Below are 57,671 nucleotides of genomic sequence, written 5' to 3' on the forward strand. Positions count from 1 at the left end.
CCGACTACGACGCCGCCAAGAACGAGCAGGGGATGATGGAGGCTCGGATACGGCAGATCCAGTCGATCCTCGACTCCGCAGAGGTGCGGGAGGCCGAGATCGGCGACACGGTGACCGTGGGCTGTGTCGCCCTGGTGCGACGCAGCGACGGGATCGAGATCGAAGTGTTCGTGGCCACTCAGGAGAACCGCATTCCCGGGCTGGTCCTCGCCTCTCCCTCGAGCCCAATGGGGTCGGCCCTGCTCGGTGTGGCGGTCGGATCGATGGTCACCTACGAGGCGCCGGGAGGGTCGTTCCAGCTGACCGTGGTGTCGGTCCGGGCCTTCGAAGGCTAACCGCGACCCCCGGCGGAACGAACGGGCTCAGCCGCGGCCCCGGTACCAGCGGCACAGGGCGACCGTCAGCCGCTCCAGCGTCACCCGATGGGTCTCCTCGGGACGGGTCTTGATGGTCAGGTCGGCACGCGCCAGGGCCTGCAGGGCGCGCCGCAGCTCGTCATCCCCGGCGGCATTGCGTCCGTTCCACGCCTTCTGCACCGGGTAGTGGTCGGCGGAAGCACCCAACCACTCGGCGAGCTCCTGGATGCTGCCGGCAGCCGCGGCCAGGGCCCGGCGCTCCAGGTCGGACTCGAGGAAGGCGATCAGTTGCAGAGGATGGCCGTGGGTGAGGAAGTCGGCCAGCCGCCGTAGCGCCTGACCGGTGTCGCCCGCACCGACGGCGTCTGCGTACAGCCACATCGGCTCGTCCGGGCGGTTGCGGAAGCGAGCCGCCACCTCGGCACCGGTGACCGGGCCTCCAGCCGCCGCCAGCTGGTCGAGTGCCTGACCCATCGCCGCGGTGTCGGTGCCGAATCGCTGGATCAGCAGCGTGGCGGCCTCGGGGTCGAGTCGAATTCGCCGATCTCGAGCCGCCTCGCGCAGCCATCCCACTGCATCCTTCTCCCGCATCTTGCGCACGGTGAGGCTCTCGCCGCGTGCCTTCACCAGGCGAGCAAGCACCGCCGGAAGCGTTCCCTCGGCGACCATCACCAAGGTGATCGCCGCCGGATCGAGGTGCTCTGCCAGTTCGGCCACGACCGCGCTCTCGGTGGCCTGCAGATTGTGCGCGTCGACCAGGAGCACGCCGCGGCTCCCTCCGAACAGGGAACCACTCTGCAGCGCCGGGACCAGGCGGTCCAGCCCGAGGCGCAGGTCACCGTCGCCCTCCTCGGCGGCGCCCCGGCCGGGTACGTCGAAACGATCGATGCCGTCGACGGCCGCCCTCCCCAGGAGGGCACGCGCCATCTCCAACATCTGCTGGCGTTCACCCGGGCCGGCATCCCGCGGGCCGATCACTGCATGGATGGCGGTCACGAATCCGACGGTAGCGCCTCGGCCGCCGGGATCAGCAGGTCGAGTCGCAGACGGATCGTCCCCTCGACGTCGGTGCGCAGCACCTCGGCCCCGGCCGTCTCCAGGGCTTCGATCACCGCCGGCGAGGGATGCCCAAAGTCGTTGGGGCCCACCGAGACGACCGCCAGGCGAGGCTCGCATGCCACCAGCCAATTCAGATCCGACGTGGCCGCCCCCTGGTGCGGGACCTTGAGCACGTCGCTCGGCACCGGCCGGAGTTCCGCCTGCGCCACCGCCTCGACGTCGCCGGCGAACAGGACCGAGACGCCCGCCGCCATCACCCGGACCACCAGAGACCCGTCGTTGGGCGACTCGTAGCGACGCAGCGGTCCCAGCACCTCGAGGGTGAACGACCCGAGTCGAGCCACGGTGCCGGGACCCGGCTGCTCGACGACCGTCCCCGCCAGCAGACGCTCGGCCACGATGGCATCCAGAGGCGAATCCTCTCCGAGCTGAGGAGGGTGCCACATCCGGGCAATCGGAACGTCCAGCCCGATCAGCCCCGTGGTGTGATCGGCGTGTCGATGAGAGACCACGAGCAGATCGACGTGATCCACGCCTGCACTCCTCAGGTGGGCGCGCAGGACGGCGCCATCGGGACCGCCGTCGATGAGCACCACCTCCCCCGAGGGGCCACGCAACAGGGCGGCATCACCCTGCCCCACGTCGAGGAACGAGACCTCGGGACCGGCCGGAGGGGCCGGCGGCATGGCCGAGACCAGGAGCAGTGCCGCGGCGACGACGGTGGCCGGCGGGCGAAGCTGTCTCACCCATGTCACCGCGGCGACCGCTCCCGCCAGCAGTGCTCCCGTGACCGCATCGACCTGAGGAAGGTCTGCCGTGGCCCTGGCGATCCCAAGCACCGACCAGGCCGCCAGGTCGGCGAGCGGAAGCAGCACCGGCAGGGCCAGGGCCCCCACACCCCCGAAGATGGTGGCCGTCGCAACCAGCGGCGCTGCCACCACGTTGGCTGCCGGCGCGAACAGCGGGATGCTCCCGAAGTGAAGGAGGAGCAAGGGAGCCACCGCCACCTGCGCCGACACGGTGGCTCCGAGGGCAGTCCACAGCCAGCCGGGCCTCCGGCCCTGCCAGGTCCGGTGGCCGGCGAGGATGCCGAGCGTGGCCGCAACCGAGAGCTGGAACCCCGGGTCGGCCGCCAGGGCCGGAGCGGCGGCGAGCAGCCCGGTGATGGCCCACCCCAGTGCGGCCCATGGCGAGGGCACCACCCCCCGGAGTCGGCCAAGCAGCAGCAGTGCCGCCATGGCCGCCGCCCGCATCACGGATGGCTCCCAGCGGGTGACGACCACGAACACGCCCAGCCCGACCAGCCCGGCGACTGCCCTACGGCGTGGGGACCACCCCAGCGGGCCGCAGGCGACCCACCATGCCCCCAGGAACAGAGCGACATTGCTCCCCGACACGGCGACGAAGTGACTCAGTCCGGCGAGCCGCAGCGCCTCTCGATCGGGCGTCGGAAGCGCCGACACATCTCCGATCAGGAACCCGGAGATCAGACCCCGCTGGGACCCTCGGGCGTCACCCCCGAGGCGATCGACCACGCGCCGCCGGAGCCGGTTCCCGATTCGCATCAGGGGATTGGCCGACTCCCCGAGACGCTCCAGGGACTCGGCCTCGACCTCTCCCGAAACCCATCCGCTTCGCATCCGAAACACCGTCGGGCGAACGCGGCCTGATGCCATCACCGGCTCGCCGGCGGCGAGATCCGACACCTCGCCCCTCACCAGCACGGCCGGTCCATCGGTGCTGATCCAGGTCGTGCCATCGAACAGGTCGGTGACCCTCACCACCAGCGACCCGGACTCCCCAAGCCCGCTTGGATCGCCCGCCGCCACCCCGAGGAAGGTGACCCTCCCCTGCCAACCGATCGGGTCCGGCGCCGTGTCGCGACCGGCGGCGAGATGGCCGCCGAAGGCTGCCGCCGCCAGCAACAGGACCGCTGCTGCTGCCCGCCACCTGCACAGAACCAGCATCACCAGGACCGCCGGCAGGCCGAGCCAGACGACCGATCGCCCCCACGGCTGCAACCCCGCCAGGGCGCCGATCCAGGATGTCGACGCCGCCAGCACCGGCGCCCGGTCGGCACTTGCGGGCAGCGAGATCAGGGGACGACCACGACCTCGCGAATCGCCGCCAGCTTGCTCTCACCGATCCCCGGGACGTCGAGCAGGTCCTCGACCGTGGTGAACGGGCCATGTGCCTCCCGATGGGCGACGATCCGCCCCGCAAGGACCGGCCCCACGCCGGGAAGCCCGTCGAGGGCTTCGGCGTCGGCGGTGTTGACCCGGATTCCGATGGTGCCGGCCGCCGATGGGGCGACACCACTGCCGGGGACGATCAGTTGCTGCCCGTCGACCAGTGGCGCCGCCAGGTTGAGCGCTGCCAGGTCGGCCTCGCCATGGACGCCACCGGCGGCGAGCACCGCATCGGCGACGCGAGAACCGGCGGGGAGCGACACCAGGCCGGGTCGGGCCACCAAGCCGGAGACGTGCACCGTGATGGTGCGTTCCGCCGCAACCGGGGACAGCACCTCGAGCACGGTCGGTGGCGGAGCCGACGGCCAGATGAGGAAGGCACCGGCGGAGCCGGCGACGGCCACGGCGACGGCCAAGACCCAGGTCCGATCCATGGGATCGATGTACCAGCAGGCCGACCCGGAGGGAAGACCTACGCCGAGACCATGACGCCGATCACCGTCACCAGGTTGAAGCCGGCGTGGATGGCGATCGGTCGTCCCAGCCGCCCGGTGCGGAGACGTTCCGAGGCCAGGACCACGGCGAGGACGAAGAGGAAGGGAACCGAGAGTGCGGCAGCAGGATCGACCAGATGGAAGAGGGCGAAGGCGGCGCTGGAGACGATCACGGCGAACCGCGGCCCCCGATGGATGAGTGCCGACACGAGAATGCCGCGAAAGACGATCTCCTCGGCAACCGGCCCGACGACGACGAGACCGAGCACCACCAGAAGCCATTCCAGGGGACCGACGCCGGTGGCGACCACCTCCACGATCTCCTGCCGGGGCAACTCACCGCCGAAGAAGGTCTCCACGACGACCAGGGCCATGGCGGCGGCGAGTATCTGGATGCCCACCCCGACGGCCAGTCCCACCAGGTCCGATCGTTGCGCCCGCAACAGCAGCCGGTCCCGAATCGGCCCTCCACGGCGCGCCATCGCCAGCGCCACCCCGATCGTCGCCCCCGACTGGAGGGGCAGGATCAGGGCGAACACCTCGAGGGCTGTGATGCCGCCACCCCGAGAGAGAAGCGCCCCGGCGAGCGATGCCCCCAGCCCGACGCCGGCCGCCACCAGGGCGTGGCGAACCTTCCAGGTGGCCGCCTCAGCCGGTGGCAAAGGTTCCGGCGAGGGCACGCGCCTCGACCTCCAGAGGATTGGCCCGGTAGGCCTCGAAGTGAGCCATGCCGTGGCGCCGCCTGCGCAGGTAGTCGCCGAGGTAGCAGCGCAACCAGCCGATGGTCCCGAGCCGGCGCCACTGCTCGACGTGGGTCAGCTCGTGGACCAGGAGCACGCCGAGTCGCTCGGCCGAGGCGTTGAGACGCTTCGGATGCAGGTACACGCCCCACGGCAGCGCCAGGGCGGTGATCCCGGGAGCCCAGAACATCCGGAACCAGGACCGGGCCACGCTGACTCGCACGCCGTCCGGGTCGACCCGCGGAAGCGCCAGGCGGACCGCTCCCACGGAGATCCCGGCACGCCGCAGGATCTCGCCGGCGGTCATCGGGTGACGATGCTGACGAGGTGGGGCGGCTTGACGATGACTCGGGCCGGTTGGGTCCCCGCCAGCCTCTCTCGAACCCGCGGCGAATCGAGCGCCATGGCCTTGGCCTCGGCGTCGCCGATCCCCGGATCGACCTCGATGCGATCTCGCACCTTGCCGTCGACCTGAACCACCATGGTCACCCGATCCTCGGCGGCGAGCAGGGGGTCGAAATCGGGCCAGGGGGCGTAGGCCACCGAACCCCGACCCCCCAGCCGCTCCCAGAGCTCTTCGGACACATGGGGAGCGAGAGGCGCCAGCAACCGCACCAACGCCTCGGCCACGGGTCGCGGCACACGCTCCAGGCCGACCAGGGCATTGTTCAGCTCGAAGAGGCGGGCGATGGCGGTGTTGAACCCGAGGTGATCCATGTCGGCGGTGACCGCCGCCACGGTGCGGTGCAGGAGTCGCTCCAACGACTCGTCGGACGCCGCCTCGGTCACCAGCACCTCACCGGTGTCGCGGTCGATCAGATTGCGCCACAGGCGTTGCAGGAACCTGGTGACACCCACGATGTCGCGCGTGGTCCACGGCTTGGAGGCATCCAGCGGCCCCATGAACATCTCGTACAGGCGCAGCGTGTCGGCGCCGTGCTCACCGACGAACTCGTCCGGGGCGATCGAATTCTTCTTCGACTTCCCCATGCTCCCGGTGACCCGGGTCACCGGCTTCCCCTCGTAGATGTAGTCGGATCCGACCTGTTCCACCTTCGCCGCCGGCACGTAGAAGCCGCGCTCGTCCTGGAAGGCGTCGGCCAGGATGTACCCCTGGTTGAAGAGCCGACCGAATGGCTCGGCGGTGGAGACGTGGCCCAGGTCGTGGAGCACCTTGTGCCAGAACCGGGCGTAGAGGAGGTGCAACACGGCGTGTTCGACACCGCCCACGTAGAGGTCGACCCCGGTCTCCCCCATCCAGTAACGCTCCTCCTCCACGCCGGCGAGTGCCCGATCGTTCCGAGGATCGATGAAGCGGAGGTAGTACCAGCAGGAGCCGGCCCACTGGGGCATCGTGTTCAGCTCACGGCGATACACCACCCCGTCGATCTCGACCTGCTTCCACTCCTCGGGAGCGTTGCCCAGCATGGGTGTCGGATCGGCTTCGGGATCGTCCATCGAAGCCGGCCGGTAGTCCTCCACCTCGGGCAGCAGCAGCGGGAGGTCGGCATCGTCCACGGGTCGTAGCTCGCCATCCGGACCGTGAAGGATCGGGATCGGCTCACCCCAGTAGCGCTGCCTGCTGAACAGCCAGTCCCGCAGCTTGTAGGAGACGGCGCCCTCGCCGTGCCCGTTGGCGCCGAGCCAGTCGATGATGGCGCGCTTGGCCTCGCCGACGGACATCCCGTCGAGGAATCCGCTGTTGATCGCCGGCCCTTCGCCCACATAGGCCTTGCCGTCGAAGCCGCCGGGCGGCGCGACGGTGCGGAGTATCGGTAGGTCGAAGCGCTCGGCGAACTCCCAGTCGCGCTCGTCCTCTCCGGGTACGGCCATGATCGCCCCGGTGCCGTAACCCATCAGCACGTAGTCGGCGATGAAGATCGGGATCGTCTCGCCGTTCGCCGGGTTGATGCAGAACGACCCGGTGAAGACTCCGGTCTTGTCCTGCGTCTCGACCTGTCGATCCAGGTCGGATCGGCGCAGCGCCTCCCGGCGATAGGCGTCCACCGCTTCTCCGGGGGTTGCCGATCCCCCCGTCCACTGCGGCAGTGCGCCGTCGGGCCAGGCGGAGGGCGCCAGCACTTCGACCAGGGGGTGTTCCGGTGCCAGGACCATGTAGGTGGCGCCGAAGATGGTGTCGGGTCGCGTGGTGAACACCTCGATGACGTCGGTGGTACCGGCCACCGGGAAGCGGATCGTGGCCCCTTCGCTGCGCCCGATCCAGTTGGTCTGCATCGCCTTTACCGACTCCGGCCAGTCGACCAGGTCGAGATCGTCGATCAGCCGGTCGGCGTAGGCGGTGATGCGCAACATCCACTGCCGCAGCGGCCGCCGGAACACCGGATGGTCCCCCCGTTCCGAGCGACCGTCGCGGGTGACCTCCTCGTTGGCCAGAACCGTTCCCAAGGCCGGGCACCAGTTGACGGTGACCTCGTCCAGGTAGGCGAGGCGATGGCCGTCGATGAAGGCCCGTCGCTCATTCTGGTCCAGATCCGACCAGGGACGGTCTCCCGCCTCCCGGCCCCCCGACTCCAGTTCGACGATCAACTCGGCCACGGGGCGAGCCCGGCGCGCCGCGGCGTCGAACCACGAGTCGAACAGACGAAGGAATATCCACTGGGTCCAGCGGTAGTAGTCCGGGTCGATGGTGCTCACCTTGCGGTCCCAGTCGTAGGAGAGGCCGATCGACCTCAGCTGGCGCTCGTAGGTGGCGATGTTGCGCTCCGTGGTGACCCGTGGATGGATCCCGGTCTCGACGGCGTACTGCTCGGCGGGGAGGCCGAAGGCGTCGAACCCCATCGGATGCAGCACGTTGCAGCCGCGCATCCGCTGGTACCGGGAGTAGATGTCGGTGCCGATGTAACCCACCGGGTGCCCGACGTGGAGGCCCTCGCCCGACGGGTAGGGGAACATGTCGAGCACGTACATCTTGGGGCGTGAGGCGTCGAATCCCTCGTCGCCCGGGTTGGAGACCCTGAAGGTGCCCTCGCGCTCCCAGCGCTCCTGCCATTTGGTCTCGATCAGCCGATGGTCGTAGCCGTGTTCCATTGGGACACCGGAGGATAGGAGGGGTGCCGGCAGGCGGCGCCACCCCGGCGTCAGTGCGTGGCAGCGGATTCGGGCGTGTCGGTTCCGAACAAGGCGAAGCCGATGGTCCCCACCACACCGAAGCCGGCTGCGGTGAGCAGGTTGGCCTCCGGGGAGATGCTCCAGAGGAGGGCGCCGAGGAGTGCGGCAAAGGTCACCACCAGGTCGCGCACCAGGTAGTAGGCGCCGAAGGCGGCACTCCTGGCATCTTCGGGGGCGAGGTCCATGATGAGCGACTTTCGGGTCGGCTCCCCGAACTCCTTGAGCCCGCGCACCACGAAGGCGAGCACCAGCCACGAGAAGTCGCGACTGACGAGCAGCACCAGCGGGAAGGCGGTGAAGAAGGCGAACGTGGCCAGGACGAACGGCTTCTTGGCGGCGCGATCGGCCAACGCCGCCACCGGCACGTAGACGACCATTGCGGTCGCCATCTCGATGGCGGTGAGCAGGCCGAACGCCGATGCCGACACCGGCGACGGAATGGTCTTCATCGCCCAGACGACGACGAAGGCGTAGGGGATCTGCTCACAGAACCGGATGGCGATGTCGGCGGCGAGCAGGCGGCGCATCGGTCCGCTCATCCTGCGCAGCACGGCCCGCAGCCGGGGCGGAGGGATCGGGCGTTCCACCCGACCCTCACGATCCGGGATCAGGCGCTGCTGCACGAGCAGCGCCACTCCGGCGAGGACGAAGGCGACGACGAAGGCCAGCCGCACGCCGTCGCGCTCCCCCCAGACACCGATGAACACTCCGCCGACGACCGGGCCGATCGCCATGGGAACCCGGCGCACCAGGGAGTGCATGGTCACCCCCATGGTCCGCTTGCCCTCAGGCAGCACCCGGTAGATCACGCCGATCGTGGCCGGCATCGACACGGCCGACCAGGAGATGAACAGGACCGCACCGAGCATCACCGCCTGCCACGCCGGGACCAGGATCACGATGGCGTAACCGCACATGGCGACCAGGTCGAAGAAGATCAGAGCACGCTTCTCTCCGATGCGCTCGGCCAGATACCCGCCCGGGTAGGAGTAGAGGGCGGAGAGCAGGTTGTCCATCGCCTGGAGAAGCCCGATGAGGAGCGTGCCTCCACCGAGGGCGAGCAGATAGATGGGCAGGAACCGTTCCGCCATTCGCTCGCCGAGGCCGACCAGCACCACCATGGAGAGGACGCCGACCGTGGCGCGCTGCAAGCCGAGGAAGCCGAGCAGGCGACGGAGCCGGGGCGGCCTCACCGGCGGGTGGTGATCATCGGGCACCGGTCAGGCCCCCGACCGATGCCCCGCGACCCCCGCGCAAAGGGACATCCACGGGCGGCTGGACCTGAGGGGATTCGAACCGTCTTCCACGCCGCACACGCTACGCCGCCGACCGACCCCCATCCTCGCTCTTTCGAGTGAACCCGGGCAAGAAGAACAGCATCCCCTCGCGAAACGCAGTGAGCCCGCCGAAAAGGCGGGCTCACCAGTGGAGCTGAGGGGATTCGAAAGGCCTTCTGTCACCTGACCAGAACCGTGCACCTCGACCCCCAGCGGCGACCACGGTACGAAGCGTCGGGGGGAGGCGCGACCGCAACCTTGGAGACGAGGTCCGATCCCGGGTAGGGAGCGGACCGAGTGGAGCGACACCGTTGGTGGGCCTAACAGGACAGAACGCGAACCGTGGCAACGGCGCGATGTCAGGGATTCTCGAGCTTCTGGATTCCCGCCGAGAGGCTTGGGAGCACCCGGCGTGACTGCTCTTTGGGGTGATCCCGCGCCCTTAGCCCTCGAACTCGACACCCCCGGCCTCTAGGACCCGCACGACCTGAGCGCTATGACGCGACGGCACAGCGATCCCAAGGAGGTCTTGTGCTCGCGATGCACCCACGTAGAGGACTCGCCGAGGTTCGCTGGGAAAGTCGTGTTCCCAGTCGTCGAGGACCGTGTTGCCTTTGTCATCGGCTCTGAGGGTCTTCGGGATCACGAGCAGGACCGCCCTGTACTCGTGGCCCTTGGCTGAGTGGATAGTCGATGCTCGCAGTCCGAGTGCGGTGGTTGCGCGCCGATTCGCAATGGGCTTCCAACTCTTCTCGGTCGGCATCCTGGCCGTGCGCACGACAAGGCCGTTCGGCCACGCGACTGACCCAAGCCGAGCCTTCAGAGCATCTGTAAAACCCCGCCGGCCCGCTTGGCGCGGTTCCGGCATCGTCCTGGCTAGATGTGCCACCGTCCGTCGGAGCCAGAACTCGTTGATTCCGGTTTCATCAAGTAGGGCTGCGATGTCAGTCTGTTCAGCAACCCCTAGGTGGTAGAGCACTCCCCGGGTCAACATGGACTGAGCCCTCCTGCGCTCTATCGCCGACGCGGTGGCGTCGGTGAGCGTTCCGATAGCGTGGGCGACCAGGACAACTTGATCACTGCCCGTCGGTTCGGTGATGGTGCGGCCACCGACCCTCTCCGCATCTGAAGCCTTGTGCGCGAGAACCATGGCATCCTGGACCGAGACGTCACACGCTTCGAGAAGTCCAAGGAACTGCTCTCGGATCGCCTCAGGATCGTCGCCGGTAATCAGATGGATCGGGTGGTCGGTGCCCTCATTGAGCCCGGCTTCGGGCGTCCTCTTGTGTCTTAGTGAAGTGTTGACCGCGCTGATATTCGGAGTCGCTCGGCGGTTCTCCATCATGGGATCCAGCCCGGTGAGGGTGCGGGTGAGCTGCGCGACTTCATCAGGCACGGCGTTCCGGAACTCGTACACCGCCTGGTCCATATCAGCAACCAGCACCAGAGCAATCCCAGCTTCCTGGCAGAGCTTGAGAATCGCGAGTTCCTCAGGGCCGCAGTCCTGCATCTCGTCGACGATTACCTCGGCGAATCGGCCCCGTAGACGCGAAGCAACTCGCTCCCGTCCATCGTCCGTCGACAGCAGCCATTGGGCAATGGACCTTGCGGCCGAACAGCTGAGGATGTCCGATTTGACCAGCCGCTGCCACCGGCGAGCCGCTTCGGCTCGAAGCTCCTGGCCCCGTCGGTCGACAAGATCGCGGTGACCCGATCGTGATCTGTCTGAAAGGGATTCCGAGCGGATCGCACAGGCACCACGGTGCTGGACATCGAACCACTCCAGCGGGAACCCATACTTGCTGTCCACGCGGCCCCGCAGTCGGATCTCGGTTCCAGGGATCTGCCCCCAGTGGTCGATGTAGCGGATCTTCCTGCCCCTCGCGCCGAAGTAGGGAGTGGTGATGAAGCGGTGAATGAAGCTATCGAAGGTCCCGACGAAGTGGGGCGCTCGAAGGAGGTCGCTCCTGGCACCACAGCGGCTTATGGCTTCCTCGACTGCCGACCTCGAGAATGATAAAAGGGCCACACCACGCCGGGTTTGACGGGCGACTTGGTCGATGTAGCGACCGACTACCTGGTGGGTCTTGCCAGCGCCGGGACAGGCTGACAGGTACGAGTTGGTCGCAGCGTCACGAAGCTTCATCCGAGCGTTCGACCTCCTGGATGTGACTCTCAGCGGGCTGACATGCTGCCTGGATGGCGTCGTCGATGTGAGAAGGCACAACGAACCCTGCTGCAGGGTCGCCGACTGCCTGGGCAATCGACTGAGCGAGTTGCCCCTTGCCAACCCTGAGTCGGCCACGCCGCAGCGCGACATAGAGGTGATCGGCGGCGTCCGAGTCGTTGTCGGACTCAAGTGTGTCATCCCACCGGTCACCGGATCTCGGGTGTTGCTCCAGGTAGGCCTGCTTGACGATGTCGCGGTTTCCGGCATCAACCAGGTCCGCTTCCAATGTGAGACGGCCCACGTGAACCGAGAGCCGATCCCCGGACCCAAGTTCGTCGGCTAGTCGCACCAGCTGGCGAGCCCTCATCCGCGCTTTGCCGATGCGATTATCTGAACGGAGCTTCGGGTCGGCGTCGGTCACGATCGCGACGTATTCGGCGAGTCGAACTCCGTTGTTCACTCCGAGCAGCAAATGAACATAGGGAGCGAAGTCGACGCTGCCAATGTTGATCAGAGTTACGCCGCGCCAACGCTCACGCCACATCTCGTCGCCTAACACCCTTCTGGCGAACTCAGGCATCAGCAAGGCTTCAGAGATCCCCTCGACCAGTACGAACCGGCGTCCGAACAGCAGCTCCGCTCGGGTCACATCGAGGTAGCGGTCGATCTTTCGAATATCGTCGTCGGCCAGAGCAAGCGACGTCAGTGCAAGGACAACGGTGCAGGCATACCGACGAACAGGATTCGCCTCGCTGGCCGGATCGTCCCCTGGTGTGGATTCGGCTTGCTGATCCGTGCCGGACTCTGATTCGCTTCGTTCGTCGTCGCTGCCGAGCGTTGTCTGCTGTTCGATCTGGTCGCTCTTAACCACGACGACACGTTCAATCCCCACCGCACTTGCGATGTTTGGTGAGTGTGTGGTCACTATGACCTGGATTCGGCCATCTGGCCGATCAGGGTCGTCCTCGTCATTGTGGGAGGCTTCCGCAGCTTCGATCAGGAAGTCGAGCAGCACCCGCTGAAGCTGGGGATGAAGGTGGGCCTCGGGCTCCTCGACAAGCAAGAGCGTCAGTTCGTTCTCTGCGGCGTGCTGGAGCTCCAGGATCACGCTCGATATGTAGAGCAGATTGGCGTACCCCAAGCCGGAAGCCGATAGGTCAGAAGGTTCGAGCCCGTGCTCGGCCATCTTGATCCTGAGGTTGCCGACCAGTTGGCGCAAGTTCTGATCGGCAGCGCGGATACCGAGGGCGTGCTCTCTGGCTGGCCGTGTCAACGTCTCCATCTGGACTTGCAGGCTGGTCTCAACGTCGCGGATCAACGGATCGCTGGCAATCTCGGTATGGGCTCTCGTGGCCCGCGCCACGAACTCGCTGCGTTCTGTCTCGTCCTTCAGGTGCTCGATAATGCGCGCCAGTCGACCCCCCTGCGAGGAATCCAGCTTCCTTTGTGCGTCTCTCAGGGGCTCCACATAGACATGTCGAATCCGCCCTCGAGTATCCGTTTCCGGATCCGGGCTATCGACTGGCCCAGCCATCCGGGCGATGTCGACACCATTACGCGCACGCTCATCGAGAGTGAACCGAGTCGAATAGATGACCTCCTGTTTCTCTTCATCGATGGCCACCGTGAAGAGTCCAACTTGGGTGGGAGTCAGATCGTCGTAGGTACAGCGCAAGCCAACTGGGCTCGAGGGAGACCAGAACGATGGATCGTCGTCCTTCTCGAAGTAGCGCGTGATTCGCCCGGAAGACGGGGCTGTAACCAGGCGCAGGGCGTCAATGATGTTCGACTTGCCGGAGTTGTTCTCGCCAACGAGGACTGTCACAGAGGGGTCGAAACGCACCTTCGTCTTGGCACACGAGCGAAAGTTCTCAATGGAGATCTCGCTGAGCTTCACGGCAGCACCCTCTGCTCTGTCACGTAACGCGTCACGCTGCCTCCAAGGCGAACAGCTCGGCCTGTTCGAGGACGAGTTCGATGGCTCGTTCCTCCTTGTCTGGTGGGTAGTCGTACTTGGCGAGAAGGCGTCTGACCTTGGCGCGCATCGCGGCCTTGACCGATTCCTTGAGGTTCCAGTCGATGCTGGCGCTCTCCCGGACGGTGTCGACGAGGTCGTGGGCGATCGCCTTGAGTACATCGTCACCGAGTTCGAGGACTGCGGAATCGTTCTGAACGACCGCGTCGTAGAAGGCGACCTCGGTCTCGGAGAGTCCGAGTTCGTCCTCGCGGGTGTCCATGTCTCGCATCTCTTTGGCGAGCTTGACCAGCTCGGCGATGATCTCGGCGGTCGTCAGCGCCCGGTTCTGATACCGATTGATGGCACCTTCGAGGAGTTCGGAGAATCGGCGCGACTGGACCAGGTTGGTGCGTCGAAGAGTTCGGATTCGATCCTCCAGGAGGCGTCTCAGTAGCTCCGCCTGCAGGTTCGGCTTGTCGGACTGGCCGAGCTTGTCGAGGAACTCGTCGGAGAGAATCGACAGCTCGGGCTTCTCGATACCGGCTTCGGCATAGATGTCGACGATGCCTTCACCGGCAACCGCCTCGGAGACGAGTTGCGCGATGGCGGTGTCTACTTCCTCCGTGCCTCCTCGGCCCGCCTTGTCGGGCGTGCCCTGCTTCTCCAGCTTGATGATGTAGCCGCGGATGTCTGTGAAGAACTTGACGTCGTCCCGGATCTCGAGTGCCTCGTCACGTGCGCCAGCCAATGCGAACGCCTTCGCAAGGGCGAGGGTCTGGTCGAGGAAGCGGGTCTTGCGATCGGCGTCGGCGAGTACGAAGTCGACACCCTTTTGGAGTTGGGCGACCCGTTCGACAGGAGTCAGTGACGGATCAGAGGACCAGTCGAGTTCATGCAGGATTCCACGAACGATGTCGTGCTTCTCCAACATGACCTCGACAACCTGTTCGATCGGCACTCCTGCCTGGTCGCCATCTGACGGCGAGTAGTCGGCAAGTGCCTCCCGCAGGTTCTGGGCGACGCCGATGTAGTCGACGATCAGGCCTCCAGGCTTGTCGCGGAAGGTCCGGTTGACTCGGGCAATCGCCTGCATCAGGCCGTGTCCCTGCATCGGCTTGTCCACGTACATGGTGTGCATCGAAGGTGAGTCAAAGCCGGTCAGCCACATGTCGCGGACGATGACCATCTCGAGGGGATCGTCCGGGTCTTTGGCGCGAGCCTTGATCTTCCGAAGCGTGTCCTTCGGGTACAGGTGCGGCTGGAACTCGGCAGGATCAGCGGCCGATCCAGTCATCACCACCTTGATCCGGCCCTTGAGCGGATCATCAGAGTGCCAGTCAGGACGTAGAGCAACAATGTGCTGGTAGAGCTTCACACCGATCCGGCGACTCATCGCCACAATGAGAGCCTTGCCGAGGAGGTTCTCGCGACGCTTCTCCCAGTGATCCACGATGTCGGCGGCGATCAAGTCCAACCGCTCGTCTGCGCCGACGATCGCTTCGAGTCGGGCCCAGCGGCTCTTGGCCCGCTCGGCCTCGGTCATCTCCTGACCTTCGGTGATATGAGCGACCTCTTCGTCGATCTGGGAACGCACCTCGTCGGGCAGACTCACCTTGGCGAGTCTCGACTCGTAGTAGAGACGGACTGTCGCGCCATCCTCGACGGCACGGGTGAGGTCGTAGATGTCGATGTAGTCGCCGAATACCTGCCGGGTGGACTTGTCGGTAGATTCGATCGGGGTGCCGGTGAACCCTATGTAGGTGGCGTTCGGGAGCGCATCTCGCAGGTGCCGAGCGAAGCCGTCGATGAAGTCGTATTGGCTGCGGTGCGCCTCGTCGGCGATCACCACGACGTTGCGGCGGTCTGTGAGAACGGGATGAACGTCTCCACGGGTCTCCGGAGCGAACTTCTGGATCGTCGTGAAGATGATCCCTCCAGAAGCACGATCCAGGAGACGCCTCAAATCGACGCGACTGTCAGCCTGTTTCGGATGCTCGGGGAGTGTCTTCGCCGGAGCGAACACCTCGCCGAACAACTGATCATCGAGATCGTTGCGGTCAGTGAGCAGCACGAGGGTCGGGTTGCCCATCTCCTCGGAGCGCATGATCTTCCCTGCGTAACAGAGCATCTCGAAGCTCTTGCCTGAACCCTGCGTGTGCCAGACGACACCCCCTCGTCGATCGCCGTCCTGGCCGGATGCTTCAATAGTCGACTCGACTGCTGCGTCGACCGCCCAGTACTGGTGGTACTTGGCGACCCGCTTCACCAGGCCGTCGGGTTCATCGGAGTGGACGACGAAGTAGAGCAGTAGATCCAAGAAGCGTTCAGGTTCGAACACCCCGCGGATGAGCACCTCGAGTTGAGGCTTGTCGGAGACAACCTCTCGTCCATCGATGGTCTTCCACGGCGCGTAGTGCTCGAAGCCAGCCGAGAATGAGCTCATTACAGCTCCGAGACCATCCGACGCAACGCAGACTACGTTGGGCGTGAAGGCTGAGGGAATGTCGGTGCGATAGGTCTGGATCTGGTTCCAGGCACCCTTCAGAGTGGCGTTCTCATCGCCGGGATTTTTCAGCTCGATGAGTCCCAGCGGTAGTCCGTTGACGAACACCACCACATCTGGTCGGCGATTCTTGCCATCCTCGATCACGGTGAACTGATTGACGACCAGCCAGTCATTGTTGGTGGCATCGTCGAAGTCGATGAGCCAGGCCAACTCGTGGCGAATGCTTCCGTCGTCGTTTCGATACTCGACCGCGACGCCTTTGGTGATCAGCTCATGAACCCGGAGGTTCTCGTCCAGCGGGCTCTGAGACTCGGCCCGAAGGACCCGCGCCACGACCTCCTCTGCGGTGCCAGCCGGAAGATCGGGGTTGATGCGCGTGATGGCCTTCAGGAGTCGAGCGCGAAGTACCACGTCACGCCACTCCGCCCGTTCCTGCGCTGTACCCCCCGGACCAATGTCGGGGCCGAATAGACGCTCGTAGCCAAGGGCTGCGAAGTAGTCGAGGCAGGCATCTTCGACAACGCCCTCTGTGACACCGCCACTCATGCCGGGACACCTCCAACTCTCACGTTCCCGTTCATCAGTTGCGGAAGACAGGCGTCGCGCAGGTCCGTCAGCACTCGAGATGAGGTCTCAGCTACCCGCAGGCGATCGTCGATCGGTCCGACCATCCGGTCGAAGGCAGCTACCAAGTGCTCGGGAGGGACTACGTGCTGAGTACCGGCAAGATCCTTTTTGGTGATAGACCCGAAGACGGTGCCACGAGCCTCGTACCGGAAGAATTCGTCCTGCAATGCCTGCATTGAGTAATAGGTGAAAGCCGCAGAGCCGCTCTTGTGCCGAAGAGCAGCTAGGCCTCGACCAATGGCGCAGTCCTCTAGAGCAACGTTGAGATCACCCACAGGAGCACGGACACTCATGAGGGTGTCCCCAGACTTCGCGAATCTGGTGGGCGCGGTGCAGTAAACCCGATCGGACGGAAACCGGTGACCGAAGTCCGCCCGACCCTGGAAGAAGCGCGGTCCGTTTCCGTCCTCGTTGTAGCTCTCCCCAGGAGGCGATTGGCCCATGACGATGTCGAATTCCTCATCAAGACGGGCGACTCGCCACCCAGAAGGGACTCTGCGTGGTGCCCCCTGCTCTAATGAGGCAGGGAACAGTTCGGCGATCGGTGCAGGCAACCCGGGATCCTCACCTTCGGCCTTTGCGCGAACGGGATCGAAGTCAACGAACCATGACTTGAATAGCGCCCGGGCGATACCTTCAAGGGTCTCGCTCATGCGCCGGTTCAACTCAATCTTGTCGTCCAAAGCACCGAGGATGGAGGAGATAGCAGCACGCTCAGCTGCGTGTTCAGGCCAGGGCAAGGCCAGCGATACGAGATCCTTCTTCGTTGCGTTTCCGAAGACAGAGCCGCCGCCTTCGATCGCCCGCCAGCTGCTCTCAAGCCATCGAAGCACGAATTCCAAATAGCGAGCATCGCCTGGGTCGTGTGGACGAATGATTGCCAGGCCTCGACCAGTGGCGCACTCGCGGTCAGCGATATTGACTCGCCCGATCGGAGCACGGACGCTGAGAAGGATGTCGCCAGGCTGTGCGATTCGGGTGGGCGCGGTGCAGTAGACCCGGGGGGTTGGGAAGCGGTAGCCGAAGTCCTTGACCCCTTGAAAGAACGCGAGACCCTGTCCGATCTCGTTGTACGTCGATCCGGGCGGCGATTGGCCCATGATCACATCGGCAACATCAGCGAGCCTGGTGTCACTCGCCATACCCCAGCTCCTTCAAGTTAGCTGCTATGAGTTGGTCGAGTCGGACCGCCTCTTCCTGTTGTTCGATGAGTCGGGTCGTGAGTCGCTGCATTTTGTCGTCGAAGGGTTCATCGTCGTCTTCCAGGTCCTCGGCCCCGACATACCTGCCGGGCGTGAGGACGTGGCCGTGTTCGCGGATGTCGTCAATGGTTGCGCTCTTACAGAACCCGGGGATGTCTTCGTAGTCGCCGGCTTCTGGTTCGCCGCGCCAGGTGTGGTAGGTCCCGGCGATGTGTGCGATGTCGTCGTCGGTGAGGATGCGATGGGTGCGGTCAATCATGGTGCCGAGCTTGCGGGCATCGATGAACAGGGTCTCACCGCTGCGGTCCCGGAATCGGCCGTTCTTCTTATTCTTGGCCAGAAACCAGAGACAAACCGGGATCTGAGTGGTGTAGAAGAGCTGGCCTGGCAGAGCCACCATGCAATCGACGAGGTCGGCTTCGATGATGTTCTGGCGGATGTCGCCTTCGCCGGATTGATTGGAGGTCATGGACCCATTCGCCAGGACGAACCCGGCCGTACCGCTAGGTGCGAGGTGATGGAGGAAGTGCTGGACCCATGCAAAGTTGGCGTTGCCGGTGGGTGGAGTGCCGTACTTCCAGCGAGGGTCATCACGTAGGCGTTCACCGCTCCAGTCCGAGTCGTTGAACGGAGGGTTAGCCAAGACAAAGTCGGCTCGAAGATCGGGGAACTTGTCGTCGTGAAAGCTGTCACCCCAAGAGTCGGCGAGGTTGCCTTCGAGCCCCCGGAGAGCGAGGTTCATCTTGGCGAGACGCCAGGTCGTGGCCATCGATTCTTGGCCATAGATGGAGATGTCGCTACGTCGGCCATTGTGGGCCGCTACGAATTCGGCTGACTGGACGAACATCCCGCCAGAGCCACAGCAGGGATCGAAGACGCGGCCTTCGTAGGGCTCCAGCATCTCAACAAGGAGCTGCACGACGTGTCGCGGCGTGTAGAACTCGCCCTTGTTCTTGCCTTCGGAAGCCGCGAACTGTCCAAGGAAGTACTCATAGACCCGGCCGAGCACGTCGTCCGCGCCGTGGTCGACCTCAGTGAAGCCGATCGAACCGATCAAGTCGACGAGCTCACCTAGGAGGCGCTTGTCGATCTCCGCGCGCCCGTAGGTCTTGGGCAAGACGCCACGAAGTGAGCGGTTCTCCTTCTCGACGAGGTCCATCGCCTTGTCGATCAGGACGCCGATCTCCGGCTGCTTGGCCTTCGACTGCAGTGCCTCCCATCGTGCCTCTGCTGGGATCCAGAAGACGTTCTCGCGCGTGTACTCATCCCGTGACTCGAGAATCCGGGTTCTGCGGTCTTCGTTGGGGATGTAGTCCTTTGACTTAGGATCGGAGAGGGATGCCTCGATGGCTTTGCGCCGGTTCTCGAAGGCGTCGGACACGTACTTGAGGAACACCAAGCCCAAGACAACATGCTTGTACTCGGCGGCCTCGAGATTGCCGCGCAGCTTGTCTGCGGCCTCCCAAAGTGTTGCTTCAAGCGTCTTGTTCTTCTTGGTGCTCTTCTTCGCCAATGTGTTGTCCCTTACATTATTTGGTATTCAGTATGAACCAGTGCGCGAAATCCGACAAGCGTTGTTCACATGCTCCAGGCTGCCAAACGCTTCAGCCCTTCGGGATCGAACTCGCTCGCGCCATGCCGAACAAACCGTTCACCGTAGGTGTCGACGTACTCGCCGAGCATGCTCTCCAGTCGCTTCCCGGCGGCTCGTGCCGCTAGTTCGTGCTCGGCGACCTGTGAGGCGTACTCGGGCCCTTCCTGCTTGCGGAGGGCAGCGATGGTTTCCGCTCGGAGGGTGTAGACCTCGGCCCATATCCGTGAGATCAACTCCTCTTCGGCGGTGAGATCGTCATCGGTGAGCTTCGGGGTGTCGCCGGTCGGTTCCATGGCCTCTAGGGCCCGACGGGAGCGGCTCTTGTAGCGGAGGCTGTCGCGATGGAGCAGAAGGGCGACCTCACGACGGAGTCTCGGTTCGATCTTCTTGCGGAAGTGGTCATCGTCGTAGCCCTGTAGCGCGGCGGCGCGCGATCGTCGGTTGGTGAGGTTGAGGCCTCGCGTGCCTTGAGCGACTCCGAAGACGATCTGGGTTGCTTGGCGTTCGAAGTCATCCTTGATCTTGGCGATCAGCTTCGGAACGAGTTCGTTGAACGCGTCGGCGCGACTGACCCGTTCGTCGGGGTGAACCGAGCGAGCCGCTACTCCGAGTAGATCCAGTAGTGCATCGTCGATGATCTGGTCGGAGGCGGGCAAACCGGCGTGGACGACCGGCTTGAGCTTGTCGTCAAGCTCATCGACATCTCCCGCGGTCAGCGGCACTTCGTCCCCCGATACCCAGTTCGTGCCCAGTATTGCACCTTGTGCCGTGCCCTCCCCGCTCGGGCAGCGTGAAGCTGCTCATGCAAGATCAAGGAGGTGACATGAGCAACGAACTGGTAAAGCGGATCAGCGACAACGCGGGCATCGCCCCGCGGGTCTCGTCGCCGCGGGTGCCGCGGCCGGTGGTGAAAGCGGTCGAGGGTGCCGCCCACCGCGGTCTGGTGGCGGCGGCGAAGGTTCAGGCGGCCGGGTACGTGACCCACGTGGCTTTGAGCCAGGTGGCGATGCTGACTGCCGAGGAAGGCCGGATGATCGAGCAGTGCCCGCTCGGTGAACCCCGGTTCCGGGTGATCGTGGACACGTACGCCGGGCTGGCGGCGGCCGAGATCGCGCAGTTGGGGTACTAGCCGTGGAGATCTTGGCGCTGTTCGTGGTGTTGGCAATGGCGATCATCGGCGGCAGCTGGGCCATGCACGAGTACATGGTCTACACCCAGCCCGAGCGCGAGCGTGCACTGCGGGACGAGCTGGAGGCGTTGCAGGCGGCCCAACGGCTGTCGATCGCGGCGTGGCAGGCTCGCCAGTACATGGCCGATGTCGTCCGCGACGACGTCATCGACGAGTCGTAATGCAGAAGTGGGCGATCGGCGGGCTCGTGTACCTGGTCGTCCTGGCGGTGGCGGTGCGGGTGTCGGCGGATCTGCTGGCACCCGCACTTCCGCTCCTGGTCGTCCTGCTGGGTCTGGCGGTCTTATTCCGGCGCCTGTGGCGGGGGTACTGATGGCGTTGCGAAAGCGTTGCTCATTCCACCATAGACAAGGCGCATGCCTGCAACGTACGCTGAATGTGCGCCGCCAGTCCGTCGCATCCCACCTCTCCCTCTCCGTTACACCTCTGACCGATCCGGTCGTCGCTATCCGTGATCTGTCGCGTCCTGCCGGGCTGGCGTGCGCTCCTGCACCTAATCACGAAAGGAGGTGAATCGTGTCCGAGCCACGCCGGATCCGAGTCATCGGACAACAACGCAAAGAACCAGACCTCAAGGCCCTCGCCAGGGCGGTCATCGAATTGGCCCGCCTACTCGACCAGGAGTCCGGCGACAAGCCGAACACCAAGCGGGAGATCGACGAGTGATCACATATCGGATCTCCCATCCCGGCTCCACCGACGCCCGTCAGATCGTCTCGACGCTCAGGAGCCTGCTGGCCACGATCGGCCGCACCGGCCGCCTCGACCCATCACGCCGTTTCCTCTGCCTGGAGGTCTGGGCCACCGCCAAGGGCATCACCCATCTGCTCACCGTTCCCGAAACCGCCCCGATTGTGAGCGCACTGACGACCGCACTGCCCGGGGTCAGGGTCGAGGAGAGTGAACGGCCCACCGAAGACCTGGCCGGATCATCTGCGGGTATCCAGCTGCTGGGCCCAACCCCCGGAGTCCTGCGCACCGACATCGCGGATGACACCGCCACCTCAGTACTGGCCGCGATGAGTGACCTGCGACGTGGCGAGATCCTCGTCGTCCAGTGGCTGATTGCTCCACTTATCAGATCCCGGTCGTGGCTCATGCCATCCAAGGATGCTCCGGATCGGATCGAGAAGCTGAAGCGCGCTGAGGCCGAGGTGGTGGCCTGCGGCAGGGTCGCCGCCTGGGCCGCGACAACACCCCGAGCGCGAGGCCTAATCGGAACCACTGCTCGTGCTCTTCGTTCTGTGAGTGGGCCCGATGGTCATCTCCGTGCTCGTGGTTCTGTACGCGCCGTCCGTTCGCTCGTGTCCATCCGACCGCCGTTGCTCGTATGGCCGTCGCATCTGAATCTCGGTGAACTCGTCGGACTGGTGGGGTGGCCAACCGACCCGACCCCGATCCGCGGACTGAGCCGCGGAGCAAGCAGGCTTCTCCCTCCACCGGCTGGGGCACCGACCAAGGGGCCAGTCGTGGGAGTCACGACTTTCCCTGGGACCGGACAGAGGATCCGTCTCGGGACCACCGGACGGCTGCGTCACCTGCATGTGATCGGCCCCACTGGAGTCGGCAAGACCACTCTTCTCACGCATCTCATCGCCGCCGATATCAAGGCCGGCCGCGGCGTGGTGGTGTTCGACCCACTCGGGGATCTGACCGATCACGTCGCTCGGCTCGTACCCGAGAACCGCATCAGCGACGTCGTGATCGTCGATCCCACCGACTCCGACGAACCCGTCGGACTCAATGTTCTCAGCGGAGCGGACCGGTATCGGACCGTCGACTTCCTCGTCGGGGTCATGGCGCGGCTGTTCGCTTCGTCATGGGGCCCCCGTACCGCCGACGTACTCCGCGCGGGACTCCTGACGCTCAGCGCAGCACCGACATCGACGCTCGCGGATCTGCCTGAGCTCCTCACCAATCCGGCGTTCCGACGACGCCATCTCGCCCCAGTAATGGATGACCGCGCTCTGGCGGGCTTCTGGACCTGGTACGAAACACTCAGCGAAGCCGAACGCAACTCGGTGATCGCACCGGTCCTCAACAAGATCCGCGCCGTCGTCCTGCGACCCGAAGCACTGCGAACCCTGTGCCACCCGGCAGGTCGCCTCGACCTCGAGGGCGTGTTCACCCGACGCCAGGTGGTCGTCGTGCGGCTGGCCAAGGGTCTCATCGGGGAGGACACCGCTGCGCTGATCGGCGGGCTCCTCCTGGCCCGGCTCTGGCAGTCGATCCTGGGACGGGCCTCGATCATTCCGGAGCGACGGCACCCGGTATTCGTGTACCTGGACGAGTTCCAGGACTACCTGCGGCTCCCTATCGGTCTGGGTGACATGCTCGCCCAGGCCCGCGGTATGGGGGTCGGGATCGTCGCCGCCCACCAACATCTCGGCCAACTCCCCGACAACGTTCGCCGCGACGTGCTGTCCAACACGGGCTCACGGGTGATGTTCCAGACCACCGCCGACGACGCCCGCATCCTCGCCCGAGACCTCGAGCCACATCTCACCGCGGCCGACCTGCGCGGCCTGGCATCGAGAGAGATCGCCGTCCGGATCGCCCTGACAGATCGAATGCTTCCACCGTTCACTGGCCGCACACTCCCTCCACTTAAACAGGTCACCGATCCCCGGACGGTGAGATCGCGATCGCGGGAGCAGTTCGGTGCACCGCTCCCCAGAACTGACGTGCGCGGCTCTGGTCAAGACGAGTCACGGATCGGGCGGAAGCGCCGGAGAGGTGACCGATGAGGTGGCCGATCGCCCGACCGTTCGCGTCGAGCACGCAGGTCGACACCCGCATGCGGGTCAACAGGTATGGCGTCGATGCTGCGACGAAAGACCTACCCCTGGTGGTCGCGGGGGGAGGCAGTCGATGAGGGTGACCGCTCAGACTGTCGATCGGATCCGCCGCCGGCTCAGCAACGTCGACTGGTTCGTTATCGAAACCCTCGCCCGCGTGGACATCGTCTCCGCCGCGCAGTTACGTCGCCTGCACTGGCCCGACCCTGAGCAAGCACGCACCGCACGCAGACGGCTCAGCCAACTCACCGAGATGCGAGTGATCAGCCGTCTCGACCGTCGCATCGGAGGAGTTCGGGCCGGATCGGACGGGTACGTGTACCGACTCGATGTCACCGGACGCCGCCTACTCGGACTCGCACCAGGGCGACGACCGCATACCCCAGGCCGCGCCTTCCTGGATCACTCGCTGGCCATCACCGAGGTCTACGTCCGGGCCACCGAGGCATCACGCGTCGACACCATCGAGGTCGCCAAGTTCCAGACCGAACCTGCCTGCTGGCGTGCCTGGGGAGCTGGACACCTCAAACCCGACGTCTACCTGGTCACCGTCACACCGGACTTCGAAGACCACTGGTTCATCGAAATCGACCGGGCCACCGAAGCCACCACGACGATCGTCCGCAAGGCCGCCGTCTACGAGCAGTACCACCGCACCGGCATCGAACAGGAACACCACGGCGTGTTTCCCCGAGTCCTGTGGATCGTGCCCCACGACCGCCGCAAAGGACAGCTCGTCGACGCTCTCGGCCTCCGACCCGCCGACGCCTGGTCGCTGCACCAGGTCGCCCTCGAGAGCGACATCCCGAACATCTTCAAACCGTAAAGGAAAGGACATACAACATTGCCATGGAACAACAACCCCGACCATCCCCCGAAACCGAACCCGAGATCCGACCCCGCATCTACGTCGCGTCGCTCAGCGACTACAACGCCGGACGCCTCCACGGAACCTGGATCGACGCCACCCAAGACCCAGAGGGCATCAACGAAGCGGTGCAGCGGATGCTCGCCACCAGCCCGCAGCTCTTCGCCGAAGAGTGGGCCATCCACGACTACGAAGGCTTCGGCTACGCCCGGCTCTCCGAGTACTCCAGCTTCGAGACCGTCTCCCGCGTCGCCCAAGGCATCGAGACCCACGGAGACGCCTTTGGAGCCTGGATCGCTTACAGCGGCGACGACTCCGAGGAGAACCTCGACAAGTTCGAAGAGGCCTACCTGGGTCGATGGGACAGCCTGCGCGACTACGCCGAACAGCTCGCCGAAGACCTCGGCATCACCGAGGACGTCATCCCCGAAGAGCACCGCCCCTACATCAGCATTGACATCGACCGGCTCGTCCGAGACCTCGAGATCGACCTCGTCGTCGCCAAAGCCGCGGACGGAGGGATCCATGTCTTCAACCCCTACGTCTGAGCTCCGCAACCGGCTCCTCGTCGGCGACGCCCACACCATCCTCCAGACGCTCCCCGACGCGTCCGTCGACTGCGTGGTCACCTCACCGCCGTACTACCAACTCCGCGACTACGGGAGCACCGGACAGATCGGTCACGAACCCGACGTCCACGGCTGGGTCGCCAACCTCGTCAGCGTCTTCGATCAAATCCAGCGGATCATCAAACCGACCGGCACCGTGTGGCTCAACCTCGCCGATACCTACTCCCAGCACCGCCGACAGGGCACCCGCCGCAAGAGCCTCCTCTTCGGACCCGAACGGCTTCTGCTCGCGCTCGCTGCTCACGGATGGATCGTGCGCAACAAGATCATCTGGTCCAAGACCAACCCGATGCCGCACTCCGTCCGGGACCGACTCACCGGCACGTGGGAGTACCTCTACCTGCTCACCGCCACAGAGAAGGGGTACTGGTTCGACCTCGACGCCATCCGCATCCCGCACCTCACCAAGTCGCCGAAGCCCTCCAGGTCGACCCGCACCTGGGACGGCTCCTATGGCGGTACGCATGACGGCATCACCAAGCTGAAGCGAGCCGGACAGATCGGACATCCCCTCGGAAAGAATCCCGGCGACGTCTGGCGGCTCGCCAAGGCTGCCCACCGCGGTTGCCACTCCGCCACCTTCCCAGAACGGCTGATCGAATCTCCGATCCTCGCCGGATGCCCAGCCACCACATGCGCCCGATGCGGTGCTCCAACCTGCGGCCACGACGCCGGGCGGTTGCCTGGTCTTGTGCTCGACCCGTTCATCGGTACCGGTACCACCGCCCACGTCGCGGCACGACTGCGACGCGACTGGATCGGCATCGACATCACCGACCAGTACTTCCGATATCCCGAACAGGTCGAGCAGAAGGAGGTGGCGTGATGTTGTCGATTCCACCATTGCGCGCCCACGCGCCCTGTGAGATTCTGGAAGCACTAAACGGAGACCATTCACATGAGCGACCCTGCGACTGCCCTGGGACGCACCGTCCAGGCTGCTCGGCACGCCAAGGACCTCACCGCATATGAGGTCGCACAACGCACCGGCGTGGTTCACCGAGCCACCATCCAGCGCATCGAATCAGGCGACATCAGCAGACCTCGACCCGAGACGTTGCGTTCAATCGCGCAGGTCCTCGAGCTCGACCTCGACGACCTGCTCTCACTCGCCGGATACGCCCAGCTTTCCGACCTACCCGGATTCGAGCCGTATCTCCGAGCGAAACACGGTGACCTCCCAGAAGAGGCCATCGACCAACTCGTCGGACACTTCAACCTCATCGCAGAGAAGTACCGACAGCACAACACCAAGTAATCAGCGACCGGCCCTCCTCACGCGGGCGCGGACCGCGAAAGGAGGACCCATGATCATCAACACCCTGCAGAAGCTCGTCCCACGACGCCACCTGCACCAAACCGAGGCACTCGCCGTCGCCGAGAAGCAAGCCCAAAAGCTCCGCTCGGCACTCGGCATCGACACCGCCGCCATCGCCACTGAACACCTCCGCGCCATTCCCGGAGTGATCATTGAAGAAGTGGCTGGACTCGGTGTCTCCGGTGCCACCCGCCAGATCGGTGACCTGTGGATCGTCCTCGTAAACGCCGACGAAGCCCCGGTTCGCCGCCGGTTCACTATCGCTCACGAAATCAAGCACATCCTCGACGACCACGCGATCAGCCATCTGCGCCAGACCGGCTCACCTGGACCGGATTGGCTCATCGAGCGGGTCTGCGACTACTTCGCCGCCTGCCTGCTCATGCCACGACCGCACATCAAGAGGGCATACACCACCGTCAGCCAGGACGAAGCCACCCTCGCCAAGATGTTCGACGTCTCAATCGACGCCCTCCGAATCCGCCTCCAGCAGATCGGGCTTACCGACACCCCGAAACGCTGCGACGGATACACCCGCGATGTGATACCCCTTCCCACAAGGACCGCAGCCGCATGACAGGGAACGACATGAAACGAGCAGTCATCTACCTCAGAGTCTCCACGTCGGCACAGGCCGACCGCGACAACGAAAAGGAGGGCTACTCCATACCGGCCCAACGGGACGCCTGCGTCCGCAAGGCCGAGAACCTCGAAGCCGCCGTCGTCGACGAATACGTCGACCGCGGTGAGTCCGCCCGCTCGGCCGATCGACCTGCGCTCCAGGAGATGCTGCAACGCATCGAGAACCTCAACGACATCGACTACGTGATCGTCCACAAGGTCGACCGTCTCGCACGCAGCCGCCGCGACGACGTCGAGATCGGACTCCTCATCAAGAAGGCCGGGGCCACCCTTGTCTCGGCCACCGAGAACATCGACGAGACCCCGTCGGGCAAGCTGCTCCACGGGATCATGGCCACCATCGCCGAGTTCTACTCGGCCAACCTCGCCTCAGAAGCCCGCAAAGGAATGCGGCAGAAGGCCATCGCCGGAGGCACCCCGTACAGGGCACCTCTCGGCTACCTGAACGTCCGCAAGAGAATCGATGGACGGGAGATCCGTACCGTCGAGATCGACCCCGAACGGGCCCCGCACGTTCAGTGGGCCTTCGATGCCTATGCCACCGGCGAGTGGACCATCCGCGGCATGTGCGCCGAGCTCGACGAACGAGGCTTCCGCGGACATCCCACTCGTAAGTCTCCCGGCAAGCCGTTCAACCCCTCCAACGTCGCCGACATGTTGCACAACCGCTACTACATCGGGATCGTCACCTGGGACGGCATCGACTACGAAGGACGCCACGAACCGATCATCGACCTCGACACCTTCGACCGCGTCCAGCAGCTCCTCACCGAACGCAACATCAGCGGAGAGAAGACCTCTAAGCACTGGCACTACCTCAAAGGCTCGATCTTCTGCGCTACCTGTGGATCACGCCTCACCGTCGCCAACGCCAAAGGCAACGGCGGCACCTACCAGTACGCCTTCTGCCTCGGACGCCAACGCCGCAACGGCTGCACCCAGCCCTACCTGCCGACCGACCAGGTCGAAGACGCCGTCGTCGACTACTACCAGGTCATCACCCTCGACCCGAGTCGTCTCGACGAGATCCGTCAACACGTGACAGACCACATCGAGATCACTCGAAACCTCAACACCAAGGAGATCGACCGCCAGCAGCGACGCCTCACCAAGCTACGCGACGAACGTAAGAAGCTCCTCAACGCCCACTACGCCGACGCCATCACCGTCGACCTGCTCCGCGAAGAACAAGCGAGGATCACCACCGAGGAAGCCCAAGCCCAGCGGATCCTCGACTCCTGCACGCTGCGCTTCGATGAGATCGAGAGGAACCTCGACCAGGCGCTCAATCTCGCAGCTGACTGCCTCGAGGCCTACGCCAGGGCCACAGACGAGATCCGACGGACCTTTAACCAGGTCTTCTTCGAGAAGATCTGGGTCGGCGAAGACGGGGTCGAAGGTGTCGACCTGAAACTGCCGTTCGCACACCTGCTCGCACACGATCTCACCGAACGGCTCGAGCACGAGACCGCAGCGCTGACCGACCCGACGCTCGCCACCTACCGACGCAAGCTCCCGATCGACCGCACCCAGCGGCCCCGCGGCGCACTCCCCTGGGAAAACAAGAACCGTGACCTTCTATTCGTCGGTCACGGTTCGAACGTGTCGTGTCTGGTGGGCCCGGCAGGACTCGAACCGTCTCTTACCCCACACCCACCACGCCGCCGACCGACCCCATCCCCGCTCTTTCGAGTGAACCCGGGCAAGAAGAACAGCATCCCCTCGCCAAACGCAGCGAGCCCGCCGAAAAGGCGGGCTCGCCAGTGGAGCTGAGGGGATTCGAACCCCTGACCTCTTGCATGCCATGCAAGCGCTCTGCCAACTGAGCTACAGCCCCGAGGGAACCGAGATTGTAGTGACCCTCAGGAGGGGGCGGCCGTGAAGGCGAGCCGAGGGGCGTCGGCCCAGAGCCGCTCCAGGTCGTAGTACTCACGGGTGTCGCGATCGAACACGTGGACCACGACATCGCCGTAGTCGAGCAACACCCAGGTGGCGTGTTCCATGCCCTCACGACGCAGCGGCCTGCGGCCCAAGGGTCGAAGACCCATCTCGACCTCCTCGGCCAGGGTCTGCACATGGCGCCGTGAGGTCCCGGAGGCGATGATGAACACGTCGGTCACGACCAGCAACCCGGAAACGTCCAGCAGGGCGATCTGCTGAGCCTTCTTGTCGTCGAGTGCGGCGGCGGCTGTCGCGGCGGTAGAGATGGTGTCTTCGTGGAGCGGAATAGGCCGGACCCCCGTCGTGTCTGTCCAGGCGATCTTAGGGCCTGAGCCGTCTGTGATCGATGGCCACGACCGCTCGCACGAGATCAGTCCAGGTAGAGGCCGGTCTCCTCGATGTGGTCGTACACGCCCTCGCGCACGAAGAAGCGAATGCTGAGACCGGCACGCCGCCTGCGACGGAGGTCGGTTCCGCTGATCGCGATCGGTGGGACATCGAGCCACGCGGGTTCGAGCCCGGCGGCGATCACCTCCGCACGCGACGTGCCGGGGCGGGGCATCACCGCCACCTCGGCGCGCCGCATCACCTCCGTGGCGCGATGCCAGGTCGGTAGGCGGGCGGCGGCGTCCGCTCCGAGGATGAGGACGAGCTCCTCGTCGGGGGCGAACTCCCCCAGTGTCTCCACCGTGTAGGTCCAGCCATCCCGCCCCACCTCACGGTCGTCGGCCTGGAAGTACTCGATCCCGGCGACGGCGAGTCGGGTCATCTCCCATCGTTCACCGGCCCCGGTGATCCGACCACCCGCCTTCTGCCATGGCGCCCCGGCCGGGATGAACGACACCACGTCCAGCCGGAGCTGCCGGTAGGCGGCTTCGCCGGCGATGAGATGAGCGAGATGAGGCGGGTCGAAGGTTCCGCCCAGGATGCCGCGGCGCACGCCGCTCAGGATAGGTTGATGGCAGCGGCCCGAAAGTGAGCCTCAGGCCGGCGACCGGCGCCAGCCGACACGCCGTCTCCGGATCCAGGTAGCGGTCGCCCACCCGCAACGACAGGTGGAGCGCCGGACGCTGCCGATCCAATCCAGACCAGCCGAGGACCGAACCCCGCCGAACCCAAACTCCTGAACTCACGGCGGTACCGGAGAGATACGAGTAGGAGGTGCGGACACCTCCCCCGTGGTGAACAGTGACGCCGGTGCGCCCGGCGACGGTTCCGGCGAAGGTCACGATTCCGGGCGCCACGGCTCCGACCGGCGTTCCGACCGGGACCTCCAGATCGATCCCCCAATGCCCGCCGTAGGCCCCAGAAGGGGCGAATCGAGCCACCACCGGTCCGTCCACGGGGGGAGCAAACCAGCAGGGCGCTGTGAGCAGGAGCAGAACTGCGGCGATCATCTCGGGCTGCCCGCGCCGATCGCAGGCTACATCCCGGGCCGTCCGCCGGGAACCCTCTCGTTCAGGCCGACGCCACCGTGTTGGAGAGCAGGCCGAGGGCGACCGCCCTCAGGTCGTCGGGGCGAAACGGCTTCGTCAGGAAGGCGTCGGCTCCGCCCCGGTCGGCCTTCTCCCGGGTCTCCTCCTGTGCGTGGGCGGTTAGGACCAGCACCTTCATCGTGCTGGTGCGAGGGTCGGAACGGATCCGCTCCAGAACCTCCCAACCATCCATCAAGGGCAACCCGACATCGAGGATGAGCAGATCTGGTACCAGCTCGAATGCGGCGTCCAGACCAGTGGGCCCGTCGCCGCGGGTCTCCACCTCCAGACCGGCCGGGCGCAGGCAGACCGAGATCAGCCGCTGGATCACGGCCGAGTCTTCCACGACGAGAACCTGTTTCGACAAGGCGACCTCTGGTTGGGAGTAGAGCCTACGAGGGCATCGGATGGTTTCCGAGGACCCTTGAGGGGTGGTCCGACTGCTCAGACCGAGTGGCGAACCGGCCGCGTCGAGGGCAAAGCGACCTTCTCCACGAAACGTGACAGCTGACGCAGGTTGCGGACCTCATGAACCTCGTCGCACACCTTGGAGTAGACGCCCATCACCGAGTCGCCCGTATCCCAGTAGCGCTTCGCCTCCGGGTTGAGCCAGTAGAGGGCTCGGGCGTCGGCAGCGATCCTTCCCAGTGCCTCCTGGTTCGGATCGTGATAGTTGGTTCGGGCATCCCCGGCGACGATCACGGTAGTTCTGGGTCCAACCACGCCCTGATACCTGTCGATGAAGGCACCGAAGGCGTGGCCGTAGTCGGAGTGCCCGTCCATCCAGACGATGGCCGCTTCGCTGCCGATCCTGCGCATGGCGTCCCCGAAGTCGGAGCCGGGACCGAAGAACCCGGTCACCTCGTCGATGCCATCGATGAAGGCGAACGACCGCACCCGGCGCAGCTGGGACTGCACGGCGAACACCAGCTGCATGGTGAACCGGGCGAACGTCGCCACCGAGCCGGAGATGTCGGCGAGGACCACGATCTCGGGCTTCTCGGGACGCGGCCTGCGAAACCGCGGATCCGCCGGCACACCCCCGGTGCTCAGGGAACGACGCATCGTGCGGCGGAAGTCGAGCCGTCCCTGGCGTCCCGGTCGACGCTGCCGGGCCAGGCGGGTCGCCAGGCGCCTGGTCAGCGGGTGCACCACCGCCTCGATCGCCGCCAGATCCTCCCGCGTTGCGGTAACCAGGTCGACCTCCTCCACCGGAGGGCGCCGTAGCGTGCGAGCCACCTGCTCGGGGCCCCTGTCGGCGACCAGTCGGCGCCGGATCTCGGCGCGCACCTCGGCGCGAAGGTCCTCGAGCCGGCGGTCGATCTCATCGAGCACCAGTCGTTCGTCGAACGATCCCGTTGCCGCGCCCATCTCCTCGAGCAGACGATCGCGCAGCCCCTCCAGACCGAGCCCCCGCAACACCCGATACATGTAGTAGGTGCCGCCCACCGGTCGTCCCGGCTCCATCCCGGCCAGCATCGTCACCGCCCGCCGTATCGCCGCTTCGATCCGGCCGGAGTCCCGATCTCGCAACGCCAGGAAGAGCGCCTCCACCAAGGCATCCAGATCGGCCTCTCCCCCGGCACCCGCCATGCCGAGCGCGGCGAGATCGGATGAGACGCGCAGTTTCGCCTCCACCGTTCCATCGGGGGGTGGCAGCAGCGAGAAGTAGATCTCGAAGGCGGCTTCGAACGCAGCCAGGTGGCGACTGTTCTTCACCATCGTGGCGGCCAGGGCCGCCTTCACCATCGAGCGTGAACCGAGGTCGACGTGCTCCAGGGCACGTCCGGCGTCGATCGCCTCCACCATCGACACCGGCACCCCGGACTGCCGAAGCTCGTCGACGAACCCGGTGAGGAACCGGGGCATCAGGAAGCCGGAGCGGCCAACTCCGAAGCCATTCGATCGATGTCGCCCTGGTGCTTGAGCAGGACGTGGAGCGTCCCGGTGACCGTCTCGCCATCGGGCTCGGCGACGCCGAGCGCGAGCAGTGTGCGCGCCCAATCGATCGACTCGCTCACCGATGGCGGCTTGCGAAGGGAGTGGCCCCGGATGCTGGCGACCAGGCGGGCGATCCGTTCGGCGAGCACCACTTCGAGGCCGGGAACCCGCGCCATGAGGATGTCACGCTCCCTCTCCATGGTCGGGTAACCGATGTGGAGGAAGAGGCAGCGGCGCTTGAGGGCCTCCGACAGCTCCCGGGTGGCATTGGATGTGAGCACGACGAACGGAAGCGACTCGGCGGTGATGGTTCCCAGCTCGGGAATGGAGACCTGGAAGTCACCGAGCACCTCGAGGAGGAGGGCCTCGGTCTCGATCTCGAGACGGTCCACCTCGTCGATCAGCAGGACCACCGGCTCAGGAGAGCGGATCGCCTCCAGCAACGGACGGGCCAGCAGGAAGTCCTCTCCGAAGATGTCGGCCTCGACCTCGGCCCAGTCGCGACCCTTGTCGGCCTGGAGTCGCAGCAGCTGCTTGCGATAGTTCCACTCGTACAGGGCGCGGGATTCGTCCAGTCCCTCGTAGCACTGCAGTCGGATCAATCTCCGCCCCGACGCCGCGGCGACTGCCCGGGCGAGCTCGGTCTTGCCCACGCCGGCGGGGCCCTCGGTCAGTATCGGCTTCTCGAGACGCCCGGCGAGGAACACGACCTGGGCGATGTGATCGTCCGCCAGGTACGAGGCCGACATCAGGCCGTCGATCACCTCGTCGGGGTCGGTGAGGGCGTTGAGGTCCATCACCGGCGCAAGTGTAGGTGGGAGCGGCGCGCCCCCTCCCCGCTACCCGTCCTCATCGCCGGGCTCATCGCTGAACTCGAAGACGAGGTCCCCGATTCGAACCTCGTCGCCGGCCACCGCCCCCAGTCGGCGCAGCTCGTCGTCGACGCCGGCGGCGGCCAGCCGACGGGCCGCCAGTGCCGCCGCGCCGGGCTTGGTCAGGTCGTCGAAGGCGACGGCGCGCTCGGCGGCTCGTCCCGTCACCACCCACTGTTCGCCGTCACGATCCACCGAGAACCCCGGCGCGACCGGGCGATGCAGCACGTAGCCCTCCCCCTCGGGCGATCGCGGCGCCGACTCGACGAGGTCGGCAACCGCATGCATGAGCCGATCTACCCCGCTGCCGGTAACCCCCGACACCAGATGAACCTCGGTCCCGGTGGCCCGGAGCCGCCTCGCCTGCTCATCGGCCCCCGGCAGGTCGCCCTTGCCGACGACGACCAGCCCGGGGCGCTCTGCAAGTTCGGGCAGATGCCGTTCCAGCTCCGACCTCAGAACCCCCAGTTGAGTGACGCAGTCGGCCTCCTGCATTGGCGAAGGATCGAGCAGGAACACGAGTACACGGCTTCGCTCTACGTGTCTGAGGAACTCGTGGCCCAGGCCCTTGCCTTCGGCGGCCCCCTCGATCAGCCCGGGGATGTCGGCGAGCACGAATTGCCTCCCGTCGACGTCCACGACGCCCAGGTTCGGGATCAGGGTCGTGAACGGATAGTCGGCGATCTTGGGCTTGGCCGACGACACCCGCGAGATGAGAGTGCTCTTGCCGGCGTTCGGAAAGCCGATGAGGGCGGCATCGACCAGCAGCTTCAGCTCGAACACGAAGCTGACTTCCGTACCGTACTCGCCCTGCTCGGCGTAGTCGGGAGAGATACGGCGGGGGCCTGCGAGGGCGGCGTTCCCCTGCCCTCCCCTACCCCCCTGGAGCAGGGTCACCCTCTGGCCAGGAAGTGCCAGGTCGGCGAGGATGGTGCCGGTGTCATCGCGGATCACGGTGCCCGGTGGGACAAGCAACACCAGGTCCTCCCCGCGGCTGCCGTGTTGCAGGTCGCCGCGACCGTGAGTTCCGGAAGACGCCCTGCGATGGGGTCGGCGCATGTAGTCCAGGAGTGTGGAGACCCCGGGGTTCGCTTCGACCACGACGTCGCCGCCGGGACCACCCGAGCCGCCCACCGGCTTCCCGCGCGGGCGACCACGGGACTTGACGAAGGCGACGATGCCGGCCCCTCCATCACCGCCTCGCAGATGGACCCGAACCTGGTCGACGAACACCGGCCCAGACCAGCCGGGCAGTTCAGCCGTCGGCGCGGACGCTGACCTCGCGGCGGCCGTGCCGGGTGCCGTATGCGACCGTCCCGTTGGAGGTGGCGAACAGCGTGTCGTCGCCCCCGCGAGCCACGTTGTCGCCGGGATGGATCTTGGTGCCACGCTGACGGACGATGATCGCCCCGGCGGTCACCGTCTGGCCATCGAACACCTTGGGGCCAAGGCGCTTGGCGTGCGACTCGCGGCCGTTCTTGGTGGACCCTCCACCCTTCGTCTTGGACATGTCAGCCCTCCTTGCCCTCGGTCGGGGCCTCGTCGGCCGGCTTCTTGGCCGCCGGCTTCTTGGCCGGGGCTTCCGCCGTGGTCTTGGCAGGAGCCTTCTTCGCCGCCGCCGGCTTCTTGGCCGGAGTGTCTGCCGTCGTCTTGGCAGGAGCCTTCTTCGCCGCCGCCAGCTTCTTGGCCGGAGTGTCTGTCGTCGTCTTGGCAGGAGCCTTCTTCGCCGCCACCTCGGTGGGTGGGGCCTTCTCGGATGCGGCGTCGGCCTCATCGTCCGCCGGAGCCTTGCCCGGCGGCTTCTTCGGTCCTTCGATCTTCAGCACCTCGAGCGTGGTGTAGCGCTGACGATGGCCGCCACGGTTGCGATAGCCGGTCTTCGCCTTGTACTTGAAGATGTCGATCTTGTCGCCCTTGGCGGCGCCCACGACCCGAGCCGTCACCCGGGCGCCCTTCAAGTCGGATCCCTTGGTGACCTTGCCCTTGTCGTCCACCAGGAGCAAGGGGGTGAAGGTGACATCGCCGTCGGCGCGCAGACGCTCGACGTCGATGACGTCGCCTTCGCGCACCTTGGCCTGCTTGCCGCCGGAGCGGATGATGGCGTACATGATCAGCAAAACCTCACGACGGGGAACCGGGACATGTTAGCCGCTTCGCTCAGGCTTCCGGCTCGGGGTCGGGCATCCGAGATCCCGAGGTGGCTGCATCCTCGTAGAGCACCACTCCCCGACCGGCACATGTGGGGCACAGGTGACTGAACGACTCGAGCAGACCCTCCGACTCGTTCTTGCGGGTCATCTCGACGAGCCCCAGGTTGGACACGTCGAACACCTGCGTGCGGGTCTTGTCGCGAGCCAGCTCCTCCCGGAACTTGCGCAAGACGGCATCGCGGTTCTTGGCGATCTCCATGTCGATGAAGTCGATCACGATGATCCCGCCGATGTCGCGTAGTCGAAGCTGGTGGGCGATCTCGGCGGCTGCCTCGAGGTTGTTCTGCAACACCGTCTCCTCCAGGTTGGAGTGGCCGACGAAGCGGCCCGTGTTGACGTCGATCACCGTCAGCGCCTCGGTCCGGTCGATCACGACATGACCCCCCGATGGCAGCCACACCTTGCGGTCCAAGGCCTTGCGCAGCTGGTCCTCGACGTGGAAACGCTCGAAGATCGGCATCTCCTCGTCGTACCGGGCGACACGCGACACCAGGTCCGGATCGGTGTCGTCGAGGTAGCCGACGACCTCATCGAAGATGTCCTGATCGTCGATCAGCAGCCTGCGAAAGTCCCTGGTGAAGTGCTCACGGATCACACGGATCACCAGGGGTGGCTCCTGGTAGAGGAGTCTCGGAGCGCCACCTCTCGGAATCTCGGCGTTGATGCCGTCCCACACCTCCAGCAACCGCAGGATGTCGCTCGAGATCTCCTCCTTCGTCGCCCCTTCGGCGGCGGTGCGAACGATCATCCCGAAACCCCGCAGGTCGATCTCGGATGCCAGCACCCGGGCGATGTCCTTGAGGCGATCTCGCTCGGCGTCTGATAGCCGGCGGCTGACCGAAGGCTTGTCGACGTTCGGATCGAGCACCACGTACCTGCCCGAGAGGTTCACCTCGTTGGTCAGCCGTGCGCCCTTGTGCCCCATGGCGTCCTTCACGACCTGGACGAGCACCTCGTCACCGGTCTTGAGCATCTTCTCGATGCGAAGCTTCTTGCGACCCTCGCCATCCGACGCCACATCACCGGCGTAGAGGACCCCGTTCTTGGGCTCGCCGAAGTCGACGAAGGCGGCCTCCATCCCGGGAAGCACATTCCTCACCTTTCCCAGGTAGATGTTGTTGGTCAGCGACGGCCGGTCGGATCGGGCCACGTAATGCTCGACGAGCAGCGCCCCCTCCATGACCACGATCTGGGTCTGGTGTGGTGTGCGGCGCACCAGCATCTGCCTGCGCTCGCTCACCGGCGGCGGGGTGATGGCCTCCGGTTCGGTGCGCTGGTCGGTGCGACCGTCGCGAGGTCGACGCTTCCTCGACTCGCCGCGCCGTTCCCGGCCTCCCTGTTGCGGGGGCGGCGAGGCCTCGACGACGCGGCGAATCTCAACGGTGCTGCCGGCAACCCGCCTGGTCTTGCGCTCCTCCACCGCGGTGTCGCCGACACCGCGCCGCACGACGCGTGCGGACTTCTTGCGAAACAAACCCATGGGGTATTCCCTTCGGCGCCCGCGCCAGCGGGCGACTGTCGAACGATGCTTGCCCGGTCGAGCATCCGCATTCCCCGACACCGGGCCGCGAAGGTGGCGGCTCACAGACGGTGTTGTTGAGGAAGGCGGGCACTCGCATCACTCCGGTCGAAACGGGGCGGCTCGGCGGCGGCCGACGCCCTCAGGGGAGCCAGTGTAGCGGCTGGATGGTTCCATCCCGAGACATCCGCCGCATCAGCCCGTACCGATCTCCAGGCGCTCCTGCTGACCCTCCTCGGGGTCGTAGCAGCGCCTGCAACGCGCCTCGTACGCTCCCTGAGCTCCCAGCACCACCAACTCGTCGGAGCGGATCACGCGCTGGGTGAACATTCCCGGGCCGCCACAGCGATGGCACACGGCCAGGCTCTTCGTGAGGTACTCGGCCCTGGTCATGAGGGTCGGAACCGGACCGAAAGGCCGCCCCAGGAAGTCGAGATCGAGACCGGCAACGATCACCTGCTTCGAGGCTGCGGCGAGACGGTCCACGACCTCGACGAGCCCGGCGTCGAAGAACTGCGCCTCATCGATGCCCACGACCACGGTCGACTCCCGCACCCGGGCGAGGATGTCGGCGGAGGTGGCGACCGGCTCGGCGGCGGTCGAGAGGGAGGAGTGCGAGACCACCCGGTCACTGGAGTAGCGGTCGTCGATCACCGGCTTGAAAGTCTGAGTGGGAATCCGAGCGATGGCGTAGCGGGTGATGCGACGGATCAGCTCTTCGCTCTTTCCGGAGAACATGGGACCGCAGATCACCTCGACCCAGCCCCGCTGATCCCTCCGATCCATGGCGCCGGACTGTAGCCGTCGGGGGTCAGCGGGTCAGTTGCAGCGCACCGGGCAGCCGCGCCCGTCGCATCCAGATCGAGTTGACGATCCCGACGCTGAGCGCCATTGCCAGGTAGAACGATCCTCCGTACGAGAGGAAGGGCAGGGGAAGCCCGGTGACCGGAAGCAGACCCAGCGTCATCCCCACGTTCACGAACACGTGGAACCCGAACATGGCCGCCACGCCGGTCGCCACCAACTGGCCGAACCGATCCCGCGCCGCCCCGGCGATCATGAGCATGCGAAGGATGACCAGGCCGTACAGCCCCAGTACCAGGGCACCCCCGACGAAGCCGAGCTGCTCGCCGACGGCGGTGAAGATGAAGTCGGTGGTCTGCGCCGGGACGAAGGCGAGGTTCGTCTGAGTGCCTTCGAAGAGCCCGCGGCCGAACAGCCCGCCGTTGCCGATCGCCACCTGGCTCTGATTCTGGTTGTAGTTGATCGAGAGCGTCTGGTCCCCCAGGTTGAAGAAGCCTTCGATCCGATCCAACTGGTACGCCTTGAGGATGTTGAGCTGGACCGCCGCCAACAGTGCCACGAGGGCCAGAGCGATGAGCAGCACGATCTGACGCACCGAAGTGCCCGCCACGAACATCATCACCAGGGCCACGAAGCCGAAGACGAGCATCGTGCCCAGGTCGGGCTGGACGAAGATGAGCGCCGCCGGCAGCGCCACGAGGGCCAGCGCCTTCGCCACCCGCCGCCACCTCATCGATGCCTCGTGCACGGGAGCCAGGAGCACCGCCAGGGCGAGGACCACCGCCGGCTTGGCGATCTCGGACGGCTGCAGGTCGATGACGCCGAGGTCGATCCAGCGCTGCGCTCCCTGGCGCAGGGCGCCCACCGGTGAGAGGACTGCCGCCAGCAGCACCAGGGTCCCTCCGTAGATCAACGGGGTGATCGCATGCCAGGTGCGGTCGGATATCAGCGATGCGACCAGCAGCACAACCAGTCCCAGGGCGACGAACCACACCTGCCGAACCATCAGCGAGGATCGGTCGAGGCCCTCCGCTTCCAACCGAGGCGCCGACGCCGTGAAGATCATCAGGATCCCGAGTGCCGTGAGCAGGCCCATCGCCCCCAGCAGGAGAAAGTCGGGCCGCGAGCGTGATCCTCTCGGCCGGAGGTCCACTCCGCTCATGCTGCTCATCGTTCGGTGTCCGCCCCGGGCCGAAGCGGATCGGGGTCCTCGCCCATCAGGTACTGGAAGATCCGCCGGGCCGCAGGAGCCGCCACCCTGCCGCCGGAGCCACCCTGGTCGACGACGACGGCGACCACCCACCTGGGATCGCTCAGCGGAGCAGCCCCCACGAACCAGGCGGTGTCCTTCGACTGCTCATCGTCCTCGACCGCCTGGAAGATCTCGGCGGTACCGGTCTTGCCCCCCACCTCCTGCAGGGCGGCGCACTCGGCGTCGGGCTCGTCGTCACAGAAGCCGGCGAACGCCGAACGGGCGGTCCCGAACTGGCTGTTGACCACGCCGTTGAGGTCGGCGCGCAGGCCGGCAACCGTCTCGTCGGCGAGGTCGATCTTGCGGGTCACCGACTTCGGGTTGGTGAAGATCACCTCGTTGGTGGCGTCGCGAACCGACTCGACCACCCGCGGCCGCCACAGTGTGCCGCCGTTCACCAGGGCCCCGTAAGCCACCGCCATCTGCAGAGGGGTCACGGTCAGTGCCCCCTGGCCGGTGGCGATGTTCATCAGATCGCCCCCCGACCATCCGCCCTCTTCCCGCACCACGCCGGTCTTGTTCTGCTGGTGGTACTGGAACCATTCGCGGTCCGGAACGAGGCCGGCCTGCTCGAAGGGCAGGTCGATGCCCGTCGTGCTCCCGAAGCCGAGCTTCTCCGCCCATCGCTGGAGGAGGTCCTCGTCCCAATCGAGCCCGCGCTGCTCCCAGATGGCGAGGGCGATCGACCAGTAGTAGAGGTTGCACGACTGGTGCAGCGACTCGCCGAGCGTGATCTCTCCATGCCCTCCCTCCTTCCAGTCGTTGAGGGGTGGGGTGGCGGGGAACAGCAGCTGTCCGTCACAGAAGAACAGGCTCGGATCCTGGGAGCGATCGAGGTCGGCGTGGTCCTCCTCGAGCGTGGGCGAGATCCCCTCCTCCAGGGCCAGGGCGTAGACGATGCTCTTGAAGGACGATCCCGGCGGGTACAGGCCCTGGATGGCGAAGTTGTTGAATGCCGCCTTCTCGGAGAGCGTGTCCCACTCCTTCTCGGTGAGCTGCCCATCGGAGAATGCGGTGGGATCGAACGAAGGCACCGATGCCATTGCCAGGACCGATCCGTCGGTGACGTCGAGCACGACTGCCGACGCCCGGAGAACCGGCTCGCCGTCCTGGCGGGCGAGGGCGATCGCCGACTCGAGCGTGCCCTCTACGAAGCGTTGCAGGGCCAGGTCGACGGTGGTGACCACGCTGCCCCCGGGCTGCGGTGGTACCTCATCCACCACTCCGAGGATCGCCCCCTTGGCGTTGACACGGTAGGTGATCCGACCCGGGGTCCCCCTCAGCAGCCGGTCGTAGGAGCGCTCCACGCCGAACTTGCCGACCCGATCGCCCAGCGAGAGGTCGATCCGGTCGAGGTCCTCCTCCCCGGGGGCGCCGATGTATCCGACGATGTGGGCCGCCGATTCACCGAGCGGGTAGACGCGGGTGGGAATCCACTCGATCGAGACCCCCGGGAAGCGTTCCAGGTTCTCCAGGACGAACACCCCAGTCGACTCGCTCACCTCGCCGCCGAGGAGAAACCGGGCGCCCGAGCCTTGGTGTTCGAACTCGGCGTCGATCTCGGCGACGGGGATTCCCAGGACCGCCGACAGGTTCTGTTTGAGGCCCGGCTCTTGCTCGGTGGTCACCAGCCTGCGATCGACGACGACGCGAGGAGTGGGGACCGTCCCGGCCATGATCTCCTTGCCCGATCGGTCGAAGATGTCGCCACGAGGCGCCTCGATGGTCACGGTTCGCAGCTGCTGGCTCTCGGCGACCTCCAGGGACGCAGTGAGGTCGGTCACCTGGAGCACCCACATCCGCAGGAGGAGGAGGGTGAACATGGCGATGATCGTCGCCCCGACCGTTGCGATCCTCCAGCCGATCTTCATAGCGACAGGCTCGCCGACCTGCGTCGGGCGACCCCGAGCGTCCGCGGGGCCATGGCGAGTATCAACGGTGCCAGCAGGGTGTTGTACACGGCGGGGAGAAGGATCTTCTTCAGGACGGCTGCATCGGCCAGGGTCCGCTCGCCGAAGATCGTACCCAGGACCGAAAACAGCGTGAGCGCACCGACCGTCGCCACCAGGACGTAGGGGCCGAGCAGCCCGAAGTCGTCTTCGAGCCGCTCACGCACCCGCACCGTCACGAACGCCAGCGTGGTCAGCACCAGCGCCCAGAGGCCGAGCGGGGTGTCCGAGAGCAGGTCCTGCAGCAGGCCGGCACCGAAGCCGAGGAGGAGGGCGAACTCGGCAGGCAGGTAGCGGGCATATGCGAGCACCACGAGCAGCACCAGGCTGGGGGCGGCATCGAACGGTCGAATCCGGACGAAGACCGTCGTCTGGATGGCGACCGCCACCAGGACGACGAGCACCAGGATGACGATTCGCCGCGCCTTCACGGCTGCACCTGAGGGACCGTGGTCGACGTCATCGACGAGGTGGTGGTCGAGGTGGTGGGAGGTGGCTCCTCGGTCTCGCCTTCGGTGGGATCTCCGGGGTCGGCAGGAACCTGCGTCGGAAGACGGTCGCCCTGATCGAAGCCGATCACAACGGCCTCGTCGCGGGTGAACACCAGCACCTGCACGAAGTCGATCCGGGTGATGGCGGCAACCGGCTTCGCAGTGGTGCGCAGGGCGAACCCCACCTCGGAGCGAGCGGGTTCGCTCACCCGAGCCACCGGAATCCCAGCCGGGAACCGCCCGTCGGCCGTGACCAGCAGGTCCCCTTCGACGACGGCGGCGTCCGTGTTGAACATCTCGAGCACCATCGGGCCGGCGCCCCGCCCCCGCAGCACGCCGGTCTCACCGGTGCGCTCCACCCGTACCGCAACCACGATCGAAGGATCGGTGATCAATCGGACCCGCGCCGAGTTCTCGGTGACGGCGACCACCCGGCCCACCAGGCCTCCCTCGTCGATCACCGGCATGTCGAGCCCGATGCCGGCAGCCCGACCCTTGTCGATGACCCTGGTGTGATCGAACTCGGAGACCCCCACCGCCAGCACTCGGGCGGTGATGGTGTCGATTCCCTCCGGAGGCGCCAGGTCGAGTAGGGCTTCCAGCTCACGCACCCGGATGCGGATGCTCTCGGTCTCCTGGATCTGACTCTCAAGCGCGGTGAGGCGCTGCCGCAGCTGACGGTTCTCCTCTCGCAAGGAGAACAGATCGCTGAGGCTCTCGAAGAAGTCGACCGCCGGCCGCGTGGCCGAACCGAGGAACCGCTGCACCGGGGCGAATGCGGCCTGGGTGCCGTCGCGCAGGGTGGCTCCGATTCCGGTGCCGGCCGATCGGATGTCCACGGTGACCAGCACCAGAGAAACGATGATCAGGCCGATGAAGACGCCGGTGGGGCGATCGACTTCTCGGGGCCGCCACATCTGCGGCCGTCAGTCAGTTCGTGCCCGCCGTGGACGTGAGCACGTCCTGGAGAAGGTCGAACTCCTCCAGGCACCGCCCCGAACCGACCACGACGGAGTGAAGGGGCTGATCGGCGGTGATGACCGGGGTGCCGGTCTCGTTGGCGATGCGCACGTCAAGGCCGCGCAGCAGCGCCCCGCCGCCAGTGATGACGATCCCCCGCTCCATGACGTCGGCGGCAAGCTCCGGAGGCGTCTTGTCGAGACAGAACTTGACGGCGTCGATGATTCCCTGCACCGGCTCCTCGATCGCCTCACGGACCTCGGCGGCGGTGATCACCACCGTCTTGGGGAGTCCCGTCACCAGGTCGCGGCCGCGGATCTCGGCGTTCGGCTCGTCGCTGAACGGCCATGCGGAGCCGATGGCCATCTTCAGCTGCTCGGCGGTTCGGTCACCTAACAGCAGGTTGTGCTCCTTCTTCACCCAGTCGACGATCGCCTCGTCGAGTTCGTCGCCGCCGATACGGGCCGACTTGGCGACCACGATCCCGCCCAGCGAGATCACCGCCACCTCCGAAGTTCCGCCGCCGATGTCGACGATCACCGAGCCCGCCGGCTCGTGGACCGGGAGTCCCACCCCGATGGCGGCCGCCATGGGCTCCTCGATGGTGAAGGCGCGTCGGGCACCGGCGTGATACGCCGCCTCCTCGACCGCCCGGCGCTCGACACCGGTGATTCCGGATGGCACGCAGATGATGATCCTTGGTCGCGCCCAGCGGCGGGGCTGTACCTTCTTGATGAAGTAACGCAGCATCTTCTCGGTGATGTCGAAGTCGGCGATCACGCCGTCGCACAGCGGACGGATCGCCTGGATGTGCGACGGCGTACGCCCGATCATCCGCTTGGCCTCGAGACCGACCGCCAGTGCTCGATTGTCGCGGGTGTTGATCGCCACCACGGACGGCTCGTTGAGCACGATGCCTTGGCCGCGCAGATACACCAGGGTGTTGGCGGTTCCGAGATCGATCGCCATGTCGCGGGTGGCGAACGAGGCGAGGTTGGTGACCATCAGTGGGATCCCTGTTGGGTTCTCGAGAGTGTAATCCCCAACCGGGCTATGAGAAGAAGAGAGCAAGCTCCCGGGCGGCGCTCTCCGGAGAATCCGAACCGTGAACGATGTTCTCGGTGATCACCGTGGCGAGATCGCCGCGAAGGGTTCCTGGTGGTGCAGTCGCAGGATTGGTGGGACCCATCAGGACTCGCACGATGGCGACGGCGTCGGGACCGGACCACTCCATCGCCACCACGGGCCCGCTGGTGATGAAGGCGACCAGATCGCCGAAGAACGGCTTGTCGACGTGCTCGGCGTAGTGGCGGCCCGCGAGGCCCTCATCGATGGTGAGCATCCGCATCCGCTCCAGGGTCAGACCCTTCCTCTCGAGACGCCCGATCACATCGCCCACGAGGCGGCGGCGTACGCCGTCGGGCTTCACCATGACGAAGGTGTGTTCCATGCGGGCTCCAGGTTCGAGACGGCGGGAGGGTAGCGGGGTGACACGACCTTCGGTACGCCCCGGCCGGACGGGGCGACACGCGACACAGGGCTCTCAGGGTTTGCCCCCCTCCCGGCTTCGCCGTACTCCCCCCAGCGGGGGGAGGAACGCGCAGGCCCGACGGCAACATGCCCTCCCCGGGGAGGTGGCCCGAAGGGCCGGAGGGGGCAACTAACCGCTCGTGGCTCTCCCGTCCTCATGCCAGGCCGAGAGTCCGCCTCGCCTCCCCAACCACGTAGATCGAACCTGTGACCAGCACCGGGCCGCCGGAACCCCTCGCCGCCGCCACCGCCCCGGCGACCGAGTCGTGGGCGGCGACCGGCACCCCGAGGTTCTCGAACACCAGGGAGGCCACCTCGCCGCCCGCCAACGCACGCGGGGTGCCGGCGGCCGCCACATGAGCATCCCGGACCAAACCCCGAAGGGCGCCCAGCATCCGACCGATGTCCTTGTCCCGCATGGCACCGAACACCAGGGTCCAGGCCACCCCCGGGAACTCCTCGTGGAGGGAAGACGCCAGGGCCTCCATGCCCCCCGGGTTGTGGGCCCCGTCGAGCACCAGCAGCGGATCGCTGTCGACCACATCAAGGCGTCCAGGCGTCGTCACGGTCTGCGCAGCCCGATGCACCGCCCCCTCGTCCAGAGGGCGATCCAGAAGAGCCTCCACCGCTGCCACAGCCACGGCGAAGTTGGCCACCTGGTGGCGCCCACGCAGCCTCAGCTCGATATCGGAGTACCCACCGTGGACCCCGTGGAGGTCGAACTGCCAGCCACCGCCGCCAGCACGGGCACCGTCGGGACGAAACTCCTCCCCCAATCTGAACCAGCGTGCCTCCCGCTCGGCGGCAACCCTCCCCGCCACGGCCAGCGCATCCGGGTGGAGGTCCCCGGTGACCAGGTCGGCGCCGGTGTCGAGAATCGCCAGTTTCTCCTCGGCAATGGCGGTGATGGTGTCGCCCAGATACTCGGTGTGCTCCAGCGAGATGTTGGTGACCACCGCCACCTTCGAGTTAGCGGCGTTGGTTGCGTCCCACCGACCACCGAGCCCGGTCTCGATCACACCCACGTCGGCGGCCCCGTCGGCCAACCACCAGAACGCCAGCGCCGCCGTCACCTCGAAGTAGGTGACCGGTTCGAACCGCTCCTCGTAGAACTCGATGATGGGAGCAACCGATCCCATGGCCTCGGCGAACTGGTCGGCGGTCATGGGTGCGCCGTCCAGCTGGAAACGCTGCTCCACGGCATCGAGGTGGGGCGATGTGAACGAACCGGACCGCAGGCCGTGAGCGGCGACGATCGACTCCACCATGCGTGTGGTGGATGTCTTTCCGTTGCTGCCGGCGACGTGGACGATCGGGTACGCGGCGTCGGGCCGGGCCATCATGTCGAGCAGTCCCGTGATGCGTTCCAGCCCGGGCTTGACCCCGGTTCCGATCCTGCTGTCGAGGAAGTCGATGGCGGCGGGGTAGTCCATGGCCTCACCCCAGGTCTGCGAGTTGAAGACGAAGCTTCTCGAGAACGGCCTCGATCTCGGTAACCCGTTGGCGCTCCTTCTCGACCACGGCTTCCGGTGCGCGCTCCACGAACTGGGGATTGCCCAGCTTGGCATGCGACCTGTCGAGTGCGCCGACCAGGTCGGCGATCTCGGTGTCGAGGCGGGCTCGCTCCGCCCCCACATCCACCACATCCTCGAGGGCGATCAGCGCCTGTGCGGAACCGGCGACGACACGACTGAAGGCACCCTTCGGTGCGTCGGCGACGGCCCGAGGAGACACCCCGGCGAGGGCGACGAACTGCCGCCCCCACCACTCCCCGGCCAGACCCTCGGGATCGATGAGGAGGACGTCGAGCGGGCGTCGCGGAGACAGCCCGTGCTCGGCTCGAAAGCGCCTGATCCCCACGACCAGTTCGCGAAACTCATCGAACCCCGCCGGCGCCTCGACTTCGGGAGGCTCGGGCCACCGGGCAGAAGCGGCGAAGCCGTCGCCCACGAAGTGGCTCCACAGCTCCTCGGTCAGGTAGGGCATCGCCGGATGGAGCAGCAGCAGGAGGTCGCGCATGACCACCCCGAGCGCCTCCCCGACACCGCCGTCGTCGCCGTCGCGCAGCGGCGCCTTGGCCAGCTCGAGGAACCAGTCGAACACCTCGGACCAGGCGAACTTGTACAGGAGTCCGTAGGCGTCACCGAGGCGATACTCGTCGAGCATCCTGTCGAACTCGGCGCGCACGTGATGCAGCCGGGAGAGGATCCAGGAGGCCTCGGGACCGGGAGACTCGGGGTAGCCGCCGAAACTTGGAACCGACCGCTCATCGAGATGGCCGAGAGCGAATCGAGCTGCGTTCCACACCTTGTTGCCGAAACGCCGGGCGGCGTCGACCCACTCGACCTGGAATGGGACATCCTGACCGGGTGCGGCGGCAAGGATCAGCGCCAGCCTCAGGGCGTCGGCCCCATGCTCCTCGACCACTTCGAGAGGATCGACCGTGTTGCCCAGCGACTTCGACATCTTTCGCCCGTCGCCGGCGCGGATGAGGCCATGGATGACCACATCCGAGAAGGGCTTGCTCCCCGTCAGATGCAGACCGAACTGGATCATCCGCGCCACCCAGAACGAGATGATGTCGTAACCGGTGACCAGCGTGGCGTTTGGGTAGAACCGGGCGTAATCGGCGGTGTCCTCGGGCCAGCCCAACGTGGAGAAGGGGAACAAGCCGGAGGAGAACCAGGTGTCGAGAACGTCTTCATCCTGGTGCAGTTCGGTAGATCCGCAACCACACGTCGACGGGTCTTCGATGGACACGATCGTCCCGCCACAGGAGTCGCAGTACCACGCCGGGATCCGATGGCCCCACCAGATCTGGCGGGAGATGCACCAGTCCCGAAGGTTCTCCAGCCAGTTGAGGTAGGTCTTCTCCCACCGTTCCGGAACGAATCGAATGTCGCCGGTCGTCACGGCCGCGATCGCCGGGCCGACGAGCGGACCCACCTTCACGAACCACTGTTCCGACAGGAAGGGCTCGACCACGGTGTGACATCGCTGGCAGTGCCCTACCGAATGTGGGTGATCCTCGACACCCACCAGCACGCCTTCGGCCTCCAGCGCCTCCTTGACCGCCCGGCGGGCTTCGACGCGGTCCAGTCCGGCGAAGGGACCGCCCTCCTCGGTGATGGCGCCGCCCTCGTCGATGACGACGGGTGCCTCGAGGCCGTGGCGCTGTCCGATCTCGAAGTCGGTTGCATCGTGTGCCGGCGTCACCTTCACCGCACCGGTGCCGAAGCCGGGATCCACCGCATCGTCGGCGACCACTGGGATCTCTCGGCCCAGCAGGGGGAGCCGCACGGTGCGTCCGACCGCTGAGCGGTAGCGTTCGTCGCCCGGGTGCACCGCCACGGCCGTGTCGCCGAGCATCGTCTCCGCCCTGGTCGTGGCCACCTCGATTCCACCATCGCCGTCGGCGAACGGATACCGGATCCGAACCAGCTCGCCCTGCTCCTCCTCGTGTTCCACCTCGACGTCGCTCAGGGCGGTGCGATCGCGCGGGCACCAGTTGATGATGCGGCGACCCCGGTAGATCAGACCCTCGTGATAGAGATCGACGAACACCTTGCGCACGGCGGCGGAGAGACCATCGTCCATCGTGAAACGCTCCCGCGACCAATCGGTGGAGAAGCCCATCCGCCTGATCTGCTCGGTGATCCTGCCACCCGACTTGGCCTTCCAGGCCCAGACCTGCTCGATGAAACGCTCTCGCCCCAACTCCTCACGGGTCACGCCCTCGCGGGCCAACTCGCGCTCGACGACGATCTGCGTGGCGATACCGGCGTGGTCGGTACCCGGCAACCACAGGGCGGCGTACCCCTGCATGCGCTTGCGCCGGATGATGACGTCCTGGATCGTCTGATCCAGGGCATGACCCATGTGGAGCGAACCGGTGACGTTTGGTGGCGGGATGACGATGCAGTACGGATCGCCGTCCGGGTTGACCTCAGGTCGAAAGACCCCGGCAGCCTCCCAACGGGGATACCACCGCGCCTCGACGCGCCTCGGGTCGTACGCCGGATCCATCGGTACCCCGTGCCATGATGAGGACAGTCTAGGAGAACGACGCCGGGCTCAGGCGCTGCGCTCCTCCGGCAGCTTCTTGGCGATGTCCTGCATCGGAACCAGCGTCGGGTTGACCCGCTCCCGCACCACGTCGCCGTCGATCAGCACGCGAGCGACGTCATGGCGCGAAGGCAGCTCGTACATGGTGTTGAGCAAGACCTCCTCGAGGATTGCCCGCAGGCCTCGAGCGCCGGTGCCACGCAACAGGGCTTGGTCTGCGACCGCCTCGAGCGAGTCGTCGGTGAACATCAGCTCCACACCGTCCATCTCGAAGAACTTGCGGTACTGCTTCACCAGGGCGTTCTTCGGCGCGGTGAGAACCTGCACCATCTGGTCCCGGTCGAGGTCGTCGACCGTGGAGACCACCGGCAGCCGGCCGATGAACTCGGGGATCAATCCGAACGACATCAGGTCTTCGGGGAGCACCTGGGACAGCGTCGAGCCATCGCGCGTCTTCTTCGAGTGGACGTGGGCGTCGAACCCGATCGCCCTCTTGCCGATGCGCGACTCGATGATGTGCTCCAGCCCGCTGAAGGCGCCCCCACAGATGAACAGCATGTTGGTGGTGTCCACCTGCAGGAACTCCTGGTGCGGGTGCTTGCGCCCCCCCTGGGGAGGCACCGAGGCGACCGTGCCCTCGAGGATCTTGAGGAGGGCCTGTTGAACGCCCTCTCCGGAGACGTCGCGTGTGATCGACGGGTTCTCCGCCTTGCGAGCGATCTTGTCGATCTCGTCGATGTAGATGATCCCGGTCTCGGCCCGCTTGATGTCGAAGTCCGCCGCCTGGATCAGCTTGAGGAGGATGTTCTCGACGTCTTCACCCACGTACCCGGCCTCGGTCAGTGCGGTGGCATCGGCGATGGCGAAGGGCACGTTGAGCATCCGGGCCAGGGTCTGGGCGAGCAGGGTCTTCCCCGACCCGGTGGGTCCGATGAGCAGGATGTTCGACTTGGAGAGCTCGATGTCGTCCTTGGCCCGCTGCCCCGAGCGGACGCGCTTGTAGTGGTTGTACACGGCAACGGCCAGGACCCGCTTGGCCCGATCCTGCCCGACCACGTAGTCGTCGAGGAAGGCGTTGATCTCGGTCGGCTTGGGAAGCTCGGCGAAGGGGGTCTCCTCGGTGCCGGCGAGCTCCTCCTCGATGATCTCGGTACACAGGTCGATGCACTCGTCGCAGATGTACACGCCGGGACCGGCGATCAGCTTCTTCACCTGCTTCTGCGACTTGCCGCAGAAGGAGCACTTGAGGAGGTCGCCCCCCTCGCCGAACTTGGTCATGACCCCGGGACCACCTTCCGTCAGTTGGCAACCGCTCGCAGGGAGCGTCCCTCCAGGACCTCGTCCACGACTCCGTAGGCACGCGCTTCGTCAGCGGTCATCCAGAAGTCGCGGTCGGTGTCCATGCGGATCTTGTCCAGCTCCTGGCCGGTGTGGGCGGCGAGGATCTGGTTCATGTCCTCCTTGACCCGGATGATCTCCCGGGCATGGATCTCGATGTCGGTCGCCTGACCTTCGAGACCTCCAATGTGGGGCTGATGCAGCATCACCCTGGCGTGGGGAAGCGCGTAACGCTTGCCCTTGGCGCCGGCAGCCAGCAGCACCGCTGCCGCCGAGGCCGCCTGACCCATGCAGTAGGTGGCCACGTCGGGCTTGATGAAGTTCATCGTGTCGTAGATGGCCATCAGCGACGTGATGGCCCCGCCTGGTGAGTTGATGTACAGGGCGATGTCCTTGTCCGGATCCTCACCCTCCAGGTGGAGCAGCTGGGCCATGATCAGGTTGGCGACGGTGTCGTCGATCGGTGTGCCCAGGAAGATGATCCGGTCCTTCAGCAACCGGCTGTATATGTCGAACGCTCGCTCACCGCGGCTGGTCTGCTCGACCACCGTGGGGACCAGATAGCTGCTCTCGATCATTCTTGAACCTCCACGGGCTCGGGCCCGTCTTCGTCTTCTACGAGGGCCGATCCATCCGGTTCGGTCCCCTCTTCGGCGTCTTTCGGCCCGTCGCTTCCGTGGCGGGCGGGCAATTCGACGGCAGCACCGCCGGCATCGACGGGAACCACGAGGTCGAGGATCCGGTCGACCGCCTTGCGCCGCAGGATATCACCGGCCAGTGCCACAACCCCATCACCTCGCGTCAGCGCCTCCAGGTACTCGTCGGCCGGAACCTTCGCCGCCCTCGCCAGGGTGTTCACGGCGTGCTCCAACTCCTCGGCGGTGACCGTGATTCCCTCCTGGTCGGCCACCGACTCGAGCAGCACACGCGTCTTGAGATTGAGCACCGCCTGCGACCTGAGATCGGCGACGAACGCCGACTCGTCCTGCCCGGTGAGCTGGAGGTACTGATCGAGCCCCACCCCCTGACCCTCGAGCCGATGAGCGAACCGGTGCAGGACCGACTCCATCTCGGCGTCGACGAGCGCTTCGGGGACATCCAACGACATGGCGTCGATGAGGTCCGCCAGGACGCGTTCTTCGACCTGTCTCCAAGCCGATCTACGCCGGATGTCGGTCATCTGCTCCATGAGGTCGGACCGCATCGCCTCCACACCCTCGAGACCGGAGACCTCGGCCACCCACTCGTCGGACACGACGGGGAGCCGCTTGGCCTTGACCTGCTTCACCAGGATGCGAACGCCGACCTCCTCCCCCGCCTCGGGACCGAGCCCCTCGGGCAGTCGAGACTGGAAGGAGACGATGGATCCGGCCCCGGCCCCCCGAAGGGACTCGTCCATGCCCTCCAGGAAGCTGCCGGAACCGATCTCGTAGAGGAGGTCCTTGGCGGAGCCCGGGGCGTACTCGCTTCCGGCCAGGGTGGTCGCCACGTCGATCAGAACGAAGTCGCCGTCGAATCCTTCACGCCCCACATCCTCGAGAGTGGCGAACTGGTGCCGCATCCTTTCGATCTGTTCGTCCACGTCCTCTGGGCCCACCTCCGGGATCTCCACCGCGACGGACTTCCCGGCGTACTCGGGCACCTCGTCGAGGGTCGGCCACAGCGTCACCTGGACCTTGACGGCCACCTCACCGTCGGCATCGGCGATGTCGATCACACGGGGGGTGACCGCCGGTTGGAGACCGGCCTCGTCCAGTGCAGCCGTCACCACAGGGGGGAGAGCCTCCTCGATCGCCTCGCGGCGGAACTGCTCGGCCCCGATCATCGACTCCACGACCTTCACCGGGGCCTTCCCCGGCCTGAATCCCTTGACCTTGGCGTCCTGGGACAGGCGCGCAGCCGCCTTGCGGCGGCCCGTCTCGATCGCCTCGGGCGGGAGCGTCACCGTCACCGCCCGCTCGAAGCGGCCGACCTCTGTCACCTCGACCACGGGGGCTCCCTTCCTGGGAATAGACGAACGACGACGGGACGATCGTTGATCGTCCCGTTTCGGGGTGACCGAGGGGACTTGAACCCCCGACCTCCAGGGCCACAACCTGGCGCTCTAACCAAACTGAGCTACGGCCACCATGCCAGAGGCCCGGTGGAGTGCCCCCGGAGGGATTCGAACCCCCGACCAAGAGCTTAGAAGGCTCCTGCTCTGTCCCCTGAGCTACGGGGGCGACATGGCGCCGGGCGCCATCCACCGGGACCGCTGGAGCGGGTGAAGGGAATCGAACCCTCACCACCAGCTTGGAAGGCTGGGGCTCTACCATTGAGCTACACCCGCGCGAATCCCACCGCAGGATAGTTTCGCCGCGCCGCCATCGGCACTTCCGCCCGGGCGACCCGGATACGACGCTCGTCGGGCTGGCCGGATTCGAACCGACGACCCCCTGCTCCCAAAGCAGGTGCGCTACCAAGCTGCGCCACAGCCCGCCGTCCCATTGTGCCAAACCCGGGGCGGTTCCGAGTGATCCGTGGGTCGGGGCTATCCTCCACGACGGGTCGCTAGCTCAACGGCAGAGCATCGGACTCTTAATCCGCAGGTTCAGGGTTCGAATCCCTGGCGACCCACTTCCCTCGGGGATGGCTGGCGGGTGTAGCCGAATCGGTACAGGCGCCGGACTTAGGATCCGGTGGGCTTCGGCCCGTTGTGGGTTCGAGTCCCACCGCCCGCACTCGGTCGCCACCGTCGCGGCCCACGACTGAGGACCGCGATCGGTGCCCACCGGCCGGGCGTTCGGCAGGGCCCCCGGCTGGCTCAGCGGGCGCGGGCGGGGACCCGCAACTGGGTGACCCGCCGGAGGGTCTGCTGGGGGATGTGTCTGTCATGGCGCCTGCCGTCGGCGGTCCACGCCGAGCGCCTCTCTGCGGAGACGGTGATGAGGATTGCCCCGGCCCCTCTCCCCAAGGTGATCTCGTGGAGCCCCGACGAAGGGTCGTTCCACAGGGCGACCACCCGAGACGCCCTCGTTCCTTGTGGTCGCGAGCGGCGCACCATGCCGAACGAGCTGAGCGTGAGAACCGCGGAACCGGTCTCGTCGGTGATGACCGATGCGTATCGATGGGGCCACCGGGTGGCCAGCTGCGGTCCGTCGAGAAGCACGGCGACCACCAGGCTCGGTCCGATCCGACGCAGCAGGTCGGACACCTCGTCCATGCGGGCAAGGTCTTCGCAGACCAGCGGGGCGGCCGTCCCTCCGGCGCCGACATCGATGATCTGCAGGGTCCGCGGCGGAAGCTCGATGCCCTCCCACCAGTGCCGGGCCGGGTCGAGCGACCGGCTGAGGCGGTACTGGCTGATCTGAGCCCTGTCGATCGACCATCGATGATGCTTCTCCTGCCGGTACCTCTGCCAGCCGTGATCGGTGAGCAGGCCAATGTGGACGTGGTTTCCCCCAAGTCCGCCTCGAGGCGCCGGTCGGCGGACACCGGCGACCAGGAAGGGAACCCGGCGGCGTTCGAGCAGTTCCTCCATGAGCGAGACCTCTGACTCGGCCAGCGCAGCCTCGGGGAGGATCACCGCGTCAACACCTCCCTCCCGGGCGGTGGCCTCCTCGAGGAGGCGCTCGACGTATGCAACGTCGAGCACCGTGTCCGGAGAGAACTCGAAGAAGCCGAAGGCGGATCGGTCCATATCCACCGGAGTCTCGATCGGCTTGAAGGCCCGGGCATCGACTCGTAAGGGCCAGGGAAGGAGCATCACCCTGCGGTCGGCGACCGGACCCGATGGCTCGCCTGCGGTGACGATGGGATCGATCCTGTGCCAGGAGACGTCCACCGCCTCGTACATCAGGGCAAGATACCGGGACAGCGATCGAATCGTGATCCCCCGCAGAGCCAGGTGGGTCTTGGGGGTGATGCGCACCCTCGCCGGCGAGATCCTCGACAGGGAGCCACGGCCGGTGAGCAACGCCCAGGCGCGACCCTCGAAGCTGTCGGCCCCCGATCCCGGATCGGAGCCGGACAACCCGCTGCACGCCTCATCGGCCATGGCGTGAAGGGTGATCAACGCCACCGCAACCCGTTCGGCGCCGCCCCGGCGCAGAGACTCCAGAGAGAGCCCGCGATGGCGGGTCACCACCTCCCACTCCCGGGCGACCGGCTCCGGGACCGTGCCCCCTTCCGACACCGCCCTCCGCCACTCCTCGGCAGCAACCCGAACCATCTCGTGCCATCCGGACTCCGGTGGCCACCGGCTTCCCGCAGGCGGGGACACCGCGAGCCGGTAAGCCTCGGTGTGGTCGAGGACCAGGTTGGTCACGGCGAAGACGTCCGGCGGCCAGGCACAGATCTCATCCCATGCCGGCGAGGTGGTGAAGGCGCCCACATAGGAGTCGATCGTGGGCGAAGCCCGTTCGGCATCAACCGAATCCGCTGCCCTCATCGTTACTGGTCCTCCGTGCGCATCCCACCGAACCGGCCGAGGATCGGTCGGCGGTGACCTTCCACGCTGCTCTGGGATCCGGAGTCTACGGAGCAGGGCGGGGGGCGTTTCCCGGACCCCCGACGCTCTCAGGTCTCATCCTCACCTCTGATCCCCTTCACGGTTCCTTCATCTCGCCGCCGATCATCGGTCGCAGCAACCGACGGAGGAAGGAATGAGACGGCGCCTCGTGATCGTGATCATGATGATCTCCCTCGCCGCCTGCGGCGGCTCTGAGGCGGCCACGACGACGACTGCTGCGGAGTTCGAACCGACCTCCACGATCGCGACGGTCCCCGAATCGCCCGAGCCGACCCTCGAGCCCGGCGAGGAGCCCGACACCTACTGGGTCACCAACCCCTCGAGCGGATCGCGCCTCTCGGTCTCGGTGTTCTACCCGCAAGACTGGGCGGGTGGGACGCTCCCTGCGCTGCTCCTGGTCCCTGGCGGCAGCGGGCTCATCGATCCCAAGAGAGCGGAGAGCCTCACCGAGTTCGGATTCCTGGTGATCACCTTCGACCCCGAGGGGCGGGGGTCCTCGGAGGGCGTCGAGGACCACAACGGCTACGTCGGACAGGATGGCCTGGCGGCGGTTGCCGTCGCCGCGCTGGAGCTTCCCGGTCTCGATGAGGAAGCCTTCGGCATGGTGTCGTTCTCCTACGGGATCACCAACGCCGCCGGAGCGCTGGCCCGCCACCCCGATCTCCCGATCGACTTCCTCATCGACTGGGAGGGTCCGGTAGACCGTTGGTACACGACCTCCGGATGCGGCCCCCAGGCGAACGAGAGCAGGAGGATCGAATGGCCATCGTGCACCGAGGACGAGTGGTGGTCGCAGCGCGAGGCGATCACGTTCGTCGACGAGATCGCGGTCCCCTACCAGCGGGTGCAGTCCGAGAAGGACCACGTGCAGAGCGAGAATCAGCATGCCGTGGATGCCGTCAACGCCGCGGTGGCGGGCGGCGCCCCCTGGGTTCGGCTCAACGACTACCCGGCGGGCACGACCTTCGACGAGGTGCCCTCGATGCTCCCCGAGTCCGAGGACAAGCGGCTCGAGGCGACGATCGCCCGCTACGCCTGGGAGATCATCGACGGGGTGCTGTGAGCACCCTCAGCACGAGACCGATGCCTGGCAGGTGACGGTGAAGGTCCCGGTCACCGAGACGCTGCGCGGAGTCTCGGTCAGGACCTCGCTGGCGGCAAAGGCGAATGAGCCCCTGACACTCTCACCGTCCCAGGCCTCGATGGTGAAGGTGCCCCCCTCCGTTGCCCACACGGTCTCCACGTCGGATATGCCGAGGATCACGGAGAACTCGGCCGGCGCGGCGTCGGCGGCACCGAGCAGACCGCCGGACGCGATGACGTACTCGCCCGGCCCCATGGGCAGATCAGAACGCCTGGTGGCGTCGGAGACGAACGCCGAGACCAGCTCGCCTCCCGGTCCGGAGCAGTTGAAGAGGAAGAAGGTGAACACCGGCTCGCCGGCCGCCGTCAGGTCCTCGAAGGTGCGCTCTGCGCCGAGGCCGAGGAAATCGAACTGCTGGCGAAGCTCCTCCTCGGTGTACCAGTAGTCGGAGGTGAATGCGCTCAGGTCGTCGGGTCCGGTCCATGACTCGGTCACATCGCCGGTCACGGAGACCTCGCAACCCCCGGCTCCACCCGGACCCACCGCAGTGGAGGTGGTCGCATCGGACGCACCCGGGCCTACGGTGGTGGTGCTCGCGGCGCTCGCGCCTGGTTCCGTGGTGGTGGTCGCGGCATCGTCGCCGCAACCGGCGACGAGCAGCAGCACCGCAGACGAGATGACCAGCAACCGCTTCATGGCAACCCCTCCCGAGAGGCATCCTGCACCGCCGGGAGAGATGCTACTCGCGCATCGTCAGGGCACGATGAGGACCGGGCGTTTCGACGAGTGGGCGATGCGGTCGGCGACCGACCCGAGGACCAGCCGCTCCACCATTCCGGCGCCGCGCCTCCCTACGACGAGCAGATCGGCGTCCACCCGATCGCAGTACGCAAGCAGCTCGTTGGCGGGATCGCCCAGCTCCTGGCTCGAGACCACCTCGACCCCGGGAGGCTCGATGTGGGCGAGCGTCCTGTCGAGAACCGCCTGCTGGGCCTTCTCCATGGCACTGGTGAAGGCTTCGGCGGGAGGGGGCGACCCGACCAGCCCCCACCAGCCTTCCGGCGGCCTGACCACGGTCACCACGTGCAGGACCCCGGAGTGGGTGCGGGCTGCGGCGGCGGCGACCTCGGCGGCGGCCAGACTCTGTTCGGAGCCGTCGACACCGACGACCACGTTGCGCAGGCTCCATGCGGACATGCTCACCTCCTTGACCCAAACCTATTACGAACCCTCCTCCGACGCCAGGGTCGAAGGTCGGTCGCCCCAGGCCCAGAGCCGGGCCAGCGACTCGAGTGCACGGGCGCGATGGCTGATCCGGTTCTTCTCGGCCTCCCCGATCTCGGCCAGGGTCCTCCCGCCGACGACGAACACCGGGTCGTACCCGAATCCGCCCGTGCCCCGCTCTTCCCTGGCGATGCTCCCTTCCAGCACCCCGTCCACGACCACCTCGCGCTCCCCGTCCACGAAGGCGATCGCGGTGCGGAACCGGGCGGCGCGGTCCGAACACCCTTCGAGGAGCGCCAGCAGGCGATGACGATTCTCGGCGTAGGTCGCAGTAGGCCCGGCCAACCGGGCGGTGTGGACACCAGGGGCGCCGCCGAGGGCATCGACCTCCAGTCCGGTGTCGTCGGCGATGGCGGGCAGCCCGGTGGCGGCGGTGACGGCCCGAGCCTTGAGCAGTGCATTCTCCTCGAGAGAGGCACCGGTCTCCGCCACGTCGGGCCAGTCGAGGCCGGCCACGATCTCGATTCCGGGCATCAGCCGGGCGATCACCGCTCCCATCTCGCGCACCTTGTCCGGATTCTTGGTGGCGATCACGACCCGCATCTCACTGCTCCAGGGCGAGCCGCTGTTCCTCCACCAGCCGGGCGATTCCACCGCCGGCCAGATCGAGCAGGCGGTCCAACTCGAAGCGCGAGAACGTGGCGCCCTCGGCGGTCCCCTGGACCTCCACCAGGCCGCCCGCCCCGGTCATCACCACGTTCATGTCGACCTGGGCTCCAGCGTCCTGCTCGTACTCGAGGTCGAGCCGCGCCGTGCCGTCCACGATTCCCACCGACACCGCAGCGCAGTGGTCGCGGACCGGATCCGACTCGAGCAGGCCCGAGGCCATCGCCGCCGCCACCGCATCCTTGACCGCGACCCAGGCGCCGGTGATGGCTGCGGTTCTGGTGCCGCCATCCGCCTGCAGGACGTCGCAGTCGATCCTCACGACGGCCTCCGCCATGGCCGAGAGGTCGACGACGGAACGCAGCGAGCGGCCTATCAGCCGCTGGATCTCCTTGGTCCGCCCGCCCGAGATCGAGGAACGAGAAACCCGCTCCGGACTGGATCCGGGCAGCATGGCGTACTCGGCGGTGAGCCAGCCCTTCCCGGCATCACGCATCCAGCGTGGCACATCCGAGTCGAACGAGGCGGTGCACAGGACGCGGGTCCGGCCCATCTCCATCAGGACCGAGCCGGGCGTCATCTCGGTGTAGTGGCGTGTGATGCGCACCGGTCGCATCTCGTCTGGTGCTCTCACAGTTCAACCTCCATGCCGGGACGGGCGAAGTCGATGGGGCCTGAGAAGGTCAGCGCCGCCTCTGCCACCGACACTCCAGGTTCGAGGGTAGGGGCGACGTGGGTGAGGAGAAGTCGTCCGACACCGGCATCGGTGGCGATCTCGCCGGCTTCCACGGCGTGGAGGTGGTATGGATATCGATCGGGGCCGGGCGGTCCCTGGTGGGTCGCCTCGCACAGCAGCAGGTCGCATCCGGCGGCCAGGGCCTGGAGATCACCACCGGGGCCGGTATCCCCGCTGTAGACAAGGCTCACCCCATCGCACTCCACGCGCACCACGACCGAAGGGACGGGGTGGGCGGCGGCCCCGAACCGGAGGGTCGTGGCTCCAAGGGTGAGCCCGTCGCCGGGCCCGACGACTCGAAAGTCGAACACCCGATGGAACGGGTGGTCGGTGCTGGCGTCGAGGAAGTCGGCGATCAGA

General features: G+C 66.3%; 53 protein-coding genes and 7 tRNA genes (2 of these 60 only partly in view). 15 read left to right on the forward strand and 45 right to left on the reverse strand.

What is annotated here, in order from left to right; translation table 11 throughout:
- Positions 1 to 335 carry the 3' portion of a transcription elongation factor GreA gene (gene greA / locus QY307_02915; GenBank protein WKZ83211.1) on the forward strand. It extends 145 nt beyond the left edge of the window, so only the last 335 of its 480 coding nucleotides appear in the window; its start codon lies off the left edge, out of view; its stop codon occupies positions 333 to 335.
- Between the two features lie 27 nt (positions 336 to 362).
- Here greA and QY307_02920 read toward each other — a convergent pair whose 3' ends face one another.
- The 13 genes from QY307_02920 to QY307_02980 all read right to left on the reverse strand — a co-directional run bounded on the left by QY307_02920 (position 363) and on the right by QY307_02980 (position 20,022).
- Positions 363 to 1,352 (reverse strand): hypothetical protein, encoded by a 990-nt coding sequence (locus QY307_02920; GenBank protein ID WKZ83212.1) that lies wholly within the window; start codon positions 1,350 to 1,352, stop codon positions 363 to 365.
- Positions 1,349 to 3,478: a ComEC/Rec2 family competence protein gene (locus tag QY307_02925; GenBank protein ID WKZ83213.1), complete on the reverse strand. Its 2,130-nt coding sequence runs from the start codon at positions 3,476 to 3,478 to the stop codon at positions 1,349 to 1,351. Before QY307_02925 ends, QY307_02920 begins: the two co-directional genes overlap by 4 nt.
- A 32-nt stretch (positions 3,479 to 3,510) precedes the next feature.
- Entirely contained in the window at positions 3,511 to 4,038 is a 528-nt protein-coding gene (locus QY307_02930; protein WKZ83214.1) for a ComEA family DNA-binding protein, read from the reverse strand.
- Between the two features lie 38 nt (positions 4,039 to 4,076).
- Positions 4,077 to 4,760: a type II CAAX endopeptidase family protein gene (locus QY307_02935; protein WKZ83215.1), complete on the reverse strand. Its 684-nt coding sequence runs from the start codon at positions 4,758 to 4,760 to the stop codon at positions 4,077 to 4,079.
- Positions 4,747 to 5,145, reverse strand: a complete 399-nt coding sequence (locus tag QY307_02940; GenBank protein ID WKZ83216.1) for a hypothetical protein — start codon at positions 5,143 to 5,145, stop codon at positions 4,747 to 4,749. The genes QY307_02935 and QY307_02940 overlap by 14 nt, the downstream gene beginning before the upstream one ends.
- Positions 5,142 to 7,886 (reverse strand): leucine--tRNA ligase, encoded by a 2,745-nt coding sequence (gene leuS, locus QY307_02945; protein ID WKZ83217.1) that lies wholly within the window; start codon positions 7,884 to 7,886, stop codon positions 5,142 to 5,144. The genes QY307_02940 and leuS overlap by 4 nt, the downstream gene beginning before the upstream one ends.
- A gap of 50 nt (positions 7,887 to 7,936) precedes the next feature.
- Positions 7,937 to 9,160 carry an MFS transporter gene (locus tag QY307_02950; protein ID WKZ83218.1) on the reverse strand — a complete coding sequence of 408 codons (1,224 nt, stop codon included), beginning with the start codon at positions 9,158 to 9,160 and terminating at the stop codon, positions 7,937 to 7,939.
- A 526-nt stretch (positions 9,161 to 9,686) separates the two neighbouring features.
- On the reverse strand, positions 9,687 to 11,390 hold the full coding sequence (locus QY307_02955) for a UvrD-helicase domain-containing protein (protein WKZ83219.1): 1,704 nt from the start codon (positions 11,388 to 11,390) through the stop codon (positions 9,687 to 9,689).
- The gene (locus QY307_02960; GenBank protein WKZ83220.1) at positions 11,377 to 13,311 is read right to left on the reverse strand and encodes an AAA family ATPase; all 1,935 of its coding nucleotides are present in this window, start codon (positions 13,309 to 13,311) and stop codon (positions 11,377 to 11,379) included. The genes QY307_02955 and QY307_02960 overlap by 14 nt, the downstream gene beginning before the upstream one ends.
- 31 nt (positions 13,312 to 13,342) lie before the next feature.
- On the reverse strand, positions 13,343 to 16,423 hold the full coding sequence (locus QY307_02965; GenBank protein ID WKZ83221.1) for a type I restriction endonuclease subunit R: 3,081 nt from the start codon (positions 16,421 to 16,423) through the stop codon (positions 13,343 to 13,345).
- Positions 16,420 to 17,646, reverse strand: a complete 1,227-nt coding sequence (locus tag QY307_02970) for a restriction endonuclease subunit S (protein WKZ83222.1) — start codon at positions 17,644 to 17,646, stop codon at positions 16,420 to 16,422. Before QY307_02970 ends, QY307_02965 begins: the two co-directional genes overlap by 4 nt.
- A complete protein-coding gene (locus QY307_02975) occupies positions 17,636 to 19,219 on the reverse strand; it encodes a class I SAM-dependent DNA methyltransferase (protein WKZ83223.1) in 1,584 nt (527 codons plus the stop codon). Before QY307_02975 ends, QY307_02970 begins: the two co-directional genes overlap by 11 nt.
- A 65-nt stretch (positions 19,220 to 19,284) precedes the next feature.
- On the reverse strand, positions 19,285 to 20,022 hold the full coding sequence (locus QY307_02980; protein WKZ83224.1) for a hypothetical protein: 738 nt from the start codon (positions 20,020 to 20,022) through the stop codon (positions 19,285 to 19,287).
- 101 nt (positions 20,023 to 20,123) lie between these two features.
- Here QY307_02980 and QY307_02985 point away from each other — a divergent pair, with 101 nt between their 5' ends.
- From QY307_02985 to QY307_03035, 11 genes are all read left to right on the forward strand, one after another.
- The gene (locus QY307_02985; GenBank protein WKZ83225.1) at positions 20,124 to 20,429 is read left to right on the forward strand and encodes a hypothetical protein; all 306 of its coding nucleotides are present in this window, start codon (positions 20,124 to 20,126) and stop codon (positions 20,427 to 20,429) included.
- Positions 20,430 to 20,440: 11 nt separating this feature from the next.
- A complete protein-coding gene (locus tag QY307_02990; GenBank protein ID WKZ83226.1) occupies positions 20,441 to 20,650 on the forward strand; it encodes a hypothetical protein in 210 nt (69 codons plus the stop codon).
- Positions 20,650 to 20,802 (forward strand): hypothetical protein, encoded by a 153-nt coding sequence (locus QY307_02995; GenBank protein WKZ83227.1) that lies wholly within the window; start codon positions 20,650 to 20,652, stop codon positions 20,800 to 20,802. The genes QY307_02990 and QY307_02995 overlap by 1 nt, the downstream gene beginning before the upstream one ends.
- A gap of 203 nt (positions 20,803 to 21,005) precedes the next feature.
- On the forward strand, positions 21,006 to 21,155 hold the full coding sequence (locus tag QY307_03000) for a hypothetical protein (GenBank protein ID WKZ83228.1): 150 nt from the start codon (positions 21,006 to 21,008) through the stop codon (positions 21,153 to 21,155).
- Positions 21,152 to 23,236: a type IV secretion system DNA-binding domain-containing protein gene (locus QY307_03005; GenBank protein WKZ83229.1), complete on the forward strand. Its 2,085-nt coding sequence runs from the start codon at positions 21,152 to 21,154 to the stop codon at positions 23,234 to 23,236. Before QY307_03000 ends, QY307_03005 begins: the two co-directional genes overlap by 4 nt.
- Positions 23,237 to 23,360: 124 nt before the next feature.
- Positions 23,361 to 24,113, forward strand: a complete 753-nt coding sequence (locus QY307_03010; GenBank protein ID WKZ83230.1) for a replication-relaxation family protein — start codon at positions 23,361 to 23,363, stop codon at positions 24,111 to 24,113.
- 23 nt (positions 24,114 to 24,136) lie between these two features.
- Complete coding sequence (locus QY307_03015) at positions 24,137 to 24,703, forward strand: antirestriction protein ArdA (protein ID WKZ83231.1); 567 nt, start codon at positions 24,137 to 24,139, stop codon at positions 24,701 to 24,703.
- Positions 24,681 to 25,610 carry a site-specific DNA-methyltransferase gene (locus tag QY307_03020; GenBank protein WKZ83232.1) on the forward strand — a complete coding sequence of 310 codons (930 nt, stop codon included), beginning with the start codon at positions 24,681 to 24,683 and terminating at the stop codon, positions 25,608 to 25,610. The genes QY307_03015 and QY307_03020 overlap by 23 nt, the downstream gene beginning before the upstream one ends.
- Positions 25,611 to 25,682: 72 nt before the next feature.
- Complete coding sequence (locus QY307_03025) at positions 25,683 to 26,042, forward strand: helix-turn-helix transcriptional regulator (protein ID WKZ83233.1); 360 nt, start codon at positions 25,683 to 25,685, stop codon at positions 26,040 to 26,042.
- 49 nt (positions 26,043 to 26,091) lie between these two features.
- Positions 26,092 to 26,679, forward strand: a complete 588-nt coding sequence (locus QY307_03030; protein ID WKZ83234.1) for an ImmA/IrrE family metallo-endopeptidase — start codon at positions 26,092 to 26,094, stop codon at positions 26,677 to 26,679.
- A gap of 11 nt (positions 26,680 to 26,690) precedes the next feature.
- Positions 26,691 to 28,517, forward strand: coding sequence for a recombinase family protein (locus QY307_03035; GenBank protein ID WKZ83235.1), 1,827 nt, complete (start codon positions 26,691 to 26,693; stop codon positions 28,515 to 28,517).
- Here QY307_03035 and QY307_03040 read toward each other — a convergent pair.
- The 26 genes from QY307_03040 to QY307_03165 all read right to left on the reverse strand — a co-directional run bounded on the left by QY307_03040 (position 28,509) and on the right by QY307_03165 (position 51,569).
- Positions 28,509 to 28,581 (reverse strand) — tRNA-Ala (locus QY307_03040). The two genes, QY307_03035 and QY307_03040, sit on opposite strands and share 9 nt — an antisense overlap.
- A 25-nt stretch (positions 28,582 to 28,606) precedes the next feature.
- Positions 28,607 to 29,059: a ribosome silencing factor gene (rsfS, locus tag QY307_03045; GenBank protein ID WKZ83750.1), complete on the reverse strand. Its 453-nt coding sequence runs from the start codon at positions 29,057 to 29,059 to the stop codon at positions 28,607 to 28,609.
- On the reverse strand, positions 29,056 to 29,625 hold the full coding sequence (gene nadD / locus QY307_03050) for a nicotinate-nucleotide adenylyltransferase (protein WKZ83236.1): 570 nt from the start codon (positions 29,623 to 29,625) through the stop codon (positions 29,056 to 29,058). Before nadD ends, rsfS begins: the two co-directional genes overlap by 4 nt.
- 518 nt (positions 29,626 to 30,143) lie before the next feature.
- Positions 30,144 to 30,506: a response regulator gene (locus tag QY307_03055; protein WKZ83237.1), complete on the reverse strand. Its 363-nt coding sequence runs from the start codon at positions 30,504 to 30,506 to the stop codon at positions 30,144 to 30,146.
- A 98-nt stretch (positions 30,507 to 30,604) separates the two neighbouring features.
- The gene (locus tag QY307_03060) at positions 30,605 to 32,029 is read right to left on the reverse strand and encodes a VWA domain-containing protein (GenBank protein WKZ83238.1); all 1,425 of its coding nucleotides are present in this window, start codon (positions 32,027 to 32,029) and stop codon (positions 30,605 to 30,607) included.
- On the reverse strand, positions 32,029 to 32,898 hold the full coding sequence (locus QY307_03065) for a MoxR family ATPase (GenBank protein WKZ83239.1): 870 nt from the start codon (positions 32,896 to 32,898) through the stop codon (positions 32,029 to 32,031). Before QY307_03065 ends, QY307_03060 begins: the two co-directional genes overlap by 1 nt.
- A gap of 42 nt (positions 32,899 to 32,940) precedes the next feature.
- Positions 32,941 to 34,206, reverse strand: coding sequence for a GTPase ObgE (gene obgE / locus QY307_03070; protein ID WKZ83240.1), 1,266 nt, complete (start codon positions 34,204 to 34,206; stop codon positions 32,941 to 32,943).
- Positions 34,207 to 34,228: 22 nt separating this feature from the next.
- Positions 34,229 to 34,483, reverse strand: a complete 255-nt coding sequence (gene rpmA, locus QY307_03075; GenBank protein ID WKZ83241.1) for a 50S ribosomal protein L27 — start codon at positions 34,481 to 34,483, stop codon at positions 34,229 to 34,231.
- A 1-nt stretch (position 34,484) separates the two neighbouring features.
- Positions 34,485 to 35,081 (reverse strand): 50S ribosomal protein L21, encoded by a 597-nt coding sequence (gene rplU / locus QY307_03080; protein WKZ83242.1) that lies wholly within the window; start codon positions 35,079 to 35,081, stop codon positions 34,485 to 34,487.
- A 49-nt stretch (positions 35,082 to 35,130) separates the two neighbouring features.
- Entirely contained in the window at positions 35,131 to 36,663 is a 1,533-nt protein-coding gene (locus QY307_03085; GenBank protein WKZ83243.1) for an Rne/Rng family ribonuclease, read from the reverse strand.
- A gap of 234 nt (positions 36,664 to 36,897) precedes the next feature.
- Complete coding sequence (locus QY307_03090; GenBank protein WKZ83244.1) at positions 36,898 to 37,488, reverse strand: thymidine kinase; 591 nt, start codon at positions 37,486 to 37,488, stop codon at positions 36,898 to 36,900.
- 25 nt (positions 37,489 to 37,513) lie between these two features.
- Positions 37,514 to 38,668, reverse strand: coding sequence for a rod shape-determining protein RodA (gene rodA / locus QY307_03095; protein ID WKZ83245.1), 1,155 nt, complete (start codon positions 38,666 to 38,668; stop codon positions 37,514 to 37,516).
- Positions 38,669 to 38,673: 5 nt separating this feature from the next.
- Complete coding sequence (gene mrdA / locus QY307_03100; protein WKZ83246.1) at positions 38,674 to 40,629, reverse strand: penicillin-binding protein 2; 1,956 nt, start codon at positions 40,627 to 40,629, stop codon at positions 38,674 to 38,676.
- Positions 40,626 to 41,138 carry a rod shape-determining protein MreD gene (gene mreD, locus QY307_03105; protein ID WKZ83247.1) on the reverse strand — a complete coding sequence of 171 codons (513 nt, stop codon included), beginning with the start codon at positions 41,136 to 41,138 and terminating at the stop codon, positions 40,626 to 40,628. The genes mrdA and mreD overlap by 4 nt, the downstream gene beginning before the upstream one ends.
- The gene (gene mreC / locus QY307_03110) at positions 41,135 to 42,115 is read right to left on the reverse strand and encodes a rod shape-determining protein MreC (protein WKZ83248.1); all 981 of its coding nucleotides are present in this window, start codon (positions 42,113 to 42,115) and stop codon (positions 41,135 to 41,137) included. The genes mreD and mreC overlap by 4 nt, the downstream gene beginning before the upstream one ends.
- A gap of 13 nt (positions 42,116 to 42,128) precedes the next feature.
- The gene (locus QY307_03115) at positions 42,129 to 43,163 is read right to left on the reverse strand and encodes a rod shape-determining protein (GenBank protein ID WKZ83249.1); all 1,035 of its coding nucleotides are present in this window, start codon (positions 43,161 to 43,163) and stop codon (positions 42,129 to 42,131) included.
- A gap of 46 nt (positions 43,164 to 43,209) precedes the next feature.
- Complete coding sequence (gene ndk / locus QY307_03120; protein ID WKZ83250.1) at positions 43,210 to 43,608, reverse strand: nucleoside-diphosphate kinase; 399 nt, start codon at positions 43,606 to 43,608, stop codon at positions 43,210 to 43,212.
- 235 nt (positions 43,609 to 43,843) lie between these two features.
- Positions 43,844 to 45,121 (reverse strand): Mur ligase family protein, encoded by a 1,278-nt coding sequence (locus QY307_03125; protein ID WKZ83251.1) that lies wholly within the window; start codon positions 45,119 to 45,121, stop codon positions 43,844 to 43,846.
- A gap of 4 nt (positions 45,122 to 45,125) precedes the next feature.
- A complete protein-coding gene (locus tag QY307_03130; GenBank protein WKZ83252.1) occupies positions 45,126 to 47,714 on the reverse strand; it encodes a valine--tRNA ligase in 2,589 nt (862 codons plus the stop codon).
- 48 nt (positions 47,715 to 47,762) lie between these two features.
- Positions 47,763 to 49,031: an ATP-dependent Clp protease ATP-binding subunit ClpX gene (gene clpX, locus QY307_03135; protein WKZ83253.1), complete on the reverse strand. Its 1,269-nt coding sequence runs from the start codon at positions 49,029 to 49,031 to the stop codon at positions 47,763 to 47,765.
- A 20-nt stretch (positions 49,032 to 49,051) separates the two neighbouring features.
- Positions 49,052 to 49,669: an ATP-dependent Clp endopeptidase proteolytic subunit ClpP gene (gene clpP / locus QY307_03140; protein ID WKZ83254.1), complete on the reverse strand. Its 618-nt coding sequence runs from the start codon at positions 49,667 to 49,669 to the stop codon at positions 49,052 to 49,054.
- Complete coding sequence (tig, locus tag QY307_03145) at positions 49,666 to 51,081, reverse strand: trigger factor (GenBank protein WKZ83255.1); 1,416 nt, start codon at positions 51,079 to 51,081, stop codon at positions 49,666 to 49,668. Before tig ends, clpP begins: the two co-directional genes overlap by 4 nt.
- 63 nt (positions 51,082 to 51,144) lie before the next feature.
- Positions 51,145 to 51,219, reverse strand: a tRNA-His gene (locus tag QY307_03150).
- Positions 51,220 to 51,240: 21 nt separating this feature from the next.
- Positions 51,241 to 51,313, reverse strand: a tRNA-Arg gene (locus tag QY307_03155).
- Positions 51,314 to 51,346: 33 nt separating this feature from the next.
- Positions 51,347 to 51,420: transfer RNA gene (locus tag QY307_03160), tRNA-Gly, on the reverse strand.
- 75 nt (positions 51,421 to 51,495) lie between these two features.
- Positions 51,496 to 51,569: transfer RNA gene (locus QY307_03165), tRNA-Pro, on the reverse strand.
- A 66-nt stretch (positions 51,570 to 51,635) separates the two neighbouring features.
- On the opposite strand from QY307_03165, the gene QY307_03170 reads away from it, so the two are divergent.
- Positions 51,636 to 51,707: transfer RNA gene (locus tag QY307_03170), tRNA-Lys, on the forward strand.
- A 19-nt stretch (positions 51,708 to 51,726) separates the two neighbouring features.
- A tRNA-Leu gene (locus QY307_03175) sits at positions 51,727 to 51,811 on the forward strand.
- An 83-nt stretch (positions 51,812 to 51,894) separates the two neighbouring features.
- Here QY307_03175 and QY307_03180 read toward each other — a convergent pair.
- A complete protein-coding gene (locus QY307_03180; protein WKZ83256.1) occupies positions 51,895 to 53,520 on the reverse strand; it encodes a hypothetical protein in 1,626 nt (541 codons plus the stop codon).
- A 214-nt stretch (positions 53,521 to 53,734) separates the two neighbouring features.
- Between QY307_03180 and QY307_03185 the strand changes: the two genes are divergently transcribed.
- On the forward strand, positions 53,735 to 54,664 hold the full coding sequence (locus tag QY307_03185) for a hypothetical protein (protein WKZ83257.1): 930 nt from the start codon (positions 53,735 to 53,737) through the stop codon (positions 54,662 to 54,664).
- Positions 54,665 to 54,670: 6 nt separating this feature from the next.
- Here the strand turns inward: QY307_03185 and QY307_03190 are convergent, their stop codons facing one another.
- The 5 genes in view from QY307_03190 to QY307_03210 are tightly spaced (at most 57 nt apart) and all read right to left on the reverse strand, a layout consistent with a single transcriptional unit that may run on beyond the window.
- Entirely contained in the window at positions 54,671 to 55,381 is a 711-nt protein-coding gene (locus QY307_03190) for a hypothetical protein (protein ID WKZ83258.1), read from the reverse strand.
- A gap of 57 nt (positions 55,382 to 55,438) precedes the next feature.
- Positions 55,439 to 55,882: a universal stress protein gene (locus QY307_03195; GenBank protein WKZ83259.1), complete on the reverse strand. Its 444-nt coding sequence runs from the start codon at positions 55,880 to 55,882 to the stop codon at positions 55,439 to 55,441.
- 24 nt (positions 55,883 to 55,906) lie between these two features.
- On the reverse strand, positions 55,907 to 56,512 hold the full coding sequence (rdgB, locus tag QY307_03200; protein WKZ83260.1) for an RdgB/HAM1 family non-canonical purine NTP pyrophosphatase: 606 nt from the start codon (positions 56,510 to 56,512) through the stop codon (positions 55,907 to 55,909).
- A 1-nt stretch (position 56,513) separates the two neighbouring features.
- The gene (gene rph, locus QY307_03205; GenBank protein ID WKZ83751.1) at positions 56,514 to 57,191 is read right to left on the reverse strand and encodes a ribonuclease PH; all 678 of its coding nucleotides are present in this window, start codon (positions 57,189 to 57,191) and stop codon (positions 56,514 to 56,516) included.
- Positions 57,192 to 57,205: 14 nt separating this feature from the next.
- Positions 57,206 to 57,671, reverse strand: partial view of an MBL fold metallo-hydrolase gene (locus QY307_03210; GenBank protein ID WKZ83752.1) — the 3' portion only. Its footprint extends 185 nt past the window's final position; only the last 466 of its 651 coding nucleotides appear in the window; its start codon lies beyond the right edge, outside the window; the stop codon is at positions 57,206 to 57,208.

Source organism: Acidimicrobiia bacterium (genome assembly GCA_030584185.1).
Lineage (GTDB): Bacteria > Actinomycetota > Acidimicrobiia > Spongiisociales > UBA11373.

What these genes read in the sequence shown, in the direction of transcription:
- mrdA (WKZ83246.1), bottom strand. Translation starts at nt 40,629, where the DNA reads ATGAAGATCGGCTGGAGGATCGCAACGGTCGGGGCGACGATCATCGCC.
- rph (WKZ83751.1), bottom strand. Translation starts at nt 57,191, where the DNA reads ATGCGACCGGTGCGCATCACACGCCACTACACCGAGATGACGCCCGGC.
- QY307_03060 (WKZ83238.1), bottom strand. Translation starts at nt 32,029, where the DNA reads ATGCCCCGGTTCCTCACCGGGTTCGTCGACGAGCTTCGGCAGTCCGGG.
- mreC (WKZ83248.1), bottom strand. Translation starts at nt 42,115, where the DNA reads ATGTGGCGGCCCCGAGAAGTCGATCGCCCCACCGGCGTCTTCATCGGC.
- QY307_02995 (WKZ83227.1), top strand. Translation starts at nt 20,650, where the DNA reads ATGCAGAAGTGGGCGATCGGCGGGCTCGTGTACCTGGTCGTCCTGGCG.
- QY307_02940 (WKZ83216.1), bottom strand. Translation starts at nt 5,145, where the DNA reads ATGACCGCCGGCGAGATCCTGCGGCGTGCCGGGATCTCCGTGGGAGCG.
- QY307_03130 (WKZ83252.1), bottom strand. Translation starts at nt 47,714, where the DNA reads ATGGATCCGGCGTACGACCCGAGGCGCGTCGAGGCGCGGTGGTATCCC.
- QY307_03015 (WKZ83231.1), top strand. Translation starts at nt 24,137, where the DNA reads ATGGAACAACAACCCCGACCATCCCCCGAAACCGAACCCGAGATCCGA.
- leuS (WKZ83217.1), bottom strand. Translation starts at nt 7,886, where the DNA reads ATGGAACACGGCTACGACCATCGGCTGATCGAGACCAAATGGCAGGAG.
- QY307_03065 (WKZ83239.1), bottom strand. Translation starts at nt 32,898, where the DNA reads ATGGACCTCAACGCCCTCACCGACCCCGACGAGGTGATCGACGGCCTG.
- ndk (WKZ83250.1), bottom strand. Translation starts at nt 43,608, where the DNA reads ATGGAACACACCTTCGTCATGGTGAAGCCCGACGGCGTACGCCGCCGC.
- QY307_03195 (WKZ83259.1), bottom strand. Translation starts at nt 55,882, where the DNA reads ATGTCCGCATGGAGCCTGCGCAACGTGGTCGTCGGTGTCGACGGCTCC.
- QY307_03180 (WKZ83256.1), bottom strand. Translation starts at nt 53,520, where the DNA reads ATGAGGGCAGCGGATTCGGTTGATGCCGAACGGGCTTCGCCCACGATC.
- QY307_03185 (WKZ83257.1), top strand. Translation starts at nt 53,735, where the DNA reads ATGAGACGGCGCCTCGTGATCGTGATCATGATGATCTCCCTCGCCGCC.
- clpX (WKZ83253.1), bottom strand. Translation starts at nt 49,031, where the DNA reads ATGACCAAGTTCGGCGAGGGGGGCGACCTCCTCAAGTGCTCCTTCTGC.
- QY307_03030 (WKZ83234.1), top strand. Translation starts at nt 26,092, where the DNA reads ATGATCATCAACACCCTGCAGAAGCTCGTCCCACGACGCCACCTGCAC.
- QY307_03035 (WKZ83235.1), top strand. Translation starts at nt 26,691, where the DNA reads ATGAAACGAGCAGTCATCTACCTCAGAGTCTCCACGTCGGCACAGGCC.
- QY307_02930 (WKZ83214.1), bottom strand. Translation starts at nt 4,038, where the DNA reads ATGGATCGGACCTGGGTCTTGGCCGTCGCCGTGGCCGTCGCCGGCTCC.
- QY307_02985 (WKZ83225.1), top strand. Translation starts at nt 20,124, where the DNA reads ATGAGCAACGAACTGGTAAAGCGGATCAGCGACAACGCGGGCATCGCC.
- rpmA (WKZ83241.1), bottom strand. Translation starts at nt 34,483, where the DNA reads ATGTCCAAGACGAAGGGTGGAGGGTCCACCAAGAACGGCCGCGAGTCG.
- QY307_03020 (WKZ83232.1), top strand. Translation starts at nt 24,681, where the DNA reads ATGTCTTCAACCCCTACGTCTGAGCTCCGCAACCGGCTCCTCGTCGGC.
- QY307_03085 (WKZ83243.1), bottom strand. Translation starts at nt 36,663, where the DNA reads ATGGGTTTGTTTCGCAAGAAGTCCGCACGCGTCGTGCGGCGCGGTGTC.
- QY307_03115 (WKZ83249.1), bottom strand. Translation starts at nt 43,163, where the DNA reads ATGGTCACCAACCTCGCCTCGTTCGCCACCCGCGACATGGCGATCGAT.
- QY307_03025 (WKZ83233.1), top strand. Translation starts at nt 25,683, where the DNA reads ATGAGCGACCCTGCGACTGCCCTGGGACGCACCGTCCAGGCTGCTCGG.
- QY307_03090 (WKZ83244.1), bottom strand. Translation starts at nt 37,488, where the DNA reads ATGGATCGGAGGGATCAGCGGGGCTGGGTCGAGGTGATCTGCGGTCCC.
- QY307_03010 (WKZ83230.1), top strand. Translation starts at nt 23,361, where the DNA reads ATGAGGGTGACCGCTCAGACTGTCGATCGGATCCGCCGCCGGCTCAGC.
- rodA (WKZ83245.1), bottom strand. Translation starts at nt 38,668, where the DNA reads ATGAGCGGAGTGGACCTCCGGCCGAGAGGATCACGCTCGCGGCCCGAC.
- QY307_02965 (WKZ83221.1), bottom strand. Translation starts at nt 16,423, where the DNA reads ATGAGTGGCGGTGTCACAGAGGGCGTTGTCGAAGATGCCTGCCTCGAC.
- rdgB (WKZ83260.1), bottom strand. Translation starts at nt 56,512, where the DNA reads ATGCGGGTCGTGATCGCCACCAAGAATCCGGACAAGGTGCGCGAGATG.
- QY307_03190 (WKZ83258.1), bottom strand. Translation starts at nt 55,381, where the DNA reads ATGAAGCGGTTGCTGGTCATCTCGTCTGCGGTGCTGCTGCTCGTCGCC.
- rplU (WKZ83242.1), bottom strand. Translation starts at nt 35,081, where the DNA reads ATGTACGCCATCATCCGCTCCGGCGGCAAGCAGGCCAAGGTGCGCGAA.
- QY307_02970 (WKZ83222.1), bottom strand. Translation starts at nt 17,646, where the DNA reads ATGGCGAGTGACACCAGGCTCGCTGATGTTGCCGATGTGATCATGGGC.
- QY307_02955 (WKZ83219.1), bottom strand. Translation starts at nt 11,390, where the DNA reads ATGAAGCTTCGTGACGCTGCGACCAACTCGTACCTGTCAGCCTGTCCC.
- clpP (WKZ83254.1), bottom strand. Translation starts at nt 49,669, where the DNA reads ATGATCGAGAGCAGCTATCTGGTCCCCACGGTGGTCGAGCAGACCAGC.
- QY307_03125 (WKZ83251.1), bottom strand. Translation starts at nt 45,121, where the DNA reads ATGGACTACCCCGCCGCCATCGACTTCCTCGACAGCAGGATCGGAACC.